Source organism: Bradyrhizobium sp. Ash2021 (assembly GCF_031202265.1).
In the GTDB taxonomy this organism is placed as follows: domain Bacteria; phylum Pseudomonadota; class Alphaproteobacteria; order Rhizobiales; family Xanthobacteraceae; genus Bradyrhizobium.
The window spans coordinates 8,996,624-9,052,993 of sequence record NZ_CP100604.1 but is presented as its reverse complement, the minus strand read 5'-3'; the positions used below and the strand labels follow the sequence as shown (position 1 = coordinate 9,052,993).

General features: G+C 60.0%; 56 protein-coding genes and 4 pseudogenes (2 of these 60 only partly in view). 37 read left to right on the top strand and 23 right to left on the bottom strand.

What is annotated here, in order from left to right:
• From NL528_RS43515 to NL528_RS43495, 5 genes and pseudogenes are all read left to right on the top strand, one after another.
• Positions 1-51, top strand: the 3' portion of a protein-coding gene (locus NL528_RS43515) for a glutathione S-transferase N-terminal domain-containing protein (protein WP_309180481.1). Its footprint begins 657 nt before the window's first position; 51 of the gene's 708 nt are visible here — the last part of the coding sequence; its start codon lies off the left edge, out of view; the stop codon is at positions 49-51.
• Between the two features lie 50 nt (positions 52-101).
• Entirely contained in the window at positions 102-908 is an 807-nt protein-coding gene (locus NL528_RS43510) for an SDR family oxidoreductase (protein ID WP_309180480.1), read from the top strand.
• A 295-nt stretch (positions 909-1,203) separates the two neighbouring features.
• The gene (locus NL528_RS43505; protein ID WP_309180479.1) at positions 1,204-1,833 is read left to right on the top strand and encodes a cytochrome b/b6 domain-containing protein; all 630 of its coding nucleotides are present in this window, start codon (positions 1,204-1,206) and stop codon (positions 1,831-1,833) included.
• A 23-nt stretch (positions 1,834-1,856) separates the two neighbouring features.
• Entirely contained in the window at positions 1,857-2,642 is a 786-nt protein-coding gene (locus NL528_RS43500) for a molybdopterin-binding protein (protein WP_309180478.1), read from the top strand.
• Positions 2,643-3,601: 959 nt separating this feature from the next.
• Positions 3,602-4,009 (top strand): annotated as a pseudogene (locus tag NL528_RS43495) (transposase); the annotation flags it as partial.
• Positions 4,010-4,156: 147 nt separating this feature from the next.
• On the opposite strand, the gene NL528_RS43490 reads toward NL528_RS43495, so the two are convergent.
• From NL528_RS43490 to NL528_RS43475, 4 genes are all read right to left on the bottom strand, one after another.
• Positions 4,157-4,669: a heme-binding protein gene (locus tag NL528_RS43490; RefSeq protein ID WP_309180477.1), complete on the bottom strand. Its 513-nt coding sequence runs from the start codon at positions 4,667-4,669 to the stop codon at positions 4,157-4,159.
• Positions 4,670-4,750: 81 nt separating this feature from the next.
• On the bottom strand, positions 4,751-5,197 hold the full coding sequence (locus tag NL528_RS43485) for a DUF302 domain-containing protein (RefSeq protein ID WP_309180476.1): 447 nt from the start codon (positions 5,195-5,197) through the stop codon (positions 4,751-4,753).
• Positions 5,198-5,324: 127 nt separating this feature from the next.
• Positions 5,325-6,278, bottom strand: a complete 954-nt coding sequence (locus tag NL528_RS43480) for a protein-disulfide reductase DsbD domain-containing protein (RefSeq protein ID WP_309180475.1) — start codon at positions 6,276-6,278, stop codon at positions 5,325-5,327.
• Positions 6,244-6,939 carry a DUF1223 domain-containing protein gene (locus tag NL528_RS43475; RefSeq protein WP_309180474.1) on the bottom strand — a complete coding sequence of 232 codons (696 nt, stop codon included), beginning with the start codon at positions 6,937-6,939 and terminating at the stop codon, positions 6,244-6,246. The genes NL528_RS43480 and NL528_RS43475 overlap by 35 nt, the downstream gene beginning before the upstream one ends.
• 507 nt (positions 6,940-7,446) lie before the next feature.
• Here NL528_RS43475 and NL528_RS43470 point away from each other — a divergent pair.
• The 4 genes from NL528_RS43470 (at position 7,447) to NL528_RS43455 (ending at position 10,236) form a co-directional block, all read left to right on the top strand.
• Positions 7,447-7,785 carry a glutathione S-transferase N-terminal domain-containing protein gene (locus NL528_RS43470; protein WP_309180473.1) on the top strand — a complete coding sequence of 113 codons (339 nt, stop codon included), beginning with the start codon at positions 7,447-7,449 and terminating at the stop codon, positions 7,783-7,785.
• 30 nt (positions 7,786-7,815) lie between these two features.
• Complete coding sequence (locus NL528_RS43465; protein ID WP_309180472.1) at positions 7,816-8,484, top strand: peroxiredoxin-like family protein; 669 nt, start codon at positions 7,816-7,818, stop codon at positions 8,482-8,484.
• Positions 8,485-8,623: 139 nt separating this feature from the next.
• Entirely contained in the window at positions 8,624-9,508 is an 885-nt protein-coding gene (locus tag NL528_RS43460) for a haloalkane dehalogenase (RefSeq protein WP_309180471.1), read from the top strand.
• Between the two features lie 137 nt (positions 9,509-9,645).
• Positions 9,646-10,236 (top strand): TetR/AcrR family transcriptional regulator, encoded by a 591-nt coding sequence (locus tag NL528_RS43455; RefSeq protein WP_309180470.1) that lies wholly within the window; start codon positions 9,646-9,648, stop codon positions 10,234-10,236.
• A 312-nt stretch (positions 10,237-10,548) separates the two neighbouring features.
• On the opposite strand, the gene NL528_RS43450 is transcribed toward NL528_RS43455, so the two are convergent.
• Both NL528_RS43450 and NL528_RS43445 read right to left on the bottom strand, forming a co-directional pair.
• Positions 10,549-10,947, bottom strand: a complete 399-nt coding sequence (locus NL528_RS43450; RefSeq protein WP_309180469.1) for an ATP-binding cassette domain-containing protein — start codon at positions 10,945-10,947, stop codon at positions 10,549-10,551.
• A gap of 466 nt (positions 10,948-11,413) precedes the next feature.
• Positions 11,414-12,757 carry an IS5 family transposase gene (locus NL528_RS43445; protein WP_309176729.1) on the bottom strand — a complete coding sequence of 448 codons (1,344 nt, stop codon included), beginning with the start codon at positions 12,755-12,757 and terminating at the stop codon, positions 11,414-11,416.
• A gap of 462 nt (positions 12,758-13,219) precedes the next feature.
• Here NL528_RS43445 and NL528_RS43440 point away from each other — a divergent pair, with 462 nt between their 5' ends.
• Positions 13,220-13,537 (top strand): hypothetical protein, encoded by a 318-nt coding sequence (locus tag NL528_RS43440; RefSeq protein ID WP_309180468.1) that lies wholly within the window; start codon positions 13,220-13,222, stop codon positions 13,535-13,537.
• 209 nt (positions 13,538-13,746) lie between these two features.
• Positions 13,747-14,010: pseudogene (locus NL528_RS43435) on the top strand (glutathione S-transferase family protein); the annotation flags it as partial.
• A gap of 160 nt (positions 14,011-14,170) precedes the next feature.
• On the opposite strand, the gene NL528_RS43430 reads toward NL528_RS43435, so the two are convergent.
• From NL528_RS43430 to NL528_RS43410, 5 genes are all read right to left on the bottom strand, one after another.
• On the bottom strand, positions 14,171-14,440 hold the full coding sequence (locus tag NL528_RS43430; protein WP_309180467.1) for a fumarylacetoacetate hydrolase family protein: 270 nt from the start codon (positions 14,438-14,440) through the stop codon (positions 14,171-14,173).
• Positions 14,441-14,483: 43 nt separating this feature from the next.
• Positions 14,484-14,921, bottom strand: coding sequence for a hypothetical protein (locus tag NL528_RS43425; RefSeq protein WP_309180466.1), 438 nt, complete (start codon positions 14,919-14,921; stop codon positions 14,484-14,486).
• Positions 14,921-15,682: a haloacid dehalogenase type II gene (locus NL528_RS43420; RefSeq protein ID WP_309180465.1), complete on the bottom strand. Its 762-nt coding sequence runs from the start codon at positions 15,680-15,682 to the stop codon at positions 14,921-14,923. Before NL528_RS43420 ends, NL528_RS43425 begins: the two co-directional genes overlap by 1 nt.
• 92 nt (positions 15,683-15,774) lie before the next feature.
• A complete protein-coding gene (locus tag NL528_RS43415) occupies positions 15,775-17,298 on the bottom strand; it encodes a cation acetate symporter (protein WP_309180464.1) in 1,524 nt (507 codons plus the stop codon).
• A gap of 1 nt (position 17,299) precedes the next feature.
• Positions 17,300-17,614, bottom strand: a complete 315-nt coding sequence (locus tag NL528_RS43410) for a DUF485 domain-containing protein (RefSeq protein WP_309177856.1) — start codon at positions 17,612-17,614, stop codon at positions 17,300-17,302.
• Between the two features lie 232 nt (positions 17,615-17,846).
• On the opposite strand from NL528_RS43410, the gene NL528_RS43405 reads away from it, so the two are divergent.
• Positions 17,847-18,731, top strand: a complete 885-nt coding sequence (locus tag NL528_RS43405) for a LysR substrate-binding domain-containing protein (RefSeq protein WP_309180463.1) — start codon at positions 17,847-17,849, stop codon at positions 18,729-18,731.
• Between the two features lie 15 nt (positions 18,732-18,746).
• On the opposite strand, the gene NL528_RS43400 is transcribed toward NL528_RS43405, so the two are convergent.
• Positions 18,747-19,382 carry an NrsF family protein gene (locus NL528_RS43400; RefSeq protein ID WP_309180462.1) on the bottom strand — a complete coding sequence of 212 codons (636 nt, stop codon included), beginning with the start codon at positions 19,380-19,382 and terminating at the stop codon, positions 18,747-18,749.
• A gap of 479 nt (positions 19,383-19,861) precedes the next feature.
• Here NL528_RS43400 and NL528_RS43395 point away from each other — a divergent pair, with 479 nt between their 5' ends.
• Entirely contained in the window at positions 19,862-21,829 is a 1,968-nt protein-coding gene (locus tag NL528_RS43395) for a methyl-accepting chemotaxis protein (RefSeq protein WP_309180461.1), read from the top strand.
• Between the two features lie 210 nt (positions 21,830-22,039).
• Here the strand turns inward: NL528_RS43395 and NL528_RS43390 are convergent, their stop codons facing one another.
• The gene (locus tag NL528_RS43390; RefSeq protein ID WP_309180460.1) at positions 22,040-22,963 is read right to left on the bottom strand and encodes a LysR family transcriptional regulator; all 924 of its coding nucleotides are present in this window, start codon (positions 22,961-22,963) and stop codon (positions 22,040-22,042) included.
• 95 nt (positions 22,964-23,058) lie between these two features.
• Between NL528_RS43390 and NL528_RS43385 the strand changes: the two genes are divergently transcribed.
• The 5 genes from NL528_RS43385 to NL528_RS43365 all read left to right on the top strand — a co-directional run bounded on the left by NL528_RS43385 (position 23,059) and on the right by NL528_RS43365 (position 27,182).
• Positions 23,059-23,760 carry a glutathione S-transferase family protein gene (locus tag NL528_RS43385; protein ID WP_309180459.1) on the top strand — a complete coding sequence of 234 codons (702 nt, stop codon included), beginning with the start codon at positions 23,059-23,061 and terminating at the stop codon, positions 23,758-23,760.
• A 54-nt stretch (positions 23,761-23,814) separates the two neighbouring features.
• A complete protein-coding gene (locus tag NL528_RS43380; protein WP_309180458.1) occupies positions 23,815-25,008 on the top strand; it encodes an aminotransferase class V-fold PLP-dependent enzyme in 1,194 nt (397 codons plus the stop codon).
• A gap of 95 nt (positions 25,009-25,103) precedes the next feature.
• A complete protein-coding gene (locus tag NL528_RS43375) occupies positions 25,104-26,408 on the top strand; it encodes an MFS transporter (protein ID WP_309180457.1) in 1,305 nt (434 codons plus the stop codon).
• A gap of 86 nt (positions 26,409-26,494) precedes the next feature.
• Positions 26,495-26,731, top strand: a complete 237-nt coding sequence (locus NL528_RS43370) for a DUF2798 domain-containing protein (RefSeq protein ID WP_309185255.1) — start codon at positions 26,495-26,497, stop codon at positions 26,729-26,731.
• Positions 26,732-26,918: 187 nt separating this feature from the next.
• Entirely contained in the window at positions 26,919-27,182 is a 264-nt protein-coding gene (locus NL528_RS43365) for a hypothetical protein (protein WP_309180456.1), read from the top strand.
• Positions 27,183-27,351: 169 nt separating this feature from the next.
• Here NL528_RS43365 and NL528_RS43360 read toward each other — a convergent pair whose 3' ends face one another.
• From NL528_RS43360 to NL528_RS43355, 3 genes are all read right to left on the bottom strand, one after another.
• Positions 27,352-27,627, bottom strand: a complete 276-nt coding sequence (locus NL528_RS43360; protein ID WP_309180455.1) for a hypothetical protein — start codon at positions 27,625-27,627, stop codon at positions 27,352-27,354.
• Entirely contained in the window at positions 27,522-27,761 is a 240-nt protein-coding gene (locus NL528_RS47420) for a hypothetical protein (protein ID WP_375144112.1), read from the bottom strand. Before NL528_RS47420 ends, NL528_RS43360 begins: the two co-directional genes overlap by 106 nt.
• 220 nt (positions 27,762-27,981) lie before the next feature.
• Positions 27,982-28,578: a glutathione S-transferase N-terminal domain-containing protein gene (locus NL528_RS43355; RefSeq protein ID WP_309180454.1), complete on the bottom strand. Its 597-nt coding sequence runs from the start codon at positions 28,576-28,578 to the stop codon at positions 27,982-27,984.
• 342 nt (positions 28,579-28,920) lie between these two features.
• Between NL528_RS43355 and NL528_RS43350 the strand changes: the two genes are divergently transcribed.
• The 4 genes from NL528_RS43350 (at position 28,921) to NL528_RS43335 (ending at position 32,599) form a co-directional block, all read left to right on the top strand.
• Entirely contained in the window at positions 28,921-29,586 is a 666-nt protein-coding gene (locus tag NL528_RS43350; protein ID WP_309180453.1) for a peroxiredoxin-like family protein, read from the top strand.
• Positions 29,587-29,701: 115 nt separating this feature from the next.
• Complete coding sequence (locus NL528_RS43345; RefSeq protein WP_309180452.1) at positions 29,702-30,829, top strand: Re/Si-specific NAD(P)(+) transhydrogenase subunit alpha; 1,128 nt, start codon at positions 29,702-29,704, stop codon at positions 30,827-30,829.
• Between the two features lie 11 nt (positions 30,830-30,840).
• The gene (locus NL528_RS43340; RefSeq protein WP_309180451.1) at positions 30,841-31,158 is read left to right on the top strand and encodes a proton-translocating transhydrogenase family protein; all 318 of its coding nucleotides are present in this window, start codon (positions 30,841-30,843) and stop codon (positions 31,156-31,158) included.
• A gap of 43 nt (positions 31,159-31,201) precedes the next feature.
• Entirely contained in the window at positions 31,202-32,599 is a 1,398-nt protein-coding gene (locus NL528_RS43335; RefSeq protein WP_309179823.1) for an NAD(P)(+) transhydrogenase (Re/Si-specific) subunit beta, read from the top strand.
• Positions 32,600-32,724: 125 nt separating this feature from the next.
• On the opposite strand, the gene NL528_RS43330 is transcribed toward NL528_RS43335, so the two are convergent.
• Positions 32,725-32,985, bottom strand: a complete 261-nt coding sequence (locus NL528_RS43330; protein WP_309185357.1) for a hypothetical protein — start codon at positions 32,983-32,985, stop codon at positions 32,725-32,727.
• A 131-nt stretch (positions 32,986-33,116) separates the two neighbouring features.
• Between NL528_RS43330 and NL528_RS43325 the strand changes: the two genes are divergently transcribed.
• Positions 33,117-33,359 carry a hypothetical protein gene (locus NL528_RS43325; protein ID WP_309180450.1) on the top strand — a complete coding sequence of 81 codons (243 nt, stop codon included), beginning with the start codon at positions 33,117-33,119 and terminating at the stop codon, positions 33,357-33,359.
• Between the two features lie 13 nt (positions 33,360-33,372).
• Here NL528_RS43325 and NL528_RS43320 read toward each other — a convergent pair whose 3' ends face one another.
• Positions 33,373-33,678 (bottom strand): carboxymuconolactone decarboxylase family protein, encoded by a 306-nt coding sequence (locus NL528_RS43320; RefSeq protein WP_309180449.1) that lies wholly within the window; start codon positions 33,676-33,678, stop codon positions 33,373-33,375.
• 83 nt (positions 33,679-33,761) lie between these two features.
• Here NL528_RS43320 and NL528_RS43315 point away from each other — a divergent pair, with 83 nt between their 5' ends.
• The 3 genes and pseudogenes from NL528_RS43315 to NL528_RS43305 all read left to right on the top strand — a co-directional run bounded on the left by NL528_RS43315 (position 33,762) and on the right by NL528_RS43305 (position 35,699).
• Complete coding sequence (locus NL528_RS43315) at positions 33,762-34,277, top strand: MarR family transcriptional regulator (protein WP_309180448.1); 516 nt, start codon at positions 33,762-33,764, stop codon at positions 34,275-34,277.
• Positions 34,278-34,423: 146 nt separating this feature from the next.
• Positions 34,424-35,356: pseudogene (locus NL528_RS43310) on the top strand (IS701 family transposase); the annotation flags it as partial.
• An 88-nt stretch (positions 35,357-35,444) separates the two neighbouring features.
• Complete coding sequence (locus tag NL528_RS43305) at positions 35,445-35,699, top strand: SDR family NAD(P)-dependent oxidoreductase (protein WP_309185253.1); 255 nt, start codon at positions 35,445-35,447, stop codon at positions 35,697-35,699.
• Between the two features lie 274 nt (positions 35,700-35,973).
• Here NL528_RS43305 and NL528_RS43300 read toward each other — a convergent pair whose 3' ends face one another.
• Positions 35,974-36,936, bottom strand: coding sequence for an alpha/beta hydrolase (locus NL528_RS43300; protein ID WP_309180447.1), 963 nt, complete (start codon positions 36,934-36,936; stop codon positions 35,974-35,976).
• 835 nt (positions 36,937-37,771) lie between these two features.
• On the opposite strand from NL528_RS43300, the gene NL528_RS43295 reads away from it, so the two are divergent.
• From NL528_RS43295 to NL528_RS43280, 4 genes and pseudogenes are all read left to right on the top strand, one after another.
• Positions 37,772-38,725, top strand: a complete 954-nt coding sequence (locus NL528_RS43295) for a hydrogen peroxide-inducible genes activator (RefSeq protein WP_309180446.1) — start codon at positions 37,772-37,774, stop codon at positions 38,723-38,725.
• Between the two features lie 171 nt (positions 38,726-38,896).
• Positions 38,897-39,223, top strand: a complete 327-nt coding sequence (locus NL528_RS43290; RefSeq protein WP_309180445.1) for a hypothetical protein — start codon at positions 38,897-38,899, stop codon at positions 39,221-39,223.
• A gap of 266 nt (positions 39,224-39,489) precedes the next feature.
• Positions 39,490-39,627: pseudogene (locus tag NL528_RS43285) on the top strand (integration host factor subunit alpha); the annotation flags it as partial.
• A gap of 393 nt (positions 39,628-40,020) precedes the next feature.
• Positions 40,021-40,815 (top strand): enoyl-CoA hydratase-related protein, encoded by a 795-nt coding sequence (locus tag NL528_RS43280; RefSeq protein WP_309180444.1) that lies wholly within the window; start codon positions 40,021-40,023, stop codon positions 40,813-40,815.
• Between the two features lie 213 nt (positions 40,816-41,028).
• Here NL528_RS43280 and NL528_RS43275 read toward each other — a convergent pair whose 3' ends face one another.
• Positions 41,029-42,249 (bottom strand): IS701 family transposase, encoded by a 1,221-nt coding sequence (locus NL528_RS43275; RefSeq protein WP_309176641.1) that lies wholly within the window; start codon positions 42,247-42,249, stop codon positions 41,029-41,031.
• On the bottom strand, positions 42,212-43,360 hold the full coding sequence (locus NL528_RS43270; RefSeq protein ID WP_309180443.1) for a hypothetical protein: 1,149 nt from the start codon (positions 43,358-43,360) through the stop codon (positions 42,212-42,214). Before NL528_RS43270 ends, NL528_RS43275 begins: the two co-directional genes overlap by 38 nt.
• Positions 43,361-43,655: 295 nt before the next feature.
• Between NL528_RS43270 and NL528_RS43265 the strand changes: the two genes are divergently transcribed.
• The 4 genes from NL528_RS43265 to NL528_RS43250 all read left to right on the top strand — a co-directional run bounded on the left by NL528_RS43265 (position 43,656) and on the right by NL528_RS43250 (position 49,344).
• Positions 43,656-45,371 (top strand): thiamine pyrophosphate-dependent enzyme, encoded by a 1,716-nt coding sequence (locus tag NL528_RS43265; protein WP_309180442.1) that lies wholly within the window; start codon positions 43,656-43,658, stop codon positions 45,369-45,371.
• A 20-nt stretch (positions 45,372-45,391) separates the two neighbouring features.
• Positions 45,392-47,392 carry a hypothetical protein gene (locus tag NL528_RS43260; protein ID WP_309180441.1) on the top strand — a complete coding sequence of 667 codons (2,001 nt, stop codon included), beginning with the start codon at positions 45,392-45,394 and terminating at the stop codon, positions 47,390-47,392.
• A gap of 241 nt (positions 47,393-47,633) precedes the next feature.
• Positions 47,634-47,903, top strand: coding sequence for a hypothetical protein (locus tag NL528_RS43255; RefSeq protein WP_309180440.1), 270 nt, complete (start codon positions 47,634-47,636; stop codon positions 47,901-47,903).
• Positions 47,904-48,153: 250 nt separating this feature from the next.
• Positions 48,154-49,344, top strand: a complete 1,191-nt coding sequence (locus tag NL528_RS43250; protein ID WP_309180439.1) for an MFS transporter — start codon at positions 48,154-48,156, stop codon at positions 49,342-49,344.
• Positions 49,345-49,364: 20 nt separating this feature from the next.
• Here NL528_RS43250 and NL528_RS43245 read toward each other — a convergent pair whose 3' ends face one another.
• A complete protein-coding gene (locus tag NL528_RS43245) occupies positions 49,365-51,113 on the bottom strand; it encodes an NAD(P)/FAD-dependent oxidoreductase (protein ID WP_309180438.1) in 1,749 nt (582 codons plus the stop codon).
• 336 nt (positions 51,114-51,449) lie between these two features.
• On the opposite strand from NL528_RS43245, the gene NL528_RS43240 reads away from it, so the two are divergent.
• The 3 genes from NL528_RS43240 to NL528_RS43230 are packed head-to-tail and all read left to right on the top strand — an operon-like array spanning position 51,450 to position 55,733.
• A complete protein-coding gene (locus NL528_RS43240; protein ID WP_309180437.1) occupies positions 51,450-52,538 on the top strand; it encodes an FAD-dependent oxidoreductase in 1,089 nt (362 codons plus the stop codon).
• Between the two features lie 44 nt (positions 52,539-52,582).
• On the top strand, positions 52,583-54,205 hold the full coding sequence (locus tag NL528_RS43235; protein WP_309180436.1) for a thiamine pyrophosphate-dependent enzyme: 1,623 nt from the start codon (positions 52,583-52,585) through the stop codon (positions 54,203-54,205).
• A 49-nt stretch (positions 54,206-54,254) separates the two neighbouring features.
• Positions 54,255-55,733 carry an FAD-binding oxidoreductase gene (locus NL528_RS43230; RefSeq protein WP_309180435.1) on the top strand — a complete coding sequence of 493 codons (1,479 nt, stop codon included), beginning with the start codon at positions 54,255-54,257 and terminating at the stop codon, positions 55,731-55,733.
• A 17-nt stretch (positions 55,734-55,750) separates the two neighbouring features.
• On the opposite strand, the gene NL528_RS43225 is transcribed toward NL528_RS43230, so the two are convergent.
• Positions 55,751-56,370 carry the end of a di-heme-cytochrome C peroxidase gene (locus NL528_RS43225; protein ID WP_309180434.1) on the bottom strand. 1,204 nt of this gene lie beyond the right edge of the window, so only the last 620 of its 1,824 coding nucleotides appear in the window; its start codon lies off the right edge, out of view; it ends in the stop codon at positions 55,751-55,753.

Here is a 56,370-nt window from a genome sequence, read left to right as displayed (position 1 = left end):
GAAACTCGTCGGGCGCTGTTTCCCTCAAATTACGACAAGGTGGCCAGTTGAACTTTCGATTTCGGTCTCAATAGATTTCACACTATCAAGCGAGTTCAAAGATGAATCTTCAGGGCAAACGGGTTCTCGTCACGGGAGGCTCCAGCGGCATCGGGTTTGCCATTGCCGAGGCCATGATGGTTAGAGGCTCTCAGATCGTGATCACAGGCCGGCGGCAGGACGCCTTGAACACTGCAGTCGAACGACTTCGCGCGGCGGGCGGGCGGATCGACTCCATTGCCGCTGACGTCAGTACGGAAAAGGGTCGGGAAACGACACTAAAAGTTGCCCTGGAGAAGCTCGGCGGTCTCGATATCCTGGTCAACAATGCGGGAGGCGTCAGGGCTGGTCGGTTGGAAGATACAACCGAAGCAGAGATCCGGGCGATGATCGAGGTCGACCTGGTGGCGCCGATCCTGCTCACGCGCGCGGCCTTGCCAAAACTGCGGGCGAGCACCGGTGGCCTTGTTGTCAATATCACCTCGGGCATAGCGCTGGTCGCCGCGCCGTTCTACGCCACTTACGCCGGCGTAAAGGGCGGGCTGGCGAAGTTCGGCGAATCGCTCCGCCGCGAACTGAAGGGCGAGGGCGTGCATGTCATGACGGTATATCCGGGGGCAACGGATACCCCCATGATGAGTTCGTCAAAGGCCGGACCTGAGCTGGGCTTCACGCGCGAGCCAGCTGCCGCGGTGGCTGATGCGGTTATCGCAGGGATCGAGGAAGACGCGTTTGAAGTCATTCGTGGCGGTGAAGCGCGCGCCAAAATGATAGCCTTGAATCGACAAGATCCGGCGGCTCTCGATAAGCGTTTCCTTGATCTCAAGCCAGCGCTCAGCGAGGCGGTTCGCGATCATTCGGCACTGTGAATGGTCGGCTAGTCTCACCGCGTCGCCAGACCCTTATCGTTCGAGATGCCGGCTGCGCCCCCTCCTCAGGATGAGGGGATAAAGCCGATGCGACAAAGCAGAACTAAGACCCGCGGATCCCGCTTCTCACAGTGATCCCCACAGGGATGCGCGACCGCAAGGCGGGGAAACCCGGCTCGGTTTTTTGTGAACGACGTGTCCTGCGCTTATTGCCTGCATGGCAGTAACACAGTCAGGTTTGCCGGCGTATAGCGAGTATCGATCCAGTAGCAATGGAACGGCCAGAGAAACGATCATGTCCAGTCTTTCAGCCAGCGACGCCCACACCGCATTTGCCGCCGCCAAGATCATTCAGCCCGTATGGGTGAGAATCCTGCACTGGATTAACGCCGTGGCAATGATCTTGATGATTATGTCGGGCTGGCAGATCTATAACGCCTCGCCGTTGTTCGCCTTCAAGTTTTCGCATTCGATCACGCTGGGCGGCTGGCTCGGCGGTGCGCTACTCTGGCATTTCGCGGCGATGTGGCTGTTGATGGTCAACGGTCTCATCTATCTGGCGCTGGGTTTTGCCACCGGCCGCTTCGCCACCAAGCTGCTGCCGCTCACGCCGTCGGGCGTGATCGCTGACACCAAGGCCGCGCTGACCGGCCGGCTGTCGCATGACGACCTCACCCGATACAATTATGTTCAGAAGATGCTTTACGCCGGGATCATCCTGATCGGTGTGGTCATCGTGCTGTCTGGCCTGTCGATCTGGAAGCCCGTGCAACTGCAGTGGCTGACGACGCTGTTCGGCGGCTACGATGTCGCGCGATACGTTCACTTCATCTGCATGTCGGCGATCGTCGCGTTTTTGGCGGTCCACGTCGCGCTGGCGCTACTGGTGCCGAAAAGCCTGCGCGCCATGATCATCGGCCGCTGAACCACGCTTGAGGAGGATTTAACATGGGTCGACTTCGCTCTCTTCTGATACCTGGCGTCGACAGGCGACTGCTGGTCAAGGATGCGATCAAGGCGATGCCGGATCCGGCGCGGCGGCGCTTTATCGCCGGCGGCGCCAGCCTCGGCGCGCTGACGCTCTTGACCGGCTGTGATGTGACCGACAGCTTTTCCGCCGATCAACTGCTGGCAAAAATATCGAAGTTCAACGATGCGGTGCAGGCGCTCATCTTCAATCCCTACGCGTTGGCGCCGACCTTCCCGGAAAGCGCGATCACCAAGCCGTTTCCGTTCAACGCCTATTACGATCTCGACGAGGCGCCCACGATCGACGGCAAGGACTGGAACCTCGAGGTGCGCGGCCTGGTCGACAACAAGAAATCATGGACCCTGGACGAGCTCTACAAGCTGCCGCAGGTCAAGCAGATCACCCGCCATGTCTGCGTCGAAGGTTGGAGCGCGATCGGAAGCTGGACCGGTACGCCATTGCGCGACTTCCTGAAGCTGATCGGCGCCGACACGCGCGCCAAATATGTATGGTTCCAGTGCGCCGACAAGGACGGTTACAACTCGCCGCTCGACATGGAGACGGCGCTGCATCCGCAGACCCAGATGACATTCAAATTCGCTGACGAGATCCTGCCGCGCGCCTATGGCTATCCAATGAAGATCAGGGTGCCCACCAAGCTCGGCCACAAGAATCCGAAATATGTGATCTCAATGGAGGTCACCAACGACTACAAGGGCGGCTACTGGGAGGACCAAGGCTATAATTCATTCAGCGGAAGCTGACGCTCTTGTTTGTAGCGTACGCAAAGGGCGCTCATCTCTTTCAGCTCTGAAACGGCGCGTATGGCACGGCGCGAGGGCGCGTCCGTATTTACTCTAGCTGTCTTCCTGGCCGTCCCCTGAAAAGCCGCTGCTACGTAAGGGGGGCGTTGACAAGCGCATCGCTGGTTGCGACCGACCACGGTCGGCTCGAGCGGACACCAAAGCCGTTCAGCCCTCTCAATGCGGAGTTTGCGCGCGCGGTGAAAATTGGTATTGGAAGGAACCGGCTCGCATTAAGGTCGATAGTCCTCGCTTTTCGCGGCAGTTTTCCAGCATCCAAACGGATAACACAAGCCATTTTGGGCGTGAGTCCATATAGCGTCGAGCCCAAAATGGTCTTGCGGTATCACGTCCGCGATACCGAAAGGAATCCGGATTGGACCGGATCCTCTCGGCTTCGGCCACAAATGGTTCAGCCGGCTTTGAATTTTCCCTTAGCAGCGACGCAATCGGCCTTTGTTAGTTCAGAGAAGCCTTGGCCCTTGCACGAGTTCTGGCCCTTGCATGCATGGTTGCCGCCTTTACACGCGCTCTGGCCTTTGCAGGCGTTAGCGCCAACGCAATGACCTTCGCCGGCCGCATACGCCGGTGACGTCATGTTGGCACCAGCAAGAAAAAGAGCTGCAGCGGCTGCCGCAATCGCAGCTCCTGATTTCGAGTTAAGCTTCATAGCAGTTCCTTTCGAGGTTGATATCGTCTTAGATCGCTTTCACCGCAGCTCAAAATGCTTCCCAGGCTGGCGTCGATCGGGCTTTTCAGCAAATTCCCCAAGGGTTCGTCAGACTTAGTTTCATTCGCTGCCATAACAAGTTCGACAATCCGATGGGTTTGTTACCTGATATTGATGATTTTTTTCTTTTTTGTTTGCTCGCGCTAGGTTTTTAATCGAGACGATGCGTCAGCCCGTAGGCGAGGTTGCTATCGGCCAGTGCATGAAGCGCCATCGCCGACAGGAGTTCATTCGGTTCCTGAACGTCATCGAGGCAAGAGCACCCAAGAAAGAGACGATCCACATCATCGTCGACAACTATGCCGCCCACAAGCATCGCGACGTCATGTTGTGGCTCGAAAAACATCGACGGTTTGTCTTCCACTTCACTCGGACACCGGCTTCCTAGCTCAACGCCATTGAAGGCTTCCTTGCCAGCTCAAAAAGAAGCGTCTCAAGTGCGGTGTTTTCCGATCCTTGCGGGAGCATCAAAGACACCATCCACTGCTTCCTCGACGACACCAATGCAAACCCAAAACCGTTTACCTGGACCAAGGACCCAAACAAAATCATCGCCGCTGTCAAACGGGGGCACCAAGTGTTAGATTCGATCCACTAGATGGATTTTTCTTTTGTACTGCCAACCGTCAATTCTCCTGGCCCGACATTTCCACCACCTTGCTCCAACGCCCGGTTTCGGCGGCGAGCATCGCGCCGAATTCGCCGAGATTGCCGGTGATGGGAATGCTGCCGAGTTGGCGCACGATTATTTGAGCCGGTCGGCGATCTTGGCAACGGCCGCTTCGGCGCAGACTTCGTCCTTGTCGCCTCCCGGAGCTCCGCCGACCCCGATAGCGCCGACGACGTCGTCGCCTGATTTGATCAACACACCCCCTGGCACCAGAAAGACGCCCGGGAGATGTTGCAGCGGGCCAAAGGCCGGGCCATTGCTGACCCTCGCGACGATCGCGCTGGTGGTGGGCTCACTGAAATTGGGACCCAGCGAAACCGCGGCGTAAGACTTGCCGCGACTGCTGTCGAGCGTATGCGGCGGGGCCAAATCACCCTTGGCGATGGCTTTGACGAGGCCGGACGCGTCCATCACGGTCGCGGCGACGTGATATCCGGATTTTTCGCATACGGCTACGGCTTCCATCGCTGCTTCCATGGCGACCGACAGCGGAAGCTGTTTGCGTGTCGGCAGAGAATCTGCCGACGCCGATATGCTGAACAACGCGCTGGTACACAACAGGGAAACTGTCATCAGAGGGCGGAACATCAAGTCATCCTTTCAGGTGGAACGCGTTTACGTTTTTCATCGCGGTGCCGGTTCGGATCGCGTGCGGGCGGAATGTCAGACCTACTGAGTGCCGCGGTCGGTCACAGCGGTTAAAAAGCCGTCGAGCGCTTCCGCTGCCTCGTCCGGCGTCGAAAGGCCGTGACGCGGAAACACATACGTAGCGCCATACGCGCTTGAATTGTAAGTTAGCCACACGACGCCCTGATCGTCCTGCCAGACCAGCGCCTTCATCGGAAGATCAATCGCCAGCGTCGCGCTTTTGATCATCGCAGGCGTGCCACCTTTGGGGTTGCCGAAGATGATTAGGGTTCGGGGTCGCATCTCCAGCCCGGCTTCCTTGGCGGCGGTAGCGTGATCGATCTTGGTGAAGACGACCCAGCCGCCGGCGGCCTTCGCCTTGACTGCGGCTTCGAATTTCTCGACGGTTTCCTTGACCGTGTATTTGCTCTGTTTAGTGATTAGGCCGTTTCCAGCGGAGGCGTTGGTGTTCAACATGGCGAGCGCCATCACTGTTGCGATTGAAAATGTTTTCACCTGATGATGCCTCCTGAGGTGCGTGTCCCAGCTTCTTATTGTTTCGATCCGGCGGTGACCTGGAATTCGGCCGCGCGATCCTAATCGATCAGCGTCAAGGTCAAAAGGCGATCGGACGGGGCACCTGAGAAATCCGGACCGTCAGGCGGACGGCTTGGTCGTTAGCCCGGAGTTCGACCTTGGGCGCCGCCGGAATTCCGTTGCCGATGCCCTCGATGAAAAGATCAGGTTGCACAAAAGGCCGGTCTTTGCTGAGCAGATCAACCACGAGAGCGGGTTCGGATGCTGGCCCCGCGACGCGGGTGCCGATGATGTCGATACCGGCGGCCGCCGCCGTGCGGGGTACCGTCTTGCGAGCGGCATTGATCGCGATCGCTTCTGGCGAAGTCCGACCGGCTCCGAGCGGCAACTGGAAGGCGAGATCGGCCTGATAGGGAACGCAAACCTCCGAGCAAGTGGCGTATGCGAGCGATATCCGGATGCGGGCAGGAGCGCCGGTTTTCTCCAGAGACAATTTGACCGGCAGAACGACATGCTTGACGTAAATGCTGTTCTGTAAATCCTCGATCACCAGACGATGCGGTGCCGGCCACGCAATATCGTGTCGCGTAATATATTCCGAACCCGACCAGTCGATCGCTGGTGCGACGCCCGCGTCTCCGGGCGTGCGCCAGTAGCCGTGCCTTCCTTTGGAAAACCGGAATTCTAACCCGGCATCGAGCGTCGAATCCGCAGCGACACTGTCGGTCGCGGTAATCAAGCGAACCGCCGCATGACTATCACCCACCCAATCGGTGACGGCGGCGCCGGCGGCGCCGCTTGTTGCCGTCACGAGACCGCAGGTGAGCATGATGATCGAGCAGCAGCGGTTTAATGCCATGAGGTATCCACCACGTTTATTGAGCGAAGCAACCTTTGGTGATCGGGCCGCATCTCGCTTTTGAGCCCGATTTCTCGTGGCCGCCTTTTGGCGGGGCTGCGGAATGCTGCCGATCGATTGAAAAACTATCGAGAGGCGATCAGGTCGATCCAGCGGCCAGCCGTGATGCGCCAATGATCTCGCCATCCGGCGTCTCCAGCAAGACGGCGACGTCCTCTCCTTCCGGAAACTGCTCGTTGATGCGAAGCGGTGTACCCGACCATTGACCTACGGCTCGGATCGACCTGACGATGTTGGCTTGGGCCAGCGTCCTGCCGCCATTTTCGCCGCGCCCGATCGCGGTCGTGTGATCGTGATCGAATCCGATCAACAGAACCTGTCCGCCCCCGCTGCCAGGTCCGATCTCGATGGACACGCGCTCACCGGTCCTTTTTACGCTGATCGCCGCGGCCGTGCGGTTGTCGTGCTTTGCCTTTTCGATGGCAGATCCGACATCGCCGCGCCGCGAACCAACCATGCCGGCGGCACCATCGACTACGATTTCCGGGGTGTAGGATCCATCGCCAAAGCGTTGGCCATACCGGCCTTGGCGCTGCGTAGCGGCTTGCAGCGAAAACGGATCCTTCCAACCCAGATTGTCCCAGTAGGTGACGTGGAAGGCGAGCGGCAGGACATCGCGCCGGCCCTTCGACAATTCATTGATGAGGGCGTCCGCCGGCGGGCACGACGAGCATCCCTGCGACGTGAACAGTTCGACTACAACCGGGCGTTCCGCGGCTACCGCGGGGGACAGAAATGCAACGAATCCGAGGGATACGAGCAGGCGTGACAACATGGCGATCCTCCGATGGGTTCGCTTCATATTCGGCACTGCGGGCTGTGTTGTTACGTGGGGACGACGACAAGGTGTTCATCCCGAAAGCAGAGGACGTTCGCGCGGGGCAGCCGAATCGGCGCTTTTGCGGCCGACGACCATCGACGCTAGGTCGAGAATGCAGTCCCAGCCGAGGTCTTCACGAAATTTTGAAGTCGGAGTCGTCGCGCTCGCTGATCCATCGGCAGGATCGGGTGTGCCAGCGCATCTCCTGTATCGGTGTCACGAGGCGAGCTTCTTCGTCGGATCGCGCGGGGCCCGTCTGCGCTTGCAATCTTTCGGTTCGAATTATAACGTTCGATCTAAATCTACCGAAGCGGACGACCGCCGGTTGGGGGCGTGATCGTCGGCCGCAACCTGCGCAAGGACGCAAGCAGTTTTGCCGCGACATAAAAGATGCTGTCGGATGACCGATCTTCAGCTTGTCCGCCTGATCACTGTAGGTCAGGAATCTGGGGAGATGTCGGCATGATCCGTTTCTATTTCCATCATGCGCCCAACCTCATGAAGGTAGCGCTTCTGCTCGAAGAGACCGCGATTCCGTACGAAGTGATCCCCGTCGATACGCTCAAGGGCGAGCAGCACGCGCCGGAATTCAGGGCGATCAACCCGAACGGTAAGACGCCCGCCATGCTCGGCGATGGCCGGCTTGGAGAATTTCCCAATGTCGCACGTTGGTTTGCAGGCGTCGACAGCCGCCCGGCCGTGACGCGCGCCCGCGCGATCGGCAAGAACCTCATCTTCAAGCGCGACATGGATGACGAAGCGCGCCGCAATCTGTTTCCCCAGAACTATGTCGCCGCCTGATCGTGGCGTGTCCAACAGGAGAGACCTGACATGAGCAGTACACTATCCGAGCAGCTTGAGGAATTCCGCGCCGGCTGGATGCAGCGCGTCCCGGCCGAGCGTCGAGCGATCATGGAGCGCCATATAGCGCATTTGGCGGATGTCGGCCTCGGCAAACTCGCCAGACAGGTCGGCGAGCGGGCGCCAGCAATCGTGCTTCCCGATGTCCATGGCAAAACGTTTGATGTTGCAACCCTGCTGGCGAAAGGGCCCGTTGTGGTGACCTTCTACCGCGGCGGCTGGTGTCCTTATTGCAATCTCGAACTCAAGGCCTATCAGAACATCCTGCCGCAGATCCTGGCCGCAGGCGCAAGCATGGTCGCGATCAGCCCCGAGAAACCCGACGATACCGTCACTACCGCGGAGAAGAATGCGCTGACCTTTACGGTGCTGAGCGATGTCGGCCAGAAAGTCGGAAAGGCTTTTGGTCTGGTCTATACCTTCACCGAGGAATTGAAATCAGCCTATGGCGGGTTCGGTCTTGATATTCCGGCCAAGAACGGTACGCCGTATGATTGGTCGCTGCCGCTTTCGGCAACCTATGTCATCGGCGCTGACGGCGTGATCCTGTTCGCCGACACGGGGGTCGACTATCGCCGCCGTACCGAGCCGATGAATGTGTTGAAGGTGTTGCAGCGGCCGGCGCAAGCGGCGGAGTAGGAGCGCGAGACCGCCGCTGTTCGGGAAGCAGCGCTGTAGACATGAAGAAGGCGCGTCACATCGCCGTAAATCCTGAATACGGTGGGTGCTGATCGCACCATCGCGAGTTGGGCCCGCCGTCTCCCGCGGAAGGAAAACGATGATCATCCTGCGAACCCCGGACGAGAATTTCGTCGGCCTTCCCGGCTACGCGTTTCTTCCGAATTATCTTCAGGGCCCTGCTGGCCTGCGCATGCATTATCTCGACGAGAGCGCACCCGATGCTCCGGTGGCTCTGTGTCTGCACGGCCAGCCCACATGGTCGTATCTCTATCGCAAGATGGTGCCGGCGCTGGTCGCGGCCGGCTATCGCGTGGTCGCGCCTGATTTTTTCGGCTTCGGTCGCTCCGACAAACCGACGGATGACGCGGCTTACACATTCGATTTCCACCGCAACTCCATCATCTCTTTAATCGAAACGCTCGATCTGAAACGCATAACGCTCGTCTGCCAGGACTGGGGCGGGCTCATCGGTTTGACCATTCCAATGGACATGCGAGGGCGGTTTGAGCGGCTCCTCGTCATGAACACTTCTCTTGGAACAGGCGATGCGCCTCTTGGTGATGGCTTTCTTGCTTGGCGTGCGTTCTCGAACAGCAAGCCCGATATGGATATTGCTGCCCTGATGAAGCGGGCGGTGCCATCGCTTGGCGATGCGGAGGCCGCGGCCTATGGGGCCCCGTATCCGGATATGCGGTACAAGGCGGGTGTACGACGTTTTCCAAATCTCGTGCCGGACCGGCCGGACGCGGACGGCGCAGCCCTTTCGCGCCGGGCCCGCGACTTCTGGTCGAAGGAGTGGGCCGGCAAGAGCTTCATGGCGGTCGGCATGAAGGATCCTGTTCTCGGCCCGCCGGTCATGGAGGCCTTGCGGACGACCATTCGGAACTGTCCACTGCCCTTCGAATTGGCTGGCGCGGGTCATTTCACGCAGGAGGCGGGCGCGGTGATTGTTGAAGCGGCAATGAAAAGTTTTGCAAGCTAGGTCGCCGGATCGAAGATCTTTGACGCGGCTGAAACGTCGGCAACGGCTCGCGCCCGGGGCTGCGTTGTATTCTCGCCCCTGCTATTTATAATAATCAGGAATGTATCGTCCATCGTGCGGACCAGAGCGAGGCTTGAGTGGCAAGGCCAAGAGAATTCGATGAGACGGTTGTTCTCGACGCTGCGGTCCATTGTTTCTGGTCGCAGGGGTACGAGGCGACGTCGGTCCGCGATCTTGCGCAGAGCATGGGTATCACAGGCGCAAGTCTCTACAATGCGTTCGGCGACAAGCGTTCGCTCTACAAGCGGTCGCTGGATCACTATGTCAGCAACAATTTCGGCGATCGCGTTCAGCGCTTCGAGAGTAAGCTTCCGCCATTCGAAGCTCTCGAAGCCTTTTTCTCTGAAATCATTGAGCGCTCGATCACCGACAAGAAGCGGAAGGGTTGCATGTTAGTAAATTCGGCCGTTGAGCTTGCTCCGCATGATAAAGAGTTCTGTCGGGTGGTGGACGGCGTGCTTGGCGAGGTTGAGGCGTTCTTCCGTCGTTGCATGGAAGCGGGACAGACGTCGGGGATGATTACAACCGCTCAGTCGCACGAAGATCTCGCGCGGCTGCTTCTCAGTGTTGTGCTGGGTATCCGCGTGCTGGCGCGCTCGCGCCCCAAGCGTGAATTGCTCGAAGGGGCCGTACGTTCTGTCTTTGCGCTTTTGGCTGCGAATGAATGAGGTTTTATTCGGCGTGGGGTCTCGACGCCGATCGGCATCCCAACGCATTGATATTGTCGAAGGCGACGGGGTCACGTCGCGGAGCCGATTCACACCTCCCGTTCAGAGACGGCCGGGCTCCTCATGAGCCTAACGGACCGCAGTAGGGCGGCGGGATCCCACCTCAGCCGCCGAGATAGGCTTCTCGGATCAATGCGTCATCCAACAAGTCAGAAGGCAGTCCCGCCTGAGCAATATGGCCCGACACTATTACAAATGCCCGATTTGACACTTCAAGCGCGGCGCGGGCGTTCTGCTCGACGAGAGGAATCGTCAAACCTTTTCATTCAGCGATTGGATCGTGTCGAATACGAAATTCACCAGCAGTGGCGATAACCCAAGCGACGGTTCATCGCGAATGAGGAGCGTCGGATCGGTCATGAGCGCTCGTCCTATTGCGAGCATCTGTTGCTGACCGCTGGATAGGGCAGCAGCGAGAGACCTCTGGCGCTCGGCCAGCACCGGAAACATTGTGTAGACTGCCTCGAGCCTGTCGCGCAGATCACCGGGGCGGCAGTAAGCTTCCTTACGAAGAGTTTCTTCCGATAAGGAGCCGAACACCTGTTGGCCCTCAGGAGACCGAGCGATGCAGCGTGCGATGCACGCGTGGGGCGATAGTCGTTCGATCGTTTCTCCATTGAAGGTAATCCTGCCTCCCGTGATTGGTTGCACGCCGGAGATAGCTCTTAGCAGAGTTGTCTTTCCAGCGCCGTTGCATCGCCGGAGCGCGCCGATAGGCGGTTTCGTGGCAACGGCGACCGTCGAGGTTCGCGGATGCCGCGATTCAGAAATGGGTAAAATGCGGTCTTGCCGGTGCCGAAGTGCCCTTCTCGGTTTCCTAGGAACAGCGGGCGTCAGAGGGCCGCCCTCGTAGATGACGTGCGAATAGTTAGGCACTATTCGACTAGATGAGATTGCCTTCGTTTTTCACGCTGAACGAAAATCATTGCGCGGTCGGCCGTCTTGACGTTGGCGCTTCCATACAGCGTAATCTTGACAGAGAATTTCCCCGGTCTGTTATCTCGTAGTATTTGAATGCCAGCGATCGACTCACAGCCGGGCCATTGCCTGACGGCCTCAAGGCACTCTTTACGGAGAGTCCCGTAGTCTAATCCGTCGTCCGTGAAGAACCCTGATTTCAGACTGGATTGGTCGACGGCGCGGCGAAGAGAGCGGCCAGGATTTGGCGCAACAAAATCCTGAGCCAGCGGATCAGGCGGCGGAAGTTGTAGCCGACGGCGGCGAGGACGGCGTTGTTGGCGTCGCCGCGCCGGAACCAGAGATAGTTGCGGCCCATGCGGTGCTCGGCTTTGAGATGGCCGATGACGGGCTCGACGGCGGACCTGCGGCGGAGTTCGCGCTTGATCTGCGGCGTCACCCCTCGCTTTTGCCCCGAGATGAAGACCCTGAACTTGTAATCGGGCGGCGCATTGTGGCCGCGGTAGCCCTTGTCGGCGAGGATGCGCGCGATGGTGTTGCCGACGAGCGCTTCCATGTCCGGGATCACGGTTTCCAAGGTGTGGCCATCATATGGATTGCCGGGCAGCGCCTTCACATGGGTGACGAACTGGCCGCCCTTGCAGTGCTTGAGGGTGGTGGCAACGCTGACCTTGACGCCGAACTCGTAAGGCCGATGGGCCTTGCCCTTGCCGATGCATTCGACTTCCGGCGCATGCAGGGAATAGACCTTCGGTCCGCGTTGACGTTGCTGCTGCTCGCGCACGCGCCGCGCCAGCAATAGCAGCTGTGCGAACGTCCCTTCGAGCCCGCTGTTGCCCTCGATCTTGCGGCCGATGTCGCGGATGACGCGGCCGAGATAGGTGCGCAGCTTCTTGAGCATCCGGTTGGCACGCTTGAACTGCTTGGCGTGGGCATAGCGCTGATGCTGGATCAGGGCGAACTTGCCCAGGCGCGCATAGGACTGGCGCAAATCTACCCCGTGGCGCTGCGCCAGCCGCACCAGTTTCTCGCGCGCCCGGTTCAGAAGCTTCGCGTCGGTGGGGAACGTCACGTTCTTGGGCTGCACGGTGGTATCGACGATCACCCGTGACAACTCGGACGGCTTGATCGCCTTGGTTCTGGTGGCCACCGACAGGCTCTCCTGCAGCAATGCCTGCAGCCGCTCCTCGCCCATCCGGTTGCGCCAGCGCGTCAGCGACGAGCGATCGAACACCAGCCGGTGCTGGAAGAACTCCTCGCCGCAGAAGAACTGGTAATAGGGGTTCTCGACCCAGCGCTCGCACAGCACCTCGTCGGACAGGTCGTAGGTGTGCTTGAGGATCGCCAGCCCCGCCATCAATCGCGTCGGCAGTGGCGGGCGGCCGGGATCATCCGTGTAGACCGCCCCGAACTCCCGTTCCAGGAACTCCCAATCCACCGTGCGCCCCAGCGCCACCAGCGGATGCTTCAGGTCGATGATCTGGTCGAGCCGAGAGCGGAACAGATCCTGCTCTCCTGTCTCCCGCCGTTCCGGTGGTCGCATCTGGTCCCCCGCCAAAACATCCAAAGGCGAGTGAATCACAAATCAAATTTGCAAGGAATCCCCTTCCGCACACCCGATTCCCGGCAAACTCGGTTGCCCCAGCCTGCCGTTTCCAGATTCTAAATCAACGACTTGGGAATTCTTCACGGACGACTAATCCGACTGTATTGAACCTAGTCATGAGCGCGGACGCGAGCGGAGGACTAAGGCGTCCGCGCCGTCAGCGGCCACGCAGTAGCCGAACCATCGACAAGACCGGGACATTCCCACCGCCGTGTGTCCTTTCCCAAGGCCTATTTTCCGGCGGCATATCCCTCATAATTAGGTATCTCCTAAAAGAACCCCGGGGGCTCGGTCGCGGTGATCCAGATTTTCGTCGAACAAATGGCCAAGCTAATTCTGACAATTGTTAGCACCAAGCAGCGGTTTAATCGGGCTGTAACCCTTCACGCGTAATATGACATGATGACAATCAATTATCCTACCCCGGTCACCGTAAACGGCTTCGCGTGCAGAAACTGCACGGATGTGGACTATGCCAAGAAGCATATTGATCCTGCGCATCCAGAATCCGGACCATACGGGAAGGATGCAAAGGACGACCCCACGGTTAAGAATCCTCCGTCGTCAGGCGTCGTTTTCGGAGGCAGTCTTGCCAGTCTCAATGCCAATCCGACCACGACGGTAACTGATGGCCTGGAAAAACCGTCAAACTTACAAGGCGTCGCCGGCGCGGTACCCGTCATCGCAATTGGTTCTCGATTGGATGTTTCTGCCTGAGCCTGGCCGTCGGCTTTTGTAAAGGTTTTTGGGTGACCGCCACATGATGGTGGCGCGCCGCACACGGGGCCGACGTCGCATCAGTTAAAAGGGAGTTTTCGCTCCTGCGGTTTGATCGCGCGATCTTTGCGGCGGGCCAGAAGACCTCGCTATGGTTAGGGCTCGGCGCGGGAGTGCTCCGGACAATCGAGAAAATCGAATGCCGCATCATGCCTGCCATCGTCGATACCGACGGGCCGGGCGGCAAGCAAGTCCGCGTCTTCGACTCCACGGCGGTCCTGATCTATCTCGCCGAAAAGACCGGAAAATTCCTTGGCACTCCGGAAGATCGACCGGAACTGCTGTCGTGGCTCTTGTTCATCGCCTCTGGTCTTGGACCGTTCTCGGGCCAGGCCGTCCACTTCCAATTCGCCGCGCCGGAAGGTCTCGACTATGCTGTAAACCGCTATCGGCGCGAGGCCGAGCGCCATTATTAAGTCCTCAACGACCATCTTGAAAATCGCGTCGGGCTTTGACGCCGCCGCCACTATCGGGGACATGGGCGATCATGAGGTCGGCGATTAGTCCGCGCCGAACAGCAAATAGCCCGCAAGATAGCTGTAAAGGCTAACTAGCTGGAACTGCAATACGGTATCAAATGAGCCTGCACTCCACGTATTCGCGGTCATCGACCAAGACTACCACGTGGTCGCCAGCCTTTACCGGGTTGAGCCCAAGCGGCGTTCCCGTCAATACGAGGTCTCCAGGTTTAAGTGAGGCGCCGAAGCGGTCGAGGTCGTCACGGAGCCACTCGATCGCCTCGGCAGCCCCACCTCTCATCGCCCACAATGCTCCAGCATCGATAGTTACGCCGTTGACGACAACGGACAAAGTGCGAGCAGCGATCCAATCATCGAGCGTCATGGTTGCATGGCGGCTTGAAATCACTGCACCAGCGTGAATGCCATTATTGTTCCGTCAGCGTCTTCCGCGGCCCGCGAAAGACGAAATGATGCAATTCAATGACCGGGAAAGCCGCCTCGATCACCCCGTTAGTGTCGATGCGAACAGCCATCTCGCCTTCAATTGTGAGATTGGCGTACGCACTGTATTGCAGGGTTTCTCCGGAATTCCTGATTTCACTGCGGAACAGACGCGCGTGGATCGGACCGTTCATGCCGAATTGCTCGACCACGCCCGGTCCGACGCAGCCGACCTTGTATCCCGCGACCGCGTCGCCGGCCGCGCAACGCAAGCGCGCTACCTCCGCTTGGACGGCGTAGGCCTCGTCCAGCGTCAGCGTATCGGGCGTTTCGGCAAAATAGGTTCCGGGTGTGCGCCTTTGGTAATCGTGCCACTGTCGCGCTGCCAAACACTCGACGGAACGGGATCGTGCCTTCGCCATCACCTTATCCCGTGATGTTTTCCGACCGGCGACAGGATATCTACCAGCGCGGAGAGCCCGCTGACACGATAATCCGGCTCAAGACCAAACTCATCCATCTGCATCCGGATTGCCCTGAACATGGTCAGCGGTGCGATGAGATCGCTTTTCTGGCAGGCCTCGGCCATGGCCTCGGGCGTCACCCGCTCGATCCACGCTACTTTCAGGCCGAACGCCTTGGCGCCGCAAGCATCGAACGGATTTGAGGACACGAACAGCACGTCGGCAGGCGCGACCCCGAGATTCGTTTCGATTAGCGTGTAGGCATCAGGGGCCGGCTTGAAGATCTGTTTGGAATCGACGCTGATCGTGGCATCCAGGATCCGGTCCAGCCCCGTATTGCCAACAAGAGAATTGAGCATATCGGTGCTGCCGTTCGACAGTATCGCGAGCTTGCGACCCTTCATCGCCGCGAGCGTTGCCTTCGCGTCGGGATAAAGATCGAGATGGGCGTACTTGCCCATGATACGCTCGAACACGCCAGGATCGTTCTTCAGCCCGAGGCATCGCAGCGTGTAGGCTAACGACTCGCGCGTGATGATCGAGAAGTCCTCATAGCGCTGCATCAGCGATCGCAGCCAGGTGTATTCCAGCTGCTTCAGACGCCAGATCTGGGTGATGATCTCGCCATATCCGGGGAAGGCTTCATCAGTGATCGCGGCTACCGATTGGATATCGTAGAGGGTGCCATAGGCATCGAAAACAACAGCTTTGATCGTCACAGGGCGGACCCTTTATCTCACGGGTTGTGGAGTAAAACCGATCGGCCGCGGTGAACCGCGGCTGACTTCTTTCAGCAAGCGCAGCTGCCCATCTACCCCGGCGCGACACCGGTGTGAACCTGAAGCAGGAATGCGTCGAAGCGTTTTTCGTTTTCTGCGTCGCGCCCCGAGATCAGCGTGCCCAACACGGCGCCGAGGAACCCCAGAGGCAACGAGACGATCGTCGGATTGACCAGAGGCCAGAGCGCGTCGGCGCCGCGCATCGCCGGTCCGATCATCGCCAGCACGACTGAAGAGATGAGGCCGACCGTCATGCCGCCGACTACGCCACTGGTATTGAATCTCCGCCAGAACAGCGACAGGATCAACACCGGGAAGTTGGCGCTGGCGGCTACGCAGATTGCAAGAATCACCAGCACCGCGACATTGACGCCCTGCGCGAGAATTCCGAGTGCAATTGCAAGCACGCCGATGACGACGGCAGCGATCCGCGCGATCCGGACTTCCTGTTTGCCGTCGACCTGTCCGCGCTTGATCCAGTTGACGTAGAAGTCGTGCGCAATGGCGCCTGAGGTCGACAGCGTCAGCGCCGAGACCACGGCGAGGATCGTGGCGACCGCCACCGCGGCGACGAAGCCAAGCATCAAATCTCCGCCGAAGCTGCCCTTTCCACCGCCGAGATATTGCGCGAGGAGCGGTAGCGTCAGGTTGCCGCCCTTGTCGGCGGCTCGGATCGCGTCCTGACCGACGTAATTCGCAGCGGCCAATCCGAACAGCGTGGTGCCCGCGAAGAATGCGCCGGCGAGAAACATCACCCATACCACGGAACGACGGGCCGTCTTGGCGTCGGGCACCGTGTAGAATCGCGTCATCACATGCGGCAATCCCGCCAGCCCGAACGTATAGCCAAGTCCGAGCGATATCTGGTCGAACGGATTCTTCAGATAGTTTCCGGGCAGCAGATAATTGGCGGTGTATTTCTGTTCGGCATCGGTGAACAGCGTTAGCGGATTGAAGTGCACCAGCGACAGGATCATCACCAGGATGATCGCTCCCGCGCTCAGCATCAGCACCGCCTTGACGATCTGCACCCAGGTCGTCGCCAGCATGCCGCCGAAAGCAACGTAGACGATCATGCTGATGCCGACCAAAATCACCGCCCAGTCGTAGGAAATGCCGGTCAGCAGTCGCACCAGTACGCCGGCACCTGCCATCTGCGGCATCAGATAGGCGAAGTTGACAACCACGGTTCCTGCAATGGCCGCAAGCAGCGAGGTTCGTGTCTGCATCCGGCTGCGGATGACATCGCCCAGAGTATATTTTCCGGTATTGCGCATTGGCTCCGCGATCAGAAACAACACCGTGCAAAAGGCAACCAGCGGGCCAAGCGCATAGAAAGCACCATCCATGCCGTAAAGCGCAGTGAGCCCGGTGAAGCCCAGGAAGGCGGCTGCACTACACCAGTCGCCGGCCAGCGCAAATCCGTTTTGCGACGCGGTGAGCTGGCTGTCGGCGGCGTAGAAATCGCTCGTGGTATGCGTGCGGCTGGCGGCCCAACAGGTGATGCAGAGGGTGATCAGCAGGATGACGATGAATATGCCGAGCGTGAGGTTCATCTCAATTTCCCCGCCCGGAGATCTCCATCGCAGCCCTCGCGGCGAGTGGATCGAACTTGCCGGCGGCGATGCGCCCGTAGACGATCGCGAGGACCCATGACAGCAGATAGTTGAGCGCGATCAGCGCGAAGCCCAGATTGACCGCGCCGGCGATCTTCATGCCCATCAGGTCTTTGGCGAAACCGGCGAATACGGTCAGGCCGATATAACTGACTATGAAAATGATCGTCATCGGCACCAGATACTTCAGCTTCCCGGCGATCAACTCCTTGACCGAGGCGTGCGCAGCCTCAAGCGATGTCCCGTTGCGAGCCACGATTCCCCTCCCGCGTTTTTGTCATCAAATCGCGTCCTTCACGCTCTCGGCATCGATTATGCGATGCGCGGAAGGCGCGGGGCGATTTGCGTCCCGCATTGCAGCGGGGTTGGCCAGTCCTTGGGCGTCATTATGCGCAAAGCGGCTACTACGTCTTTACGGACGGTGTCTGAAGTGGCAAAATGAATAATAACGATGATCGATATCGTATTTTGCGATTATGGAGATCTCGGTGAACTTCGATATCGACTGCCTGCGCTCGTTTCTGGTCATCGCCGACACCATGAGCTTTTCGCGCGCGGCGGAAACCGTCGGCCGCTCCCAATCGACGATCAGCCAGCAGATCGCGAAACTCGAAACCCAGGTCGGCAAGGCGCTGCTGACGCGCCGCAAGGGCCGTGTGCTCGAACTGACCTCGGAGGGCGGCAAGCTCCTGCAGTATGCGCGAAAGATTCTGCAACTCAACGACGAGGCCTATGCCTCGATGTCCGATGACGTGCTGACCGGCTTTGTTCGTCTTGGGGTGCCGCTCGATTTCTTTGGACGCGATTTCACGACTTGGCTGGCGCGCTTCAAGAACAAGCATCCTATGGTCGGACTGGAGGTTGAGGCCAATCAGTCCGAAAACCTGATGAAGCGGAGCATGCGCGGCGAGTTCGATCTGGCCTTCTTCAAACAGGAAACCGGAGCAAAAAACGGCACCGTGGCGCTCCGTGAGCAATTGGTCTGGGTCAGCGGCCCGAATTATTCGGCTGATGACAATGAGTCAGTGCCGCTGATCCTATTTCCCGAAGGCTGCGCCTATCGCCGCTTCGCCATCGCCGCGCTGAAGGACCACAAGCGGTCCTGGCATCTCAGTTTCGTCAGCCCGAGCTTTGAATGCCTCAAGTCGGCGGCGGTGGAGGGAATGGGGATCACCGTCCTCGCCCGCGCGCTGGTCGCGCCGCCACTGCGGGTCGTCCGTCATGGCATGCGTCTGCCGCAGCTGCCAACGGTGGAATTGGTCTATTCTTACGGCCGGCGCAGCAATTCGCGAGTCGTTAGCGAGTTGGCTAATTATCTGGCCGACAGTTTAACCAGCGCCAGGTCAGGGAAAGCGGCTACGCTTGTGGTGTAGCACAGAGAAGGCGCGCTAGAATCGCAAGAACCGTCGCCCGCTCAAACAACCGATCAACGTCACAAACGCTGCCGCAAGCGGATACCAGACGACGACGAAGAGAGGACTGTCATCCGTGCAGTTCGTTGCGTAAAAGGTCGCCGCAATTCCGCTCGCGGCAAGACCGGCGATGGCTCCGGCCAAGCCAGGTCGCGTCGAGGCTCCTTTGCGCAGCGCAAGAAGAAGGCAGGCCAGCGGTCCAATCGATAGAAGCGGTATCAGTGTTAAACAATTCTGTGCATTCGTGCCCATCATCCTTGAGCCCCAAAGCGGCGGCGGTACCGTCGCGATCTCAATGAGGACGGCGGACATCAGAATTGTTGGCGAAATCGCGAGTGCCCAACCCCGAACTCCGAACGAAGCGCCGGGCTGCGCCGCCCGAAGCATTGCAGCAGTTGCGGTCAACGCGAGCGGCAGAGTTACGGCAAACTTAACTAGGAAGCGGGTGGTTCCCATTGCGAACACGATGTCGGGACGAAAACCGATGCCGCCGAAGAACATTATTCCGGCGATGATGTTTCCCACTACCAGCGCAAGCCGAATGGATTTCTCAAGCTTCCAGGGAATTACTGTGTCCGCTGTCAGGACATCGATCAACCTCTCTGTTTGCATTTAACTAAGCTCCAAAGTCTCACGTAAGCACTCGACGCGAGTTAGTGCCGCGCTCAGTACTATTCTTCTATTCGTTCTCCGGCCTAAAACGTTACGCGCTGACGATCACAAAAAATGCGCCTGTTCGCGGCCTCGCGAATGCGTCGATGTCGCGGCCGCAAGCCTTTGAGGCATTCGGGCCGAGCCATCCCACGAACGCAGCGCGCGTCGCGCAGCGTCGATTGTCGTGCAGCGTTTGAGTTACGAAGGCTGCTGGACTGGCTAATCATAGCCTGCGGCTATCGGGCCATCTCCCGCGCACGTGCGGATACAGTTCTTGATCCGGCCGTGAAGCGGATGATCGAACCGCACTAGATGCGATACGGAACGTGAATTCGCCTTAAAGCGAGCGAAAGGACTGTGCATTCAATCGCTCTCGAATTGTTAAGCCTTTTATGGGACTTTCCGAAATCTTCCCCTTGCGGAGCGTCGGTTTCCCAATGCTCAGACTTCGATCGATCGCAGTCCGTTTGATCCTCGCCATTTCGTTGACTGTCGCGGCGGCCTGCGGAATCCTCGGGACCTTTTCGGTTGTTCAGCAGCGCACGTTGACGCGGCTCGCGCTCGACCAGCAACTCAAGCTGCAGTATGACAGCGTCATCGCCGCGCTCGATTACGAAGGGCGCGCGGCGCTCGCGGTCAGCGCCGTCATCGCCAGCCTGCCACCAGTCGGCGATGCCGTCGCCAAGGGGGACCGCGACGGGCTGATGGCGCTGCTTGATGGCCCGATGAAGGCAATGAAGGCGCAAGGGCTTCCTGTTGTGAGCTTGACCCTGCCACCGGCAACAATCTTTCTGCGAGTCCACGACCCCCGGGCATTTGGCGATGACATCTCGGCGCGTCGCGTCACCATAGTGACGGCAAACAAGACCGGAAAGCCGATCGTCGGTGTCGAGGCGGGGCGCGATACGCTCATTACCTTCGGCATCACTCCGATCATGCGCGACGGCAAGAGCCTTGCGGTTGCCGATGTCGGGGCCGCTTTCGGCAAGGAATTCGTCGATCGCGCCAAAAAGCGCTTCGGCGTCGACCTCGCCGTGCATTGGTTCGACGGCAAGACCTTCCGGAAACTCTCCTCGACCTTCGGCGACACTGTGGTCGCCACATCGGACGAGCTGAGGAGCGTATTCGACGGCGGGGCGCTGCGCCGCGAAGCCAGCTTCGACGGCCATCCCGCCGCGGTTTATCTGGGGCAAATCAAGAATTATGCCGGCCAGCCGGTCGCCGTACTCGAAGTCATCAAGGATACCGCCGAATATGAGGCGGCGGCGGCAAGTTCACAGCGCAATCTAATCCTCGCCACGATCGCGATTCTCGCAGGTGCCGTTCTGCTGGCATTCCTGCTCGGGCGCGGTCTGTCGCGCCCGCTGGCTGCGATCACCGCCGTGATGAACCGCTTGTCCAGCGGCGATACCGAAGTCACGATCCCCGGCGGCGACCGAAAGGACGAGCTTGGCACTATGGCCGTGGCAGTCGACGTGTTCCGCCGTAACACGATCGAGACGCGCTCGCTGCGCGAGGCGCAGGAAGCCGCCAAGGCGCAGGCCGAACTGGAGAAGAAGGCGCTACAGAGCCAGATGGCGGACCGCTTCGAAGCCGACGTCAAGAGCGCGGTCGGCGCTGTCGCGCAAGCTACCGAGGACATGCGGCGCGTCGCCGGCGAGATCACAACAAGCGTCAACGGCACTTCGGAACGGGCCACCGCGGCCGCTGCCGCGTCCGAGGAGGCTTCGGCCAGCGTCGGCACGGTAGCCGCCGCCACCGAGGAGCTTGCCTCTTCGGTCGCCGAGATCGGTCGTCAGGTCATCCATTCCAGTGGCGTCGCCGATAACGCAGTAATCAAGACCGGGCAAACCACGGAAATGGTCGGTAGCCTGGCCGCCGCCGCGGAAAAGATCGGTGACGTGCTTCGCCTTATCGGCGCAATCGCCAGCCAGACCAATCTGCTGGCGCTCAACGCTACGATCGAGGCAGCGCGTGCAGGAGAAGCTGGGCGAGGCTTTGCCGTGGTCGCCGCCGAGGTCAAGGAGCTCGCCAGTCAGACGGCGAAGGCGACCGAGGAGATTGCTGGGCAGGTCGCCGCGATCCAATCCGCCACGGGGGATTGCGTCATCGCGATCGGTGGCATCAGCGACACCATCCGGGAAATCAGCGGCATCGCGACAACCATCGCCGCCGCCGTTGAGGAGCAGGACTCGGCGACGCGCGAAATTGCGCGAAGCGTGCAACAGGCCGCCGCCGGCACCAGCGAAGTCTCGCTCAACGTCGCCGGCGCGAGCGAGGCCGCCGGCCAATCGCGCGCGCTGGCCAACAACGTCATGGTCGCATCCGGTGAACTCAGCCAGCACGCCGCCGCATTGTTCGAAAGCGTCGACACCTTCCTGTCCGGGCTGCGCGAAGCCGCTTAGTGTCTAGTCCCGGAGTGTGGGGGAATCAGTCAAGCTGAGCCCGCATTCATGACCCAAAAGATCCCGTTGAGGACGCGACCTAGCCATTTGAGCCCTTTGAAACCTGAATCGTTCAAATTTCGCCACATTGGTTGACCGATTTCCCGACTTGCTTTTTAAAAGAATGGAACACTTCACCCGCTCCAGCTCGCGCTGGTGTGGCCTTGAAGGTTACCGGTCTGGGGCGGGATTTAAGTCTTTGCCGGTACCGCGATAAAGATGTAGCAGTGCGTCCCATACGGCGGACGCTGCGGGGGAAAGCGAACGGTCCCGGCGCCGCAGCAGCAGGATGGTTCTGCTAACCTCCGGCTTTACAAGGCGCAACGTTGCAAGGATGGTGTCATCTTTGCGAGGAGCGGCGAGCTCCGGTACGATTGCAATCCCGACTCCGGCCTCGACCATTCCGAGGACAGAACTCGGCTGAGCGAGCTCAAGAAAGACCTCCACCTGTGTCCCGGCGCTCGCAAGCGTTGTCTCGATTACCTGACGGCTTCCCGATGTATTGCTCAGCATGACAAGCCGTCGATCGGCGAGCTCCGCCCAACGCACGTTCCGATTTTTCGCCATGGGATCGTCGCGACGGCATACGAGGCAGAATGGGTCGTCCATCAGCGGTTGAACGTATAGCTCCGAACTGGCAATCTGTCCGCTTGCAATTCCAAACTCGACCTCGCCACGGCCGACCTTGCGGATCACATCGCTTGCCGCGCTGTCGTCGATGCTCAGCGAGACATTGGGCCATTTGGCCGAACAATGCGCGACACATTTCGGCATCAGGCTGCGAGCCACCGCGGGCACGCACGCCATGACGACTCGTCCCCGATGCTGTTCCCCGATATCCCGCAATTCCCGAAGCGTCGCATCGAGTTCGTCGACAAGACGGGAGCCGGTGGCAACCAGGGTTTGACCGACGGTTGTCAATTGCACTTGCCGAGTCGTGCGGTCGAGAAGCTTCAGGCCGAGCTCGTTCTCAAGCTGCCGAACCGACAGGCTCAGGGCACTTTGGGATAGACCCACGTCCTCGGCGGCGCGGGTGAAGCTTCCTCGGCGGGCGACCGAGAGAAAGGCCCGAAGCTGACGAAGTCCGATATTCATTTAAAAAACTCATGAGTTTATCCGATATTTCAATTTTACATCAGAATTGGTCCAGTCTTCAATGCTCGCCAAAGACAAACCTTAGGGGAGCGCTCATGTCCGAAACTGGCGAAGCATTGGGGAAGGGCGCGGATCGAGCCGCCGAATTGTCGTCGGAACCTGCCGGCGGTCCGCTCAGGGTGCTTGGTCGTGCCAATTCGTTCAACGTTCGCAAGGTTCTTTGGGTCTGCGACGAGATCGGTATCCCGTTCGTCCGCGAAGACTTCGGCCGCGGGTTCAAACCGACCAATACCCCGGAATTCCTGAAGCTCAATCTTACCGGTCAAGTGCCCGTGGTGATCGACGGATCGCTGGTGATGCGTGAATCCAATACCATCGTCCGTTACCTTGCGGCCAAGCACAGGGCGATCGATCTCTACCCCGACGATCTCGGACAGCGGCAAGCGATCGAACAGTGGATGGACTGGGTGGCCTACGACATTACCCACGCGTTGCGCGGCGCGTTCCTGGGTGGTCAACTCAAGGAAGCGCCGTATGACCATCCCTGGTACGTCGAGCAAGGACAGAAGGAGCTGATCCACGTCATAGGCCTCCTCGATGGGCATTTGGCTGACAACGGCCCGTATGTGATGGGCGACCATTTCACCATTGCCGATATTCCAATGGGTCTGGTCGTCAACCGCTGGTTCATGATCTCCAACCTCAAGCGACCGCACTACGCCGCCATCGCCGATTATTACGAATTGATGACCGAGCGACCCGGTTTCCGAAAGCACGGCCGCAATGGCCTTCCCTAAGGGCGGCTGGTGATCCTCGCACCTACATGCTTGAGCGCAATTCGGAGGAACCCGATGCAGCAGCTTCCTGGCCGTCATTTCCTGCAGATCCCCGGACCGACCAATACGCCGCTGCCGATCCTGGCCGCGATCGCCAAACCGACCATCGATCACCGCGGCCCAGAGTTTGCCGAACTCGGCCTTGAGGTGCTCGCAGGGATACGTTCCGTTTTTAAGACGGCCAATCCCGTCGTCATCTATCCGACGTCCGGCACCGGAGCGTGGGAGGCCGCACTGGTAAATACGCTGTCCCCCGGCGACCGCCTGCTGATGTTCGAGACCGGCTGGTTCTCGACGCTGTGGAGCAAGATGACCAAATCCCTCGGTTTCGAAGCGGACATCATCAAAGGAGACTGGCGCTCCGGCGTCGACGCCGATCTGCTCGAGGCCAGGCTCAGGGAAGATAAGGCGCACAGCTACAAGGCTGTCGCTGTCGTCCACAACGAGACATCCACCGGCGTGACGTCAAACATTGCCGCCGTGCGACGCGCGATCGATCGAGCGGGTCATCCGGCATTGCTGCTTGTCGACACCATCTCATCGCTCGGCTCCATCGACTACCGGCACGACGAATGGGGCGTCGATGTGACGGTCGGGGGCTCGCAAAAAGGACTGATGCTACCACCCGGACTTTCCTTCAACGCCATTTCGGACAAGGCGCTGGCCGCCTCCAGGACATCGCGCTTTCCTCGCGCGTTCCTGGGCTGGGAAGAGATGCTTTCGGCAAACGTCAAAGGCTTTTTCCCGTACACGCCTTCAACCAATTTGTTGCAGGGCTTGAAGGTTGCATTGGAGATGTTGCACGCCGAAGGACTGGACCAGGTTTTTGCCCGTCATGCCCGCGCAGCACAGGCGACGCGAGCCGCGGTGCGACATTGGGGTTTTGAGATCCAGTGCAGCAACGAGGCGGAATATTCCTCGACGCTCACCGCCGTGCGGCTTCCCGTGGGGCACTCCGCCGATGCGTTGCGGCACGAGATTCTCGAACGCGCCAACATGTCCCTGGGCAACGGCTTGGGCCCGCTTGCCGATCGCCTATTCCGGATCGGACACCTCGGCGACTTCAACAACCTGACGGTGACTGCCACCTTGTCCGGCATCGAGATGGGGCTGAAGGCAAGGGGGATTCCCCATTCTCCGGGTGGCGTCGATGCTGCGATGGAGGCTCTTGCCGGCAACTTGCCACCTGCAGCGCTTGCTGCGGAATAGCAGGCTGGAAGAGGGGCCTCAGCCAAGAAGGTCGGAAAGTCCAAACCGGACGTCCACAACAACAAAGTCGAAGACGTTCCGCGGAGGATACCACCATGGCGCTGATCCAGCAGGCTGAACCGGCGGCGCCGGAACAGACATCGCGACCGGCTGCGTTCAGCGCCCACGCCGTCATCACCACGATGCTCTGCATTCTGTTTGCGATCATGTATCTCGACCGCGTCAACATCTCGGCGGCAGCAGCCCCTCTCAAGGCGCATTTTCAGCTTACCAATACCCAGATGGGCCTCGCCTTCAGCGCGTTCTCATGGGCGTATCTCGCATCGGTGTTGTTTGGCGGATGGGGTGCCCGGAAATACGGTGCTCGGGCGACGCTGCTGGTATGCGTGATCATTGTCGGGACCGGCACCATTCTGACCGGGTTGATCGGCGGTCTCGCCAGCCTGTTTATGGCGCGGCTCGTGGTCGGTCTCGGCGAGGGGCCGGCGTTTCCCGCGGCGACACAGGCCATGCGCAACTGGTATCCCGCAGATCGCTTTGGATACATCCAGGGGATTACGCACAGTGCGTCGCGCCTCGGAGCGGCGATTGCTCCGCCGCTGGTCGCGACCATCATCGTGTGGTCGGATTGGCGCGTTTCTTTCATTGTATGCGGCGCGGCTGCGATTGTGTGGGCGATAGCGTGGTGGTATTACTTCCAAGATGACCCTCGCGCCCATCCGCAGGTGGATGCCAGACGCCTCGAGGGTCTCAGCGTTTCGCTACCCGATCGCCGGGCGCGGTTTCCGCTCTGGATCCTGACCAAGCGGATGTTTCCGGTCACTGTCGTCATGTTCTCCTACGGCTGGACCTATTGGGTGTTCGTTTCCTGGCTTCCGCTATATTTCGCCAACCAGCATGGCACCGACCTGAAAAACTCGGCGCTGCTCACCAGCCTGTTGTTCTTCGCCGGGTTGATCGGAAATACCGCCGGCGGAATGGCATCCGACCTGATCCTGAAGCGAACCGGCCGCAACCGGCTTGCCCGTTGCAGCGTCGTCTTCACATCGCTGATCGGCACGGCGCTGTTTCTGATTCCCTGCCTGTTCATCCACAATCTGACGGTTGTGGTGGCATTGCTTGCCGCTTCGATGTTCTTTCTCGAGCTGACGATCGCGCCGATGTATGCCATTCCGATGGACATTTCGAAGGAGTACGCCGGACTGGGCAGCGCCTACATCATCATGGGCGTTGCGCTATCGGGGATCGTTTCGCCAGTCGTGTTCGGCTGGTTGATCGATATGACCGGCAACTGGAACGTGCCGTTTGCGACCGGCGTGCTTGTCCTGTTGGCGGGCGCGGCGGTTGTCGGCGTTTTAAGGCCCGATATTCCTCTGGAAATTCCTGCTTCCCCAAAATGAGTTTGATGGATATTTGCCCGGATGCTGCCCACTATCATCCACGTCGACCGGAAATTGCAGAGACGAACTTTTTGCAGGAACCTCTGATGTTGGGAATTCCTCGCCGCTTCAGTCACTATGTCTTTGGGATCATTCAGTCAGGCCTGACCAGCTTGATTGCTGCGGGAATTGCGAGCTATCCATTTTTGGCAGCTGGAGCGTTCGTGAAACATTGGCTGCAATCGTGGGCCCTTGCCTGGGTGATGATGTTGCCGATCGTCATCTTTGCGGCACCCGTTATTCGCGGTCTGACGCATGCGCTGACGCGGGAAGAAAGACGATAGTAGCTTAAAGCGGGGCTTTTGATCGCAATTGCCTGCGTTCGCGTGGGTCAATCCGATCGGCGAAAAGACGCGAGTCGTTTTCCCGAGCTATTGCAGTGTGGTGGCGTTCTTGGAGTCTGAGTTGATCTCGTAGTACTTCGGCAACCTTGTTGACGCGATTGCCGATGGACGGAGACTGCGTGGCTGTTTGCTGACAAACTCTCTCATCGAACTGGGAGACCGCGATCCGGTCGTCTCGGAAAAGGTTATTCTCAACATGGCCAGGCTGGAAACAGCGTTTGCAGGTGCGTTGACCCGCGCCAGCGCCGCGGGCGAGATAGCCGCCGAGCGGGGCGCCAAATCCGCCGGATATCTGGTCTGCGTCGTCCAGGGTCTCAATGTCCTGGCGAACACCAAGCCGAGCCGGCAGATGCTCGAGCAAATCGTCGCGGCAACGCTTCGGGCCCTCTAGTCTAGCGAACCACGAATTGGCGTGCGGCATCTCCTCGTCACGATCTCGTCAGATACGAGGGGGCCGGACAAATTCTTCCGGTTTTATTGGCGCGTTGTCGTTTCGACCGGGCAGAGACCTTTGCCTTTGGAGCGCAGGAATATCTGCGAACAGCTACTGGCAACTACAGTCAGGTCGCAGCCTCGAATAGCAATTTGGATCGATCTAACCAGCGTGAGAAAACGAGCAAATACGGATCCGAGATTGTGTAGTCATCGCCGTGCACACAACGACGGCCATCCAACGTTTTCTTGTCGATCATTTCGAAGGCATCATCGAGCATGGCGGTAGCCTTGACCCTCATCGCGGTTGCAACAGCGTCGCCGTCGCCGTAACGGGTCGGGCGAAAGACATGGGCGAAAGTGACGTGAACCGTTGTGGCCAGATAGAGATTGAAGGCCTGCATATGGGCAAAGGCGAAGCTGTCGGCATCGCTTGTAAGTTCGGTCGCAGGAAATGTCTACGCGATGTAGCCAAGGGACTTTCGCTGAGGATACCTTTTCCAGTCTGTAGAGCAGGAACGCGTCCTTTGGGATTGATCTTTAAATATTCCGGCGAGCGTTGTCCCCCGTTCTCAGGTCAACGCGTCAGATCGTATATGGAGCTTTGGCTTCTTCCAAGGCGATATGATGCCAGAGATCATACACCGGTGAATAATAAGGCCTGAGCATAGCGATCGATTTCCTGGTTGATCAGGGCGACGGGCCAAAGATATATAACGTCGAAGCGGCTATGCATAGCTTGCCTCAATTCGCAGTTTCTAACTGAGGGGTAACATCACTTCGTTTCGGAAGCCTGGCCGTTGGGTCAAATCGGCGTACCACCTTTCCAGGTGTGGAAGCTGGGGGTGGACAATATCAAGAGTATACCAGCGATAGGCCGATGCGCCGGCGGGAATATCCGCCATCGAGAACGCGTCTCCTCCAAGATACGCCCGGTTGGATAATCTGGCATCGAGTATCCGCATAGTATTTGCGCAGTGATCTTCCGCCGCTTTCTGTATTATGGGATTTCTCTCTGCTAAGGGTGTCCGGATGAGGCCGATGAAGACCGGGCGTAGCGCCGGCCAGAGGGTGGTCGCTTGCCAGTCCATCCAGCGCTCGGCGTCAAAACGGCGATCGAGCGCGGATGGGAAAAGACTATCAACCCCGTATCTCTGCGACAAATAACGGACAATGACATTCGACTCCCAGAGCAAAAATCCATCGTCGTCTATCGTGGGCACGAGCCGGTTTGGATTCATGGCGATGTATTCGGGGTCATCCGTGCCGCCATACTCTCCGCCCATGACCAAGTGTCGGCGAGATAACCCGAGTTCTGCGCAACACCAGAGCGGAGAGTGGTCCAAGCCGCGCATCCTCGGCGTTCAGTATCAAAATTTGAAGGGCAACGATTTAGCTCAATTCGAGGTACCAGAACACACCGTAGTCATGTACCCGCCAGAATACCGGTCAGGAGATCCTCAGATTCCTTACGCTCCCAAGCAATAAGGGCCCCATGCGCTTAAGGCTGCCTCATTGAAACGCCAGGATCACATGCTGCCCTATATGGCGCGAATTACGTCAACAACCAGTTTTAGCGTCGAATCGCATTCGACGTTGAGCAATAACGGAGGCTTTCGTGGCGGGTCGGCTTCGGCCCGCTCGGCGAGCAAAGTGATGTTCGACTGGACTACATCGATTTAGAACGGAGTTAAAGAATGTCGCTACAAGATCAGCTTGATGCATTCAAGGCCGAGATCGAATCTGGACGGCCGCCCTATAACGCCACCAAGGCTGCCATTGATACGATGCATCGAGCGACCGCCGAGCTGAAGGCTTCAGGTCAGGAAGCGCGAGCTCTTAAATTAGGTGATAGGGCTCCGCACTTTACGCTGAGCGACGCCGATGGAAAGTCTATTTCGTCTGCGGAACTACTTACCAGCGGTCCCCTTATTGTGACATTCTACCGTGGCGCATGGTGTCCGTACTGCAATATGGATCTCAAAGCCTTGGAAGCTTCGCTTCCTTCCTATCACGCGAACGGGGCGTTACTCGTCGCTATCTCGCCTCAGACAGCTGCGAATAGTCGGAAGTCTATCAGAAATAATGGCCTTACCTTTCCGATTTTGAGCGACCCGGGGAATGAGACCGCGAACAAGTTCGGCTTGCGGTTCACGCTACCCGACTATCTCATCGCGCTTTACAAGGCGATGAAGAACGATCTCCCGGGGTTCAATGGCGATTCAAGCTGGAGCCTGCCTATGCCTGCTCGATACGTGGTGGGCTCAGACGGCATCATTGAGTACGCTGAAGTAAACGCCGATTACACGCAGCGTCCTGATCCTGAAGATTTGCTGCCTGCGCTAAAGCGGCTCTCTTCATAAATTAGATCTTAGAGGCAGCGCAAAGGTGTTGTCGCGACGTGCTTCCAGCCGTGCGCAATCACCTGGAGCTACGTTGGATTGCCGTGTAACCGACGGCAAGAAGGTATTCAGTGCCATGAAGATTGCCGTTGCCAAGGAAATTAATCCGTCTGAGCCGCGGGTTGCCGTTTCGCCCGATACGGTGAAAAAATACAAGGCGTTGGGCGTCGATATCGCGGTTGAGCCGGGCGCAGGCATCAAATCGGGCCTGCCGGATTCGGAATTCACCGCGGTGGGAGCCGTTGTCAGCGCCGATGCGGTGAAGGACGCCGACATCGTCATCAAGGTGAAGCGGCCGGAAGCCTCCGAGCTTGCCCAGTACAAGCGCGGCGCGCTGGTGATCGCCATCATGGATCCCTACGGCAATGAGGCCGCGCTGAAAACCATCGCGGATGCCGGCGTCTCGGCGTTCGCGATGGAATTGATGCCGCGCATCACCCGCGCCCAGGTGATGGATGTGCTGTCCAGCCAGGCGAATCTGGCCGGCTATCGCGCGGTGATCGAGGCGGCCGAAGCTTTCGGCCGCGCCTTCCCGATGATGATGACCGCGGCCGGCACCATTCCGGCCGCCAAAGTGTTCGTGATGGGCGTCGGCGTTGCCGGCCTGCAGGCGATCGCGACCGCGCGGCGGCTCGGCGCCGTCGTCACCGCGACCGACGTGCGGCCCGCGACGAAAGAGCAGGTCGAAAGTCTCGGCGCCAAATTCCTCGCGGTCGAGGACGAAGAGTTCAAGAACGCCCAGACCGCCGGCGGCTACGCCAAGGAAATGTCGAAAGAGTATCAGGCCAAGCAGGCCGCGCTCACCGCCGAACATCTCAAGAAGCAGGACATCGTGATCACGACGGCACTGATCCCGGGGCGCCCGGCGCCGAAACTCGTCAGCGGCGAGATGGTCAAGTCGATGAAGCCGGGTTCGGTGCTGGTCGATCTGGCGGTCGAGCGCGGCGGCAATGTCGAGGGCGCCAAACCCGGCGAGATCGTCGAGACCGACGGCGTCAAGATCGTCGGCTACACCAATGTCGCCGGCCGCGTCGCGGCATCGGCGTCGAGCCTGTACGCCCGCAACCTGTTTTCATTCATCGAGACCCTGATCGACAAGCCCAGCAAGGCGCTCGCGGTGAACTGGGAGGACGAACTGGTGAAAGCCACCGCGCTGACCAAGGACGGCGCCGTCATCCATCCGAATTTCCAGCCGAAGGCCTGAGGAGAGAAGCCATGGAGCATGTAGCCCAAGTCGTTGATCCCTTTACGTTCCGGCTGTCGATTTTCGTCCTCGCCGTGTTCGTCGGCTATTTCGTGGTGTGGTCGGTGACGCCGGCGCTGCATACGCCGCTGATGTCGGTGACGAATGCGATCTCCTCGGTGATCGTGGTCGGCGCGCTGCTCGCGGGCGGTGTCGGCATGGTCAGTGGCGGCAGCGGCTGGGCGCGCGGCTTTGGCTTCGTCGCGCTGATCTTCGCCAGCGTGAATATCTTCGGCGGCTTCCTTGTCACCCAGCGCATGCTGGCGATGTACAAGAAGAAGGCCAAGTGAGCGGCGTGCACCTCGGGGTGACGAAGATAAAGGGGGACCTGAGATGAACGCCAATCTGGCTGCAGTTTTGTATCTCGTGGCGGGTGTGTTGTTCATCCTGTCGCTGCGCGGGCTGTCCAGTCCGGCCTCATCCCGGCAGGGCAATTTCTTCGGCATGATCGGCATGGTGATCGCGATCGCGACCACGCTGGCCAGCCATCCGCCGGCGGACGGTCTCGCCTGGCTGTTGGTCGTGCTCGGCATTGCGATCGGCGGCAGCATCGGTGCGGTGATTGCGCGCCGGGTGCCGATGACCTCGATGCCGGAACTCGTCGCCGCGTTCCATTCGCTGGTTGGCATGGCCGCGGTGCTGGTCGCCGCCGGTGCCTTCTATGCTCCGGAAGCCTTCGACATCGGCACCCCCGGCAACATTCATGCGCAGAGCCTGGTCGAAATGTCGCTCGGCGTCGCCATCGGCGCGCTGACCTTCACCGGCTCGGTGATCGCGTTCCTGAAACTGTCGGCCCGCATGAGCGGCGCGCCGATCATCCTGCCCGGACGCCACATCATCAACATCGCCCTGGCCCTGGCCCTGGTGTTCTTCATCGTCGGCCTCGTGCTCTCCGGCAGCGCGCTCGACTTCTGGCTGATCACGATCATCGCGCTGGCGCTCGGCGTGCTCATGATCATCCCGATCGGCGGCGCCGACATGCCGGTCGTGATCTCGATGCTGAACTCCTATTCCGGCTGGGCCGCGGCCGGCATCGGCTTCACGCTCGGCAATTCGGCGCTGATCATCACCGGCGCGCTGGTCGGCTCCTCCGGCGCGATCCTGTCCTACATCATGTGCCACGCGATGAACCGTTCCTTCATCTCGGTCATCCTCGGTGGCTTCGGCGGCGAGACGGCGGCAGCCGGCGGCGGTGGCGGCGAACAGAAGCCGGCGAAGCTCGGCTCCGCCGACGACGCCGCCTTCATCATGAAGAACGCCTCCAAGGTCATCATCGTGCCCGGTTACGGCATGGCGGTGGCGCAGGCCCAGCATGCGCTGCGCGAAATGGCCGACACGCTGAAGAAGGAAGGCGTCGAGGTGAAGTACGCGATTCACCCGGTCGCGGGCCGCATGCCCGGCCATATGAACGTGCTGCTCGCCGAGGCCAACGTGCCCTATGACGAGGTGTTCGAGCTCGAGGACATCAACTCCGAATTCGCCCAGGCCGACATTGCCTTCGTGATCGGCGCCAACGACGTCACCAACCCGGCCGCCGAGGACGACAAGACCTCGCCGATCTACGGCATGCCGGTACTGCAGGTGTGGAAGGCCGGCACCGTGATGTTCATCAAACGCTCGCTGGCCTCGGGCTATGCCGGCATCGACAATCCGCTGTTCTATCGCGACAACACCATGATGCTGCTCGGCGACGCCAAGAAGGTCACCGAGAACATCGTCAAGGCGATGTAAAACCAGCGTTCAATCGATACGCAGAAGTCGATCCCGATCGTGAACGATGATGCCATCAACGGTGCGCGAAACATAGAGCGGGCTGATAAACTCGTGCAGCTCGTCGCGGCGCAGAAAGGCATAAGTCATTTTCGGTCATTGACAGCATCGTAGCGCAGATGGACCGACGGCTGGAAGCGAACCGCAACACGCCGGTGATGCCCGCCGCCTGAATCGAATCCAGATGGAAAGATCGTTCCCCGTGCTTCCAATCCCGCCCGGATTTGCAATAAGGCCGACTTGCAACCACCGATCCGGACACCAGGCTCTATCGCAAAATTGATGGCCGTGGCGCCGAGTTCTCCTTCACGGGGGCATATCCTGATGGAGAGACCGAACTCACCCATGCTTCCGAGCACCGTTGAACGCGATGCGGCCCTTGCGATGACCGTCGTTCTCCCGGTTCCAACCGCGTCACGCTTGGCGGCGACGAGGCTTTGACTTGACGGATTTTGTCGGCGAACTCAGGGAACCCAACATGACCCAGTATATCGCTGTCAATGCGCATTTCGCCAAAACCGGCAAAACACGCAAGACGGTGATCGACGGCCGCACCACGCGCCATCCCGGTTACGCAACCAGTCAACCGCATCCGCAAGCGGACCGCAGAAGGCTTCAGCTACACCGAAACCGCGGCGCACCTTCAAGGCACCGCGGAACGATGAAGGACCGAGACCGCTTTCGTGAAATTCTGCGGCGCCATATCGATGGCGCCACATGATTGACAGCGTTCTTCAGCCGCGGAAAAGATGGGTAGCATGGGTGATCGCCCCACCAGCGCGGATCGCGGCGGCAACCAAGGCGGCTTCCGACAACTGCGCGTCGTTGACCCCAGCCTCGCGAGCCGCCTTTGTGTGGATCTCGATGCAATACGGGCATTGGGTGGTTAACGCGACTGCAACGGCAATCACCTGTTTTTGCTGCGCAGTGAGCGCCCCATCGGCAAAAGTCGCCTTGTCGAATGCCCAGAACGCCTTCATAGCGTTCGACGCGTTTTCGTCCAGCTTCGCTAAATTGTTAAGATTTTCCATGTCGAACATTCGACTTCTCCAGGTTGATAAAAATGTATGCTCGATGCATATATTATGGCGATACCGAATCCAACCATAAATGGCAATAGACTATGAGCGATCCTTCAGACCGTCTTATCAATCTATTTGGCGCGCTTGCACTAGGCGTCGCTGACCGCGTGCGTTGGGCTGCGCTGGGTGGGGTAGCCCTGGGTGGCGAGACTACTGCGGCTCTAGTCGTGATCGGCCACGCCCCCGACTTGTCAATCGATCAGTTGCGTCGAGTGCTCCGGCTTTCGCACCCCGGTACGGTCAGGCTTTTGAACCGCTTAACAAGCGCGGGTCTCGCGGTTCGGAGCGTAGCATCACATGACCGCCGAGTTGTGGTAATCAAGCTTACCGAAACTGGTCATATGCGCCGAAGTGCGCTTCTCGAACGCCGCCGAACGGCACTGGAGGCGGTCTTGCAAGAGATTTCGCCTCAAGATCGTTCGGTCCTGGAACGCTTTATCGAAGCAATGCTTCGAAGCTTGCCGAGCGACGCGACTTCGGCACTAACGGTCTGTCGTTTCTGCAACGATCGACAGTGTCCCAACTGTCCAATGAATGCTTTCGGCGCAATCCGCTAGCTAGAGTTTGCGCAGGCATTTCAGAAAAATTAATGAGTTTCGACCCTAGCACTACTTTGACAGATTTTGGCGACTGATTGGCGAAACTGGATTCCCGAATCAGATTTTCAATGATTCATGGGTGGTCGGCTTTTGGAGGGCCGACCATGGTGGACACGAAGTCGAAGTGGGAAGACGAGCTTGGGCGCAGGCTCAAGCCATTCCTGGATCGTTTAGGTCACAAGGCGCGGCGGCGGATGTGTCCGCTTTATATCTCAGTATTAATTGGACCGGGCGATCGCAAGAGCGTCCAGCCAATGGCGGCGCGGCTGGCACCGGGCGGGTTTGACCAGTTGCACCATTTCATTGCTGATGGCGTTTGGGATGCAGCGCCATTGGAGGCGGAATTGCTGGTTCAGGCCGATCGCCTGGTCGGCGGCAAGGATGCGGTGCTGGTCATCGACGACACGGCGATGCCGAAGAAGGGCGATCGTTCGGTTGGTGTCGCTCCACAATATGCCTCGTCTCTCGGCAAGACGGCCAATTGCCAAACATTGGTGTCGCTGACGCTTGCGCGGGGTGAAGTGCCGGTCATGGTGGCATTACGTCTCTTCGTTCCCGAGAGTTGAACGAGTAATCCGGTGCGTTTGAAGCGTGCGGGCGTTCCAGTCGAGCATCGCGCAGCGCGGACCAAGCCAGAGATCGCCTTGGCGGAGATCGACCGCGTCATCGCCTCCGGCGTGCGTTTCGGCTGTGTGCTTGCCGATTCAGGGTACGGCTGCAGCGGGCCTTTCCGTCAGGCTTTGAGCGAGCGCGGTCTGCTGTGGGCGGTGGGTCTGTCGCGGCGCCAGAACGTCTATCACGCCGACATTGCCCTGATCTTCCCCATCGCGAAGATCGGCAAGCCCCGCAAATACCACATCCCTGATCAGCCACCGGTCTCTGCTGAAGCGTTATTAGCCGAAAGCAAATGGCAAAGGGTCAGTTGGCGGCGGGGCACCAAAGGTCGGCTGACATGTCTCTTCACGGCCCGCCGTGTCCGCGTTGCGGATGGCCATAAGCACCGGATGCTTCTCGCGACGGCTTCGTCCGTTCCTGGCAGATATTGTTGCAAAAGTCTTTTTGGGTTGCTGATCGAAAATTCCAGGAGCCCCTGATGCGTCTTAAACGCGGCGACGAGAGGACAATATCACTTTCTGCACGACGAATCGGCAAGATCGACGAAGTTCAGAACCTCTCCGAACATCATCAAGCTCCCGGTCGTCGGATGACGTATTGACGTTTTATCTGCACCAGGACGTAACTGTCGAGCAGGACTGGGTTGAGATCGTTGAAGAGATCGAGAATCGCTATCGCCGTCTCGACGTGCTCATTTCCAATGCCGGGATCAGTATCGGCGCGCAGAGCATTGTCGAAATGACGCTTTCTGATTGTACGAGGTAAGGTGTTCGCTCGTTCCATCGACAAGATGGATTTCGACGTCCGGAAACGTGCGGCGGTGCTCCATCAGCGTAGCCCTGAGATTGCCAGCCGAAAGCGACGCATGAACGCCGATGGTTAGGCGGCCGCTCTCACCTCTCGACCGGGTTTTCAGGCGGGAGACCATGAGCTCGGTGTCTTCGATGATCCGTCGGGCTGCCTCAAGGAATTCTTGGCCAGCCGGGGTAAGCCGGGTGCCGCCGTTCGTGCGTTCGATCGCCATTTTCCACAACAGCTTCTACGCCCCGCCGTCGAGCAGCGCCTTGAAATCGGCGCGGGCGCGTTGTGCCTCGCGCTTGGCGGTTTCCGAGGCTTCGCCGAGGCCGAAATAGCCGTGGATCAGGCCGGCGCCTTCGTAATATTTCGTCGCGACGCCGGCGGCGGCGAGTGCGTCGGCGTAGGCCTTGCCCTCGTCGCGCAACGGATCGAACCACGCCGTGCAGACGATCGCGGGCGCGAGACCGGCGAGATTTTTTGCGCGTAACGGCGAGACGCGCCAGTCGGTGCCCTGGCCGGTATGGCTAAGATAATGGCCGGCGAACCATTGCATCACCGCGCGCGACAGGAAATAACCCTCGGCGTTTTCCACGCGCGAGGGGAAGCGCGCATTCTGTTCGCGGTCCGCGTAATTGCCGGCGACGTCGGTGACGGGGTAGACCAGCAATTGCGCCGCGAGCCTGATGCCGGCGTCGCGGCAGGCGATCGCGGCCGCAGCGGCCAGATTGCCGCCCGCGCTGTCGCCGGCGACGCCGACGCGCGCGGCGTCGCCGCCGAACTCGGCGATGCGCCCGATGATGTCCTTGACGGCGGCAAAGGCGTCCTCGAAGGCGCCGGGAAAGCGCGTCTCCGGCGGCCGCCGGTAGTCGACGGAGATCACGACGGCGCCGGTCTCGATCGCGAGCTGCCGCGCCTGCCGGTCATGGGTTTCGAGATCGCCGGCGACCCAGCCGCCGCCGTGGAAAAATACCACCGTCGGCGATTTTCCGTCGGTGTTCCGGTAGACCCGCGCGGCGAGCGGACCGGCCGCGCCCTGCACGCTGGTATCGTTGGCGCTCCTCACCGGTGGCGGCGGTATCGCTGCGCGCGCCGCGGCGAGTGCGCGTAACGCATCGCGCGCGCTCTGCGGCGTCATTGTCGCGGGATCGCGTAGCGGCAGCAGCGGAATGATTTCGGCGATGACGGGATCGAGCGGCGTGATCATGCGGGTCCTCACAAAGGAAACGGCGACACAATAGGGGCCGCGCGCGGCCCCTGCAATTGCAGCCTGCCGGTGGCCGGCGTATGGCGCGAAACGACGCAGGGCGATCACAGGTGTGTCACACCTGAAGAAAGGACCGTCGCGGCAGCCCAAAATCAGGCGGTTCGGGACCGGAATTGAATTCACCGACTCGACGGAATTCCTACCCCAGCTAGAGGCGTTCGGAAAAACTGCGCGGACGGGCGCGGTGGAGATCGTCCGGGGAACGTCGAAGCGGACATTCGGCGAATTGCTCAAGCCGGGTAGGTGCCATGTGCGGAAGTGAAGCCCTCCCTAAGCCGCACCTAAGTCGCTCCAGCCAAGTCGTCTCTCCATCGCGGTGGAAAATCCGGCGATGTCTTGGAACAGGAGAATTACAATGACGATGCAAACGAGTGTGGATCGATTTCACCGATGCGAAGCAGTTGGCGGAAATCCTGAGATCGGCTTCGAATCTCTTGTGCCGGTGCTTATGATGTCGTCTATCGGGCTAACGCTTAGTCTCCTGATAATAACTCTCATGGCGAGTTAATTCAGCGAAGTTCGCCGCTCCGGATTGCGTTCCATATCCGTGAAAACGCGCTAACGGCCCTCACGGCGAATTGACTCGATGGTGGACTCGTAATGTTGGCGGACCTTCATGACGCTTCACCGAATGGTGAGATCTCGCACGATCGATTTATGCGCAGCCGACCATGGAAAGGTCATCTGCCGGCGCCTATCTCTTGTGCGTGGGAGGTCCGCCATTCCTGGCCGTTGGTCCGATGGATAAAAACGCACAGTTTCATCGGTCATTCCGATGGTGATCCTACCCAGTATTCAACAACTCCGCTTCCTGTGCGCGCTGGCTGAGCAATGCCATTTCGGCCGTGCTGCGGAAAGTTGTGCGGTCACGCAATCGACACTGAGCGGAGGGATCAAGGAGCTCGAGGCACGGCTGGGCGTTACGCTGTTTGAGCGCAGCCATCGCCACGTGATGCTGACACCCGTTGGGAAAGAGATCGCGACCCGCGCCCAGCGTCTGCTGGTCGACGCCGAGGAACTGGTCGGGTGGGCCCGTAACGCGCAGGAGCCATTGTCCGGGCCGCTCCGGTTCGGGATAATCCCGACAGTCGGGCCCTATGTCCTGCCTTCGCTGCTGCCGCATCTAGGCACTGCGCTGCCGAAGCTCAAACTGTACGTGCGGGAGGCTCCGACTGCAGCCCTATTGGACAAGCTCGCGGGCGGAGAGCTCGACATTTTGCTGGTAGCCATTCCTTACGAACTTGGCGATGTCGAGGCTATGGAAATCACGGAAGATCCAATCGTCGTAGCGATGCCGCGCAGCCATCCTCTTCGCCATCACAAAGTGGTAAGCCGTGATGATCTGGCGCGTGAGCAGTTGCTGCTGATCGAGGACGGGCATTGCCTGCGCAGCCATTCGCTGCAGGCATGTCGGATCGTGGATCCGGTTCGCAATGAGATCTTCCAGGCGACCAGCCTGCGAACGCTTGTCCAGATGGTGGGCGCAGAGCTTGGCATCACACTAATGCCCCAGATCGCGGTGGATTCGGAACTCGCTTCAACACGCAATGTCGTGATCCGCCCGCTCTCTCCGGACAAGCCGTTCCGCACTCTGGTCCTGGCCTGGCGGCCGACAACCTCGCGCGGCGCCGAATTCAGGATGCTCGGAAATCTTATCCGAGAGTGTCTGACCGGTACCAAGAGAACGTTTGCGCCTGACCATTACATTGAAGCACTGGCAGCGCGCTGAGCCGCGCGCCAGGTCGGCATTCATTGTGGCGATGCCTGCTGGCCCGGCGCCATCGGCTGCTCCGATCAATGCCTTCGAAATTTCCCGTTAGCGATTGGGAGCCAGGCGACCATATCTGGCCTTGGGCAAGAACTGATCACTAATGGTTCTGGCCATTGAAAGGAAAATGTCATGACTGGACGAAGAACGATGATGGTATTGGCAACCGCCTTGCTGGCCGGGTCACTGCTTGCGACGGGTGCGCAGGCGCGCGGCGGTGGTGGTGGTGGCGGACACGGGGGCGGCGGCGGTTTCAGCGCAGGTTCCATGGGTGGCTTCGGCGGAGGTCATGTTGGTGGCTTTGACGGAGGTCACATGGCTGGCATCGGCGGAACTCGCACGGCGGGCATGGGCCGAGATCACTATGGCGATGGAAGGCGTGGTTTCGGCGGCTATTACGACTACGGCAGCTGTCCGTATGGCACGTCATACGACTGGCCCTACACCTGCACCTACTGAGTGGTGATCCGGCAAGGAAGTTGCCGGCGCGCGGCTTTCGAAATCCTAAGGGCCTCACCTGGAGAACTGGCGAAGCGCGGAAAGCCAGCTCTCTCAGGTGAGCCACCACCTGAACTCACACGCCATCTTCTCGCCGACTGGCGAATGACAACGTTTTTATAAATGGATGCGTGACCCAGGCTCGCGTTCCAATGCCGCGATGCGCATTTTCCCGGTGATCGGCAATTCTGCAACTGCAAGGAAACAGAGCCATGACAAGCAAAATCAAGAAAGGTCAGCGTATCGGCCGCAATCCGAAGATCGATACCGAGGCGCCGAATTCTCCGCGTCGCGTAATCGTGTTCACGCCGTCCGCTATTCTGAAGCAACGAATCAATGGCCACAGCCGCGGTCGCGTTGCCTGAGTAGCTGCGATGTTCTTTTAGCGCCGTTTGGTTCATGACGATCGTTTCGCATCCGGACGCTCGGATTACCGACAGGTAGCGCCTTCGACAGATCTTCGACCGAGGCGAAAAAGCCCAACCGCGCAACACCACCGTAGTCGGCAACTGCCGCTGATGATCAAGCGGTGCGCCGCTGACGCACGAACACATCTTCGTCTCTAGCCACATCCGGGCAGGGCGTGCGGCGGCGGACAAGACTCGCATGATCAAGCTCACGGTTGGAGTTGTCGGGTTGGCGGCTCAAGTTGAAAGTGGGCGTGCCGTCCGGGTCTATCTTGATGAGCGTTCCTTTGGCCAGTTGCCTCCAACCGAACAGAAGCGGAATATGAGGTTTGGTTGAAAGAGGAGAGTTGGATGCGATCCGAGTTTGAGACCATCGCCGTTGGCCGGTACGACGATCAAATCCTGCTTGTCACGCTCAATCGGCCGGACGTGTCCAATGCGCTGAATACGCGGATGGGCCTTGATCTCATGGAAGTGTTCGAAGCGCTCTCGATCGATCTGGAGGGCCTGCGCGCCGTGATCATCACGGGCAGCGGCGAAAAGGCGTTTTGCGCCGGCGGAGATCTCAAGGAGCGCAACGGGATGACCGACCAAAGCTGGCAGGCGCAACACGCGATCTTCGAGCGAATGGCGCGGGCGATCATGGGATGTCCGCTTCCCGTGCTCGCTGCCGTCAACGGCGCCGCCTATGGCGGCGGCTGCGAGATCGCCGCGGCTTGCGATTTCATCTACGCCGTCAGCCATGCGCGCTTTGCGTTGACGGAAGTGACGCTCGGAATCATGCCGGGAACGGGTGGCACGCAGAATCTGGCCCGGGCGGTCGGCGAGCGCAGGGCGAAGGAACTCATCCTTTCCGGCCTTCCCTTTACCGCCGTCGAGGCCGAAGCATGGGGATTGGTCAATCGCGTCGTCGCACCCGAGGATCTTCTGGAGACCACGCTCGGCATCGCCCGGCGGATTGCCGCCAACGGGCCGATCGCGGTGCGTCAGGCCAAGCAAGCCATCCATCGCGGCATGCAGATGTCGTTGTGGGACGGCCTGGCGTTCGAGATCGAGGCCTATAACCGTCTGGTTCCCACCGAAGACCGCCGCGAAGGCGTGCGGGCGTTCAACGAACGCCGCAAGCCGGTATTCCGGGGACGTTAAGCCGGGATGCGCGGCTGCTATTCGAAGCCGGTCGCAGGCCCTAGCATTACAGTTGCTTTTTTGATTTGAAGTGGGCGCGTTGAGCGGCAGCCTGGTGAGCTCTGCGCCAAAAAGACCATGCGATGATGTGTGCGGGTTGAATCCGCTTTCGCGCAAGTCTGATGGCAATGCGGCGGATTTCCTGGATTGACCAACGGATCAGTGGTGGGGTGGTTATGCTTTGGCTTTTGCCGGGGGGCGCCGTTTCGTTTTTTTGGGCGGTGGCGGATTGGCGCGATGTCGGATCGCGGCCATCATGGCGAAGGCGAGCATCACCAAGGACACATGACGGTGCCAGCCATGCCAGGATCTGCTCTCGTTGTGATCGAGCCCGAACTCGTTTTTCGCGGTTTCAAAGCCGTCCTCGATCGCCCATCGATGGCCTTCGACCGCGACCAGCGTTTCAAGGGCTGTTCCCGCTGGGCACCAGGTGGTGAAGAAGGCGAGGTCATCATCGGCGATGCGACGACGGATCAGTAGACCGCGTGTCCACAAACCGTCATTTGCACTGTTGAACTGCTCGGCCTCGAGATCGGCCAATTCGAGATAACACCAATCGTGCAGCCGCGGTCCTTTGGTTCCGGCTCCCGCCGACAGGCGCTTCCAGTCGGATGAGTGCCGCGTCCGGGCGAGGTCTGCAGCCGTACCGGCGACCGGCGGTCGCTTGCCCCAGGATCGAAACACATGAGCGCTGCTGACCCCAAGCACGTAGCCTTTGCCTGCCCGACGTAGCTGCTGTTCGATGTTGCCAACACCGTAGACGGTATCGCCGGCAACCCACCTGAATGGTACAGACGCGGCTATCGCGCGTGCGATCATTCTCGTCGCAAGCCTTGGTTTGGTCGCAAAGCCGACATCGGCAGGCACATATGCGGCTTCCAGACGATCCGGATCGTCGGTCCATTCCTTCGGGAGATACAACGCGCGATCGATGAACGCATGGCCATGACGCGAAACGTAGGCAGCGAAGACGCCGATCTGGCAGTTCGTGATCTTCCCTGCCGAACCAGTGTATTGCCGCGCCACTCCGCATGACGCTTTGCCCTGTTTGAGAAAACCGGTCTCGTCGATCACCAGCACCGCATCGTCATCCGCCAAATGCTCGATGACGTAGTCGCGCACGATATCGCGCAGGGCATCGGCGTCCCAGTCTCCACGACCCAGAATCGCCTGCTGCCGCCATGGGCCGGGATCGCCAGCCGCCTCCGCGCGCATCCAACCGGTCTTGCGCTGCTCATCTCCGAGCAGACCTTCCAGGAATAGACCTGCATTCGTCGCAACACGCTCTTGCGTGAACAACGGACGTATCCGTTGCTTGATCTCTCGAAGCGACGCCGCCCACAACGCAAGCGTCTCCTCAACCGACGCGGCCCGCGCCCACGACATTCGAATCATGGTTGCCCATGGATTCAGAAGCCCGCAAAAAAAGCAACTGTAATGCTAGCCCGCCCGCTTTCACCGGTTTGCGCAAGCCGAGCTTAGCGAACTTCTGCTCCGACAGCCGGTAGGCTTCGTCGTACACCTTGTTGCGCTCGACGAAATAGTTGAAATATCCCGCCGGCGTTTTCGGCTCGATTTCCACCAGTTCGACTTGCTTGAATTTTGCATGGGTGATGAAGCCGTCTGCGATCAAATCGTTGATGCGCCTGAGCGCGTCGACCTCGGCCTTGTAGCCGACCGAAAACCACATCTCGCACTGCCAATCCTGGACCTCGAACCAATTGCTCGGTGCCCTGCCGATCCAGGCATCCGCGAGCGGCGGCGCGACAAAGACGCGGTCGAAATTGTGCAGTTCCGAGACGATACAGGAGCGATGATAGGCGCCGTCCATCCTGCCGCCGGGCATGTTCTGAAACCCGTACAGCGACAGCCACAAGGCGGATTTGACGGCTTCCGCATCGATCGGCTGAATTTCGGTCTCCGCGGTTTCATGAGATACATAGCGCATGTCATGTTCGCGCGGATCCTGCTTCACCTCGGCGGCATGCCTGTTTTGGAAGGCCTTGTCCGGCGGCATCGCCGTTCTCGCGGCGTCATTGCCGTAGAGAACGCCGGTTCCCGTGGCCAGGTCGTAGCTGTTGAAAACAACGCCGGTCGCGCTTTCGTTGAATATATCGGCGACGGTTTGAAAGCACTTTTCGGGCCGGTCGGGCACATATTGCTGAGCGGGGAGGAAACGGTCGGCGAAGATTTCGATCGGGCTTTCCCTGAAATTCGGCAGCGAGGCGAACCTTGCAAACGCCTGCTGGTAGGCCGGTTTGAACACGCCGGGATAGCCGAACAACATGGTCTGGAGTTGGGCGACCGGACTGCCGTCCCGGCTGGGCGAAATCAGGCTTGCCCTTAGATCATCCGCGCCACGCAGCCAGTCCGCGAGCACGAGAATCTGTCCGCTGGTCGCGGTGACCAGTTCCGGCTGGATGCCCCACGCTTTGGCGGCGGCCAGGAATCCCGCGCCGTGGGCGTTGAACCCGCCGAGGCCGGCCAGGGCAAATGCCGTGCTCATCGAACCTCGCTGAGCCGTTAATGTCGGTCTCGATACTGTATGTCGCACCAACAAAGCAAAACAAGGCCGCAACTCGATCCGCTCCAGGTCGGATCGATGAAATTTCGGGCAAATCTCGCAAGACGCGATTCGCCCGCAGCATCCGCTCCCTGCGCAAAACGGATTTGTGAATTTACCCACACATATGCATAACAATTTTTAGTTGTATTGCTGAAAGACACCTAGCAAGATGACGGGCGCTGCGCCGGCGCACGGACATACATCGGCCTGTCGGCGCGGGCGGGCGGGGAGCGAAATGACACAACAGCCATTTACGGTCGCAGATTATCTCCTCACCCGATTGAAACAGCTTGACGTCACCGAGGTCTTTCAAATCCCGGGCGACTACGTCAAGCATTTCACCCAGGCGCTGGAGCATTTCCCCGGCGTCAATGCCATTGGCGCCATCAACGAACTCGATGCGGCCTACGCCGCCGATGCCTACGGGCGCACGCGCGGGCTGGGCGCCGTATCGTTGCAATATGGCGTCAGTACTTTCAGTGCGCTCAATGCGATTGCCGGGGCTTACGTTGAATTTAGCCCGGTGGTGGTGATCAGCGCGACGCCCGGCGCCGACGCAAGGCAGATCACCAGGATGTATGACGTGCTCTATCACCATTCCACCGGCAATTTGCCGGCCGACCAGGAGGTGTACCGGCAGGTCACCGTGGCGGCCGAGACGCTCAGCACGTCGGTCGGCGCGCCCGAGAAGATCGACAATCTGCTGATTGCCGCGATCACCTACAAGCGGCCGGTCTACATCGAATGTTACAAGGAAGTCTGGGGTGAGCCGTGTCTGAAACCGTCCGACGACGTGTTGCAGCCGCTCACGTTCAAGAGCGAACCGCTGGCGCTTGAAAATGCCGTCACCGCGGCCTGGGCGCAAATCACCGTCGCGAAACATCCGATGATTTTTGCCGGCGTCGAGGTGCTTCGTCACGGCCTGTCGGGTCTGCTGCAGCAAATCATCGATGCCAGCGGATTCCTCTACACCACCACCACGCTCGGCAAGACGGTGCTGGATGAAAAGGGCAACAAGTTCATCGGGACCTATTCCGACGCCGCCTCGATCCAGAGCGTGCGCGACCTCGTCGCGCAAGCCGATTGCTTCCTGACCTTGGGCACGATCATCACCGACGATTATCTGTGGTTCATCGAAAACAAATATGCCGACATGGTGTTGGCCACCACGGAACAGATACGGGTGGGCTATTTCACCTTCGAAGGCGTCACCATGAAGGATTTCATGGAAGCCTTGCTGGCGCGCTTCAAGAACGCCAAAGGCTATCCGCTTTCGACGATAGCGCCGCCCCAGCCTCCCTATCCTGAGCCGTGGGCTTCCAATTCGGATCCGCATTGGAACGACAAGCCCGAGACCATCACCTACAACCGCTTCTTCCAGCACTCGATGAAGTTCCTGCACGACAACAACATGCTGGATCAGATCGTGATGACCTATGGTGTCAGTTCGGCGCTGTATGTGGCGACCAACGCCTACGGCCTGTCGCAGGGTAGCTTCATCGGATCGGCGGCGTGGCAGTGCATCGGTTTCGAGACCGGAGCAGCGTCGGGCGCGCAGTTCGGCAGCGGCAAGCGGGCCTGGACCGTCGCCGGAGACGGCGGTTTCATGATGGTCTGCCAGTCGCTGTCGACGTTGGCCAGAAACAAGCTCAACGCCGTCATGTTCGTGATGAGCAACGCGGTCTATGCCATCGAGCAGGTCTATGTCGACATCACCGCCTTCGAGCCCGGTCCCGAACATAAGTTCGATACCTTCGATATCCTGCCCAAATGGGACTATCTGGCTTTGGCCAAGGCGTTCGGCGCCAGGGGCTATCGCGTGACGACCGTCAGCGAACTGAACGCAGTGCTGCAGGAACTCAAGAAACCGACCGACCTGCCTTCATTGGTCGAAGTCGTCATCCCCGAAAAGGACCTGCCCAGGCAGATGCTCCGGCTTGGCGTGGAATGAATCGGAGCGGAGTAGAAATCATGGCGAAAACCTATTCGATCTTCGGCGCCGGCGCGTCCGGGCTGTATACCGCGTGGCGATTGCTGGATGGCACGGCAGCCGGCGAGAAGGGCAAGGCGAAACAACTCGGCAAGGGCGACGTGCTCGAGCTCTACGACTGGGGCAAGTATGATTTCTCGAAGGAATATCCGGGAGGCCGCGCCGCCGGCGCGCGCGTCTGCACCTGGCATTACCGCGACGACGAGAAGAACGCCTATCTCGAATTGGGCGGAATGCGCTATTCGGACTGGAACGGGAACAACGACGGTGAGGCGGGCGGACACCGGGTGGTCACGACCGTGATCAAGCAGATGGGCCTCGACAAATATTCGGTGCCCTTCAACGAATCGACCAACCCGCTGTTCTACCTGCGCACCAAGAACATGTATCTCAACGCCATCACCTCGGCCAACCCCGCGCCGTATTACGTCGATCATTACGGCGCCGACGATTCGCCCGACAACGGCTTCAACACGGTGGAGAGTCTGGCCGGGACCCAGAAGACGCTGCCGCAGACCCGGGCTGCGTGGTGTGAGTTCTATCAGAACGGCCGCATCGCCGTGGACTTGCCGGAATCGTCGGTGTTCCAGCGCGGCGAACTATTCAAGGACATCGGCTACTGGAATCTGATGTTCGACCAGTTGGGCTCGGAAGGCTACGGCTATACGGCCGACGGCAACGGTTACACCTCTAACGTCATCAACTGGAATTCCGCCGTTGCGCTGCAGTCCAACAACGAATTTACCCCCGGCACCGAATACAAGACGCTCACGACGGGCTATTCCGGTATCTTCACCGCGTTGTTCGATGCGATCGTGAAACTGGCAAAGGAAAAGGGTATCAGTTTCGAATACCACCCCGATACGAGGCTGCATTCGATCCTGAAAATCGGCAATGCGACCCGTTATTCCATCGCCACCCGCAAGAGCCCGAACAAGAAATCGGCCACCAAAACCACGGACGCGGCGTGGCTGGCGATGCCGCGCTACGCCATCGATCTGGTGGCGCAGGCCACCCGCTACGAGGACCATGACGGACTCGACGTTCTCAATCACCAGAAAGTACAGCTCTATCTGGAGTCGGCGATCATGCAGCCTTCGTACAAGGTGGGCATGTTCTTCGATCACCAATGGTGGACCGATACGACGAATTCGGCGCTGCAATATCCGGCGCCGATCGAGAGCTACGAAGTCACGCTGGCCGTGCTTGATCAACTGGCCAAGGCAGGCTTTCCCGCCAACTATATCGCTGCGATGAAGAACAAGGATAACGCAATTCTCGAAACGCCGTACGCTTCAGTGCCCAGCTTCATCCAGGCCGTCGAACACGCCATCCAGGAGCGCCTCTCCGTGAAGCAGGAAGAGCAATTGCTCGCGGCGGCCGTTCGCAACACCATCGGGCCGAGCGTGACCGATACGCCGATTCGCCAGGTGGTCTATTTCGGCAACAACGCGCGCGATCAAGCCGTGGCGCCGGTCTATGGCCTGCTCGCCAGTTACGACGACGAGATGTACACCGATTTCTGGAAAGAGCTGGAGCTCGGGCCGGACACCAACCGGAAAATCCCGGTTTCGGAGGATACCCAGCCGCTGGAAGGCCCGCGCAAGGCGCCGCCCGTCATGGTGAAAATGCTGCGCCAGCAACTGGCGGCCATTCATTTCGGGCCGCAAGCGGATTTCAGCTTCGTGCCGGAACCGCTGGAAACGCGTTACATGGACTGGTCATTGCCGCCCTTCGGCGCCGGCTACCACGCCTATGCCGCGCACTACAATATTTGCGATGTGCAGCAGAAGATCCGCAAACCCTCGCAATTGATCGACGGTGCCGACGCCGACATCTTCATCGTCGGTGAAGCCTATTCGAACGATCAGGCCTGGGTGGAAGGCGCGTTCTGCACGGCCGAGTCGGTGCTGAACGATTTTTTCGGAATCGTCCCAATTATCGACAACAAGAATTATCCGTTCATCTGCCCGACGCGTTGAGAAGTGGCGCAAGTCTATTACGCCACGCAGGCGCGGGGCAGGGCAGCCGTGAAACCCGAAAGGCGAGAACCCGGCTGAATTTTCCGAAATTGCCGTTTCTTAAATTACGACTGATTCTCTCAAGAAAAACGGAGTGCGCGCTTGATACGCTGATACCCCATTTGGTTGGTTATCCCTGGTGTCCGAGCGCAGGGAACAGCCGGCTCGGCCATCCATTACTCCTCATCCAGGGAGCGGTGCGATGCGTGAGCTGGCCGCGATGGATCGGGCGCTCGATGAGTTGCTGGTGCAGCTCGGAGGGATCGTTTTGCGACTGTCCAGTCCGCAGCTGACGCTGCGACTGTCCAGTCCGCAGCTGACGAAAAGCGGCGAGGAGCGGCGCGCGCTCGCGCGATCGGTCAATCAATATTGCGTTTGCGCGGCGAGTTCGGACGATCCCCGCGTCCAACGGCTCAAGGTCGAACTCCAGGACGCGCTGAAGCCTCGATTGCAGCTGGTTGCCAGCAGATAATCGTCGACCGCCGATAAAATCGAGATCCCCGTACGCCGCCTCCAGCATCGAATCTTCGACGCAAGGCGATTGACTTGTCTTGTTACTTGTCCAGAGTTGACGGCGAAGGCAGGTCTGCTATCTTAGCGAGCGTTGTTGAAGAGTGACCTCTTTTAGTTGCCGGTGACGGCGAACAGCAAGTGCTGTTATTCGCCGAAATTCGTCGGCGGAACTCGTACCGTTGCAGGTCCGTTTGGTTGGGACGATACGAGTGTTCAGCAGGCAATTCACCGTTGGCGCTTTGGCGCTAGGCAATTTTATTGTCGGTCTCAGCATCCTTCTGCCGACGGGAATGTTGGCGGATCTGGCGTCCGGTCTCGGCGTCCCGGTCGGGACCGTGGGGCTGTTGATCAGCCTTGGCGCCGTCGTCGTTTGTCTGTCGCCACCCTTTGTGGCCTGGCTCACCAGCCGCTTCGACCGGCGCCTGCTGTTGAGTGCGATATTGCTGTGGCTTGCGCTCGGCCATTTCGCTTCCGCGTTCGCGCCCGGTTACGCAAGCCTGTTGGGGATTCGCCTGGCAATGCTCGCTTTCGCCGGCGCCTTTACGCCGCTCGCAGCCGGTACCGCGGCGCTGTTGGGCTCGGAAGACCAGCGCGCCTCGCTGATCGCGTCGGTCCTGCTTGGCTGGGCGCTTGCGATCGCCGTCGGATTGCCGTTGATTTCGGTGACGGCGCCGCTGATCGGCTGGCGAGAGACCTACGGCCTGATCGGCGCGCTCGCGGCAGCGGGCTTTCTTGCCCTTCTGCTCGCCGTGCCGAGCGGGCTCAAGGGCGCCCCGGTGATTTTTGCGACCTGGCGGGCGGTCTGCCGCAGCCGGCAATTGTTGCTGCTGTTGTTGATCACCTGCCTGCTGGCCGCCGGGCAACTCGTCGTCATCGCATTCGTCGGACCGTTGTTGACGCAATTCACCGGTGCGACACCGCACGGGATCGCGATCGTGTTCATGTTGTTCGGCGGGATGACGCTCGTTGGCAATGTCGCCGCCGCTCAGCTCGTCAAGGGATGGGGCGCGTTCAAGACGTCAGCCGTTTTCATGGTCTGCATCGTTGCCGGCGCCGCATTATGGGCCGCCGGTACCGGTCTCTATCCCCTGATGGCCGCAGGCGCCGCGATCTGGGGTCTCGGCTTTGCCGCGGCGAGCGCGATGCAGCAAGTAAGGCTGATTGCGACGGCGCCCAGGCTCTCGACCGCGTCGGTCGCCATCAACAACACGGCGCTGTATCTCGGCCAGGCTATCGGCTCCGGAATAGGCAGCGTGCTGTTTACCCGGGGAAAATCCGATATCATGGGCTTCGTTGCACTCGCCCTGGTCGCTTCGGCTTTCGGCGTGCTGTGGTTGACGCGGTTCGCGCCGGAGGAGTGCGGAGAAGGTTTTGTCGAGGCGTCACCGCAGTTCGATTGACGTCCTCGCCACCGGTCTCTTCAGACCACCGGCACGCGCCTGCCAGCAACCGCTGCCGGAGAAATCACCTCGATATCCAGCGGTACACGCCACCGCTCGGTCAACTGCACGCGCGGCGCTTCGTTGCCGGCGTTGGCGCCTTCGATGGCAAAACCTTCGAACCCGTTGGTCATGACCTCGTTGCACTTTTGAACATAGACCGGGAAGCCGCCGATATAAGGCATGAAGACGCGCGGTCGCCCCGGGATGTTGGCGCCGACATACCAGGAACTGCAGGTCGACCGCAGCGAGACTTTTGACACTTCGTTGACATGCTCAACCCATTCATCCTCAAAGTCGGGCAGCGGTTCGATGGTCGCAGCCCCTATGTCGCGCACATGCGCCATGAAATCGGCCATCCAGTCGACGTGCTGTTCGATCGCCTGGATCATGCTCGCCAGCACCGACGGACTGCCGGGTCCGGTGATCGTGAACAGATTGGGAAAGCCCGCGGTCGCCACGCCGAGATAGGCGCGGGGGCCGGCGCGCCACTTCTCGGCCAGGGTTACGCCATTGCGGCCGGTAATCCGGATCTTGTCGAACGAGCCCGTCATCGCCGCAAAGCCGGTGGCGCAGATGATGGTGTCCAGCGGGTATCCGACGCCGTTCACTTCGATGCCATCGGCCATGAAGCGCTCGATCGGCGTCTTCGACACATCGACCAGTTTTACATGCGGCAGATTATACGTCTCGAAATAGCCGGTATCGACGCACAGCCGTTTGCAGCCGAACACGTTGTCCGGACACAGCAGCTCCGCCGTCGCCGGATCCTTGACGATGCTCCGGATCTTGCGGCGCGCGAACTCGGCGATGGTGTCGTTGGCGGCTTTCTCGAACAACAGGTCGCCATAGGCGCCGAGAAACGGCAGGCCGCCGCGTTCCCACGCTTCCTGATATTGCCGTTCGCGCTCCTCTTCCGTCGCCTCCGAGGCGGGCTTCATGTTGAAGGGGAAATAGAAGCCGGTCGGCCGCGCCCGGGCCTTGGCGCGAAGCGCCGGGTAGTCGGCCTTGATGCTGCTGCGATATTCCGGGGTCAGCTTTTCGTTCCATGCCGGGACGGAGTAAGTGGCCGTGCGCTGGAATACCGTTAGCGCGCAGGCCTGCTGCGCGATGATCGGGATCGACTGGATCGCCGAGGACCCGGTGCCGATGATGCCGACGCGCAGCCCGGTAAAGTCGACGCCCTCGTGCGGCCATTCGCCGGTGTGATAGACCGGGCCGCTGAAATCCTGGCGCCCCCTGAACGGCGGATGGTTGGCCGCCGACAGACAGCCGACCGCCATGATGCAGAATTTGGCGGAGACCTGATCGCCGTGGTCGGTCTCGATGCGCCAGCATTTTGCGGCTTCGTCGAAACTTGCCGCCATGACGCGGGTGTCGAACCAGATGTGCCGGCGAAGATCGAAACGGTCGGCGACATGGTTGGCATAGGCCAAAATCTCGGGCTGAGGCGCGTATTTTTCCGACCAGTCCCACTGCTGATCGAGATCCTCCGAGAATGAAAAGGAATATTGCATGCTCTCGACGTCGCAGCGGGCGCCCGGATAGCGGTTCCAGTACCAGGTGCCGCCGACGCTGCCGCCGGCTTCATAAACCCGCGCCGTAAAACCCAGGCCGCGAAGGCGGTGCAGCATGTACAGGCCGGCGAAACCCGCGCCGACGACGACCGCATCGAAAACCGCGTCGACTTCCGGGCGACGTTCAGGCTCATTCAGGGGGCTGGGAGCCATGGAAAATTTCCTGCCAGAGATTGTTTTTTGGTGCGCTGACGCGGTGGTCGCGGCAATCAGGCGCGTTACATCAGCCCAAAGCGCGCCGGCGGTCAATCGCGTCACGATGCCGGCGGGCCGGCGATGGTTCCATGGTGGCGGCGGTCGGCCGAACCGCAAGCCGCACGCCCCGATCCCTGCACTCTGTTGTCGCAAGGCGCCGGTTGCCGCGCGTAACGCTTTTCTTGTCGCGAAAATTGGCGTACAAGCATGAGCGTCAATTTATTTTCTTGGCAACTTTAAGTTAAGAGTCATTTTGCGCTTTCGCACGCTTCGAATTTTTGCAGGGGAATGGATATGGCAACCACGCCCAATTTGCCGACGCCCGATTTTACCTACGACCCCACTTTGCCCGGCGCATGCATCGCTGGTGTGAGGCCCTACCGCAACGGCTCCTATCGGCTGGAAGCCGAGACCATCGGGAGCAAGTTCATCGTCCATAATTACGGGCATGGCGGCGCCGGCATCACCTTGAGCTGGGGCTGCGCGGGCAAGGTGCACGACATCGTCAAGGACTTCCTGGTCGGCACGCAGGATACCAAAGTGGCGGTGCTGGGCGCAGGCGTGATGGGCCTGACCGCGGCCACCCGCATGCTCGATCTGGGATTGGCGGTCACGATCTATTCGGATCGCAAGCCGCTCGAGACCACATCCTCGAAAGCGGGCGGCCAGTGGGCCGTGTCGGTCGTAGAATATACCGGCAAGCAGCGCGAGCTGACCGATATCATCAAGACTGCCTATACGACCTTCAAGGCGAGCATCGGTCAGGGGTTTGGCGTCTCCGAACGGCCCAATTACACGGCCACGCCGTCGCACAATCTGGATATCGTGATCCAGCTGGCGCCGGGCCTCATTCCGCCACGGAAGTCGCTGGCGCGACTGCCGTTCGAGGGCCATACCCAGCCCGGCTTCGTCTACCAGACCCTGCTGATCGAGCCGCCCATCTTTCTCGCCAGGTTAGAGGCGGACTTAAGGGCGCGCGGTGCCGTTTTCGTGAACAGGAAATTTACCGGCAAGTCCGACATCCTGGCGTCGGTGACGGAGAACATCCTGATCAATTGCACCGGCCTCGGCTCGATGACGCTGTTCAGCGACACGAAAATGCAGCCGATCAAGGGACAATTGGCGTTGCTGCGGCCGCAGCCCGCGTTGCAATATCTCTATGGCCAGAACGGATACATGTTTCCCCGCGCGGATCACCTCGTGATCGGCGGGACTTTCGAGGTCGGCGTCAACAATGAGACGCCTGATCCCACGGTGTGCCAGGGTCTCGTCGATCACATCGCATCGCAATTCGGCAAGGCGTCGGTCAAGCCGCTGCCCGATATCCATATTCACCATCCGGACCATGCCCCGATCGTCAATCCGGCCATCCCGGTGGCCTGAGATTTCAAGACGGATGATTTTCATCGATTGTCGGGGGCAGAGGCGTGGCTTTCACCGTTGCCGATTACATTTTGAAACGGCTCAGCGAACAACACGTCGACCGGTTGTTCGGCGTGCCGGCCGCCTATTGCGCGCCGTTATTCGATGCCGCGCCCAACCACGGCATCAAATCCGTCGTCGCGGCGAGCGATCTCGAAGCCGGCTACGCCGCCGACGGCTATGCGCGCACCAAGGGGCTTGGCGCGGTGTCGGTTGCCTACGGTGTCGGCACGCTGAGCATGATCAATGCGATCGCCGGCGCCTATGTCGAACGCAGCCCCGTCGTCGTGATCAATGGCGGGCCGACGGCGATGAATATCGCCAATCTGCACCAGTACGACATCGTGTTCTCCCACTCGCTCGGTCAGGATGCGACCGATCTTGCCGCCTACAAACTGGTCACCGCAAAGGCTGCGCGCGCGGGCAAGGCCAGCGAGGTGCCCGCCATCGTCGACGACGCGATCTCGACCGCGATCAGGAGCAAGCGGCCGGTCTATATCGAGATCGACATGAGCATCTGGGATGCGGCCTGTCCGATGCCGGGCGGACCGCTGTCCGTCACCACGCGACCTGCCGGCACCGAACACGCGCTTGCCACCACCATTGTCGCGCTGATCCGCGCCGCGCAATCGCCGCTGATCCTGGTCGGGACTGAAATTCAGCGCTACGGCTTTGCCGATGCGGTGGCCGGCCTGATCGCCAAACTGGGCGTGCGATGGGCGACCGCCCTGCAGTCCAAAGCCACGCTCGCGGAGCAGGGCGACGGATGGGTCGGCGTCTATGACCCGCCGCATTCGCATGCCGATGTGAAGAACGCGGTCGAGCAATCCGATCTGCTGCTGACGCTGGGATGCGTCTTTCCCAACACCTTTGCCAATTTGGTACAAAACTCGTTTGGCCGTATGGTCCAGGTTTATGACGGCAAGGTGAGGATCAAGGCCGGCGCCAAGCAGAATGCGGAGCTTGCTACGCTGGTTGCCGCGCTTGTTACGGAGGCCGCGAAAAAGCCGCCCGCGCCGGCGCCGATCGGGGCATTGCCCGTGCCTCCGGGGCCGGCCGCGGGTGCGCTGACCTACAGCCAGGTGTTCGAGCGCATTGCCGCCACGCTGGATGATTCCTGGATCGTCATCCCCGATACGTTCCTTGGCGTCTATTCGGCGGCCAACCTCCCGGTGATGGGCCGCGATGGTTTTCTGTGCAGCGCGGTGTGGGCCTCGATCGGGTACTCGGTCGCCGCCGCCGTCGGCGCATCGCTCGGCTCCAATCGCCGCCCGCTGGCGATCTGCGGTGACGGCGGCTTCCACATGACAGCGCAAACCCTGTCGACCATGGTGCGGCATGGCTGCGACCCCGTCATCGTCGTGATAGCCAACGGCATCTATGGTTACGAACAGTTTCTGGTCGATCCATCGTTCTTCAACAATGCGGCGAACCAGCCGCGTTCCTACGCCGTCCTCAATCAATGGGATTTCGTCAAATTCGCGGGCGCGCTCGGCGTGCCGTTCGCGCAAGCCGTCGATACCGCCGCCGCGCTCGATGCCGCGCTGGCCGCGGCAAAGGCCTTCAACGGACCGGCGCTGATCGCAGCCGCGGTCGATCCGCACGGTCTGCCGGCGGAGCTGCCGTAATATTGCTGATTGCCGTTTCAACGTCGATCAGATCGCAGGAGGGAATGCCATGGAACACCCGCTTCGCGTCGATGAATTCGATGCCTCCGAAATGCCGTCATCCGTCGGCGTCGAGCCGGCCGCAGTCGCTCCGCCACCGCCCGCTGCCGCCAGCGCGCCGCTGCCGCCGCTGCCGAACCTTCCCGCAACCGACGTGCTGTTCCTGAAGCCGTCGGATGCGCACTATGCCGACTATCTGCCGGCCGCCAACAGGCGCACGCAGCTCAGCCCGTCGCTCCGCGCGGTGTGCAAGACCGAACACGCCGTCGCCGTCATGGTCGACTGGGTCCGTATCAACAATCTGAAATTTGCGGTCCGCTGCGGCGGCCATTCCTACGAAGGCTTTTCGCAATCGGTCGATGTCGTGATCGATGTCCGCGGCCTGAGCACGATTTCGGTCGACAAGACCGTGGGTCTCGTTACCGCGGGCTCGGGCGTTTCGCTGTATCACCTCTATCAGGCGCTGGCCGCGCAGGGGCTGGCGCTGCAGGCCGGAAGTTGTCCGACCGTCGGCATCTCCGGTCACCTGACGGGCGGCGGCCATGGGTTGCTGGCGCGGTCGCACGGCCTGACCTGCGACAGCCTTCAGCAAGTCACCGTCATCGACAGCCAGGCCCGGACCTTGCAGGCGAGCGCCGCGTCCGAGCCCGATCTCTACTGGGCCTGCCGCGGGGGCGGCGGCGGCAGTTTTGGTGTGGCCACGCAATTTGTGATCCGGGCCTTTCCGCTGCAGACGGCGCTGGTGTTCGGCGTCTCCTGGACCCTGTCGCAAGCCCATGCCGCGTGGATGTTCGCGGCCTGGCAGGCCTGGGCGCCGAACGCGCCGAGCACGATCACGTCGATCATGAAGGTGGGCCCCGCAGGAAATGGCTTGATCACCATGCGTTGCATCGGCCAGTCGGTCGGCACCGAGACCGAGCTGCGCCATCAGCTGCAGACGCTCACGACACTGGCGACGGCGTCAAGACCGTTGTCGGTGCAGTCGCTGAGCTTCCTCAATGCGGTGCTGCATTTCGCCGGGCCGCTCGACTATGAGTCGGTCTACATGAAAGCCAAGTCCGATTACGTCCTGACCCCGCTCGACACGGCCGGCATCAGCGACATGATGGCGGCCGTAGCACCCATTCCTGTCGGCGGCGTGGTCCTGTTGTGCGATTCCTATGGCGGCAAGATTGCGGATGTCGCGGCCGACGCCACCGCGTTTCCGCGCCGGGCCGGCACGCAATATTGCATCCAGTATTACTCGAGCTGGACCCGCGCGGCCGATACGCCCGTGCATGTTGCGCAAGTCGCAAAGGTCTACGCCGCGATGCGGCCCCATCTGCCGGGCGCGTCCTATGTCAACTATTGCGATCTCGACCTGCCCGACTATACGACCGCCTATTGGGGCCCCAATCTCGGCCGCCTCGTCGCCGTGAAGCAGGAATACGACCCCGACAATCTGTTCCACCACGCCCAGAGCGTGCCGGTCAGCCTGCCGGCGGTTTGAGCTTCAATTGCCTCAACTCAAAGCGTCTTGAGGTACTCGATCAGCGCCTTTCGCTCATCGGGCGCCAGTGCCCGTCCGACACGGCCGTAGGCCTTCTCGTTGTTGGTGAATTCATGACCCCTGTTGGAATTTCCGCGAATCGAGGTGTCGAATTCGAAACCGTTGGTGAGGGGTTCGATGCTGTAACCGAGATTCACGGGATCGTACTCGCGGTTGCCGAGATAGAACGTTTTCGGCCGGTTCTCCGCCGGACCCAGCAGCGCCTCGATGTTCGGGACCGAACCGTTGTGGAGATAGGGCGGCGTCGCCCAGACTCCATTGAGCGAGCGGACCTTGTAGGCGAGCTCGCCCTGGATCTTGTTGGGCATGTTTCCGTTGATGTTCGCCTTCTCCTTGTCGCTCAAGGGCGGCGGTTCCTGCTCCTTGATCCAGAAATTGACGGTGTTCTCGACCACATCCTTGAGCGCGTCCGCGAACGCGTACGCCTTGATACCGAGATTTGAGGGAAGCTCGACCGTTCGATTGATCATGTCCGTCGCCTGGGCGGGATCGGTACCGACATGGCTGATCGGGATGTTTTCGACCACGACGATCGGCTGGCCGGCCTCGTTCGTCGTCCACCATTTCTTGTTGTTGA

Coding starts and splice junctions, on each gene's coding strand:
- NL528_RS43505 (WP_309180479.1), top strand. CDS start 1,204: ATGTCCAGTCTTTCAGCCAGCGACGCCCACACCGCATTTGCCGCCGCC.
- NL528_RS43425 (WP_309180466.1), bottom strand. CDS start 14,921: ATGGCGAAGGCACGATCCCGTTCCGTCGAGTGTTTGGCAGCGCGACAG.
- NL528_RS43390 (WP_309180460.1), bottom strand. CDS start 22,963: ATGAATATCGGACTTCGTCAGCTTCGGGCCTTTCTCTCGGTCGCCCGC.
- NL528_RS43395 (WP_309180461.1), top strand. CDS start 19,862: ATGCTCAGACTTCGATCGATCGCAGTCCGTTTGATCCTCGCCATTTCG.
- NL528_RS43255 (WP_309180440.1), top strand. CDS start 47,634: ATGCGTGAGCTGGCCGCGATGGATCGGGCGCTCGATGAGTTGCTGGTG.
- NL528_RS43385 (WP_309180459.1), top strand. CDS start 23,059: ATGTCCGAAACTGGCGAAGCATTGGGGAAGGGCGCGGATCGAGCCGCC.
- NL528_RS43470 (WP_309180473.1), top strand. CDS start 7,447: ATGATCCGTTTCTATTTCCATCATGCGCCCAACCTCATGAAGGTAGCG.
- NL528_RS43345 (WP_309180452.1), top strand. CDS start 29,702: ATGAAGATTGCCGTTGCCAAGGAAATTAATCCGTCTGAGCCGCGGGTT.
- NL528_RS43330 (WP_309185357.1), bottom strand. CDS start 32,985: ATGGGTGAGTTCGGTCTCTCCATCAGGATATGCCCCCGTGAAGGAGAA.
- NL528_RS43475 (WP_309180474.1), bottom strand. CDS start 6,939: ATGTTGTCACGCCTGCTCGTATCCCTCGGATTCGTTGCATTTCTGTCC.
- NL528_RS43440 (WP_309180468.1), top strand. CDS start 13,220: ATGATGACAATCAATTATCCTACCCCGGTCACCGTAAACGGCTTCGCG.
- NL528_RS43280 (WP_309180444.1), top strand. CDS start 40,021: ATGCGATCCGAGTTTGAGACCATCGCCGTTGGCCGGTACGACGATCAA.
- NL528_RS43400 (WP_309180462.1), bottom strand. CDS start 19,382: ATGCAAACAGAGAGGTTGATCGATGTCCTGACAGCGGACACAGTAATT.
- NL528_RS43245 (WP_309180438.1), bottom strand. CDS start 51,113: ATGGCTCCCAGCCCCCTGAATGAGCCTGAACGTCGCCCGGAAGTCGAC.
- NL528_RS43325 (WP_309180450.1), top strand. CDS start 33,117: ATGACCCAGTATATCGCTGTCAATGCGCATTTCGCCAAAACCGGCAAA.
- NL528_RS43460 (WP_309180471.1), top strand. CDS start 8,624: ATGATCATCCTGCGAACCCCGGACGAGAATTTCGTCGGCCTTCCCGGC.
- NL528_RS43300 (WP_309180447.1), bottom strand. CDS start 36,936: ATGATCACGCCGCTCGATCCCGTCATCGCCGAAATCATTCCGCTGCTG.
- NL528_RS43445 (WP_309176729.1), bottom strand. CDS start 12,757: ATGCGACCACCGGAACGGCGGGAGACAGGAGAGCAGGATCTGTTCCGC.
- NL528_RS43490 (WP_309180477.1), bottom strand. CDS start 4,669: ATGTTCCGCCCTCTGATGACAGTTTCCCTGTTGTGTACCAGCGCGTTG.
- NL528_RS43355 (WP_309180454.1), bottom strand. CDS start 28,578: ATGCGCGGCTTGGACCACTCTCCGCTCTGGTGTTGCGCAGAACTCGGG.
- NL528_RS43315 (WP_309180448.1), top strand. CDS start 33,762: ATGAGCGATCCTTCAGACCGTCTTATCAATCTATTTGGCGCGCTTGCA.
- NL528_RS43430 (WP_309180467.1), bottom strand. CDS start 14,440: ATGACGCTCGATGATTGGATCGCTGCTCGCACTTTGTCCGTTGTCGTC.
- NL528_RS43265 (WP_309180442.1), top strand. CDS start 43,656: ATGACACAACAGCCATTTACGGTCGCAGATTATCTCCTCACCCGATTG.
- NL528_RS43230 (WP_309180435.1), top strand. CDS start 54,255: ATGGAACACCCGCTTCGCGTCGATGAATTCGATGCCTCCGAAATGCCG.
- NL528_RS43350 (WP_309180453.1), top strand. CDS start 28,921: ATGTCGCTACAAGATCAGCTTGATGCATTCAAGGCCGAGATCGAATCT.
- NL528_RS43275 (WP_309176641.1), bottom strand. CDS start 42,249: ATGATTCGAATGTCGTGGGCGCGGGCCGCGTCGGTTGAGGAGACGCTT.
- NL528_RS43380 (WP_309180458.1), top strand. CDS start 23,815: ATGCAGCAGCTTCCTGGCCGTCATTTCCTGCAGATCCCCGGACCGACC.
- NL528_RS43415 (WP_309180464.1), bottom strand. CDS start 17,298: ATGAACCTCACGCTCGGCATATTCATCGTCATCCTGCTGATCACCCTC.
- NL528_RS43340 (WP_309180451.1), top strand. CDS start 30,841: ATGGAGCATGTAGCCCAAGTCGTTGATCCCTTTACGTTCCGGCTGTCG.
- NL528_RS43320 (WP_309180449.1), bottom strand. CDS start 33,678: ATGTTCGACATGGAAAATCTTAACAATTTAGCGAAGCTGGACGAAAAC.
- NL528_RS43510 (WP_309180480.1), top strand. CDS start 102: ATGAATCTTCAGGGCAAACGGGTTCTCGTCACGGGAGGCTCCAGCGGC.
- NL528_RS43465 (WP_309180472.1), top strand. CDS start 7,816: ATGAGCAGTACACTATCCGAGCAGCTTGAGGAATTCCGCGCCGGCTGG.
- NL528_RS43485 (WP_309180476.1), bottom strand. CDS start 5,197: ATGGCGCTCGCCATGTTGAACACCAACGCCTCCGCTGGAAACGGCCTA.
- NL528_RS43240 (WP_309180437.1), top strand. CDS start 51,450: ATGGCAACCACGCCCAATTTGCCGACGCCCGATTTTACCTACGACCCC.
- NL528_RS43370 (WP_309185255.1), top strand. CDS start 26,495: ATGTTGGGAATTCCTCGCCGCTTCAGTCACTATGTCTTTGGGATCATT.
- NL528_RS43375 (WP_309180457.1), top strand. CDS start 25,104: ATGGCGCTGATCCAGCAGGCTGAACCGGCGGCGCCGGAACAGACATCG.
- NL528_RS43335 (WP_309179823.1), top strand. CDS start 31,202: ATGAACGCCAATCTGGCTGCAGTTTTGTATCTCGTGGCGGGTGTGTTG.
- NL528_RS43260 (WP_309180441.1), top strand. CDS start 45,392: ATGGCGAAAACCTATTCGATCTTCGGCGCCGGCGCGTCCGGGCTGTAT.
- NL528_RS43295 (WP_309180446.1), top strand. CDS start 37,772: ATGGTGATCCTACCCAGTATTCAACAACTCCGCTTCCTGTGCGCGCTG.
- NL528_RS43360 (WP_309180455.1), bottom strand. CDS start 27,627: ATGCAGGCCTTCAATCTCTATCTGGCCACAACGGTTCACGTCACTTTC.
- NL528_RS43270 (WP_309180443.1), bottom strand. CDS start 43,360: ATGAGCACGGCATTTGCCCTGGCCGGCCTCGGCGGGTTCAACGCCCAC.
- NL528_RS43290 (WP_309180445.1), top strand. CDS start 38,897: ATGACTGGACGAAGAACGATGATGGTATTGGCAACCGCCTTGCTGGCC.
- NL528_RS43500 (WP_309180478.1), top strand. CDS start 1,857: ATGGGTCGACTTCGCTCTCTTCTGATACCTGGCGTCGACAGGCGACTG.